This is a genomic window from Xanthobacter sediminis, assembly GCF_043195015.1.
In the GTDB taxonomy this organism is placed as follows: domain Bacteria; phylum Pseudomonadota; class Alphaproteobacteria; order Rhizobiales; family Xanthobacteraceae; genus Xanthobacter.
The window spans coordinates 167,700-223,210 of the sequence record NZ_JBAFWH010000005.1 but is presented as its reverse complement, the minus strand read 5'-3'; the positions used below and the strand labels follow the sequence as shown (position 1 = coordinate 223,210).

Here is a 55,511-nt window from a genome sequence, read left to right as displayed (position 1 = left end):
ATACGGTCTGGTGCGGGCATGGCTGCGCTGCCTGTCGCCGGTTGTTTCTGACGGCCCCCGCTCCAGACAGAGCAAGCCGCCACGAGCCCGCAAGAGTATTTTTCGTATCGTCGTACCAGGGGGTACAGGCTGCGGAAAATAGGACCGCTCTACAACCCGATCCCCCGTCCTCGACCCCGGCCGAGGCCATGATTGAAGGCGAGGTCCTCGCCGAGGCCGCGGCCCGATTCGATCCCGATGCCGAGGTCTTTCCTGCGGCCCGCGAGGATGGATTCCATCTGCGGATCGCGTTCGAGGCTCGTCGCCATGTCCCCCATGGCCGACCGTGTGGCCTTGTAGCCGGACATGTCGCCTGTCTCGTATTGGCGTTGGCTGGTCCGGCCGAGGTCCCGCCAGCGCGCCACGAATCGGTCGGCACGGCGCTGCGGATCGGTGCGGATTTCGGTTTCGAGCTGGAGGGCGCGGATGGCGCGGGCGGGGCCGCCGGAAGCGGCTTCCCGGGCGAGTTCCGGGTTCTTCTCGTAGGCGGCTTCCGCATCGCGCGAGCCATGGGGCCGCACCTCCTCGAAGGCCTTGCGGGCGTCCTGCAAAGCCTTCACCTGCTCCGAATTCGCCTTGCCGCCCCGCTCCTGCACCGCGAAGATCGCATCCACGGCGCGGGCATGGCGGATGAGCGCCCTGGTGCGGGCGCGGCGCAGCACCGCTTCCGGGTCTTCCGCCACCGTCCTGTCCGGCAGGACCTTGCGCACGATCTCGACCACACGCTCGCGGAAGGTGATCCCGCGCCGCTCGGCATAGTCCTGCACCGGATCAAGCTGCTCGTAGTCCGAGGCCATGTCCTTGGCCCGGTCGCGCGACAGGGTGCGGGCAAGCCGGTCCCGGTCGGCGAAGTCGTCGCGGCCGTAATGCAGGTCCAGACGCGAGCGGTGGCGCGACAGGGCGACATAGCTGCCATGGGCGTCGAGGCCCGGCGTCGCCAGGACCTGGGTGCGATCCACGGTCATGCCCTGCGCTTTGTGGATGGTGGCGGCATAGCCGTGGTCGATGCGATTGTAGTCCTTGAGGTCGAAGCCAACGGAACGGTCATCGTCGGTGCGCACGGACATGGATTGGTCGCTGACCCGCTCGATCGTCCCGAGGGTGCCGTTCTTCACGCCAAGCCCGCGCTCGTTTTGCAGGAACATGACGCGATCCCCGCTGGCGAAGTTGCGTTCGCCACGCTCGACTGTCACACGCACATCCTCGCCAAGGTCGCTGGCTTCCCGCATCCGTTCGCGGGCCGCCTCGTTGAGTTCCCGTACCTCCGCATTGGTGTGGGTGAGGATGATGCGGCTCTTGTTGGGCGACGCCTGCCGGTCGTGGTCCCAGCGGTCGATCAGATCGTCGCGCGCCTGTTCCCGTGTCGCCGCGGCGTGGACCATGCCGTGACTGTCATAGGCACGGATCGCATCTTCGATTCGGCCGGTTGCCAGATCGCGCGTGGCGTCACGCTGCCAGTCCTCCCGCTGGCGGCGGACCTCACCGATCTCCGCCCCGCCGTGGCGCTCATGGATAGAGCGGAACGCCGCGCCCGCCTCGATGGATTGCAATTGCTGCGGATCGCCGACCAGCACCACCTTGGCGCCGGCCTCGGCGGCATGGGTCAGCACCCGCTCCAACTGGCGGGTGCCGACCATGCCCGCCTCGTCGATCACCAGAACATCGCGGGACGTGAGCATGTCACGCCCCTGTCCCCAACCGTGTTCCAGGCTGGCAAGGGTGTGCGAGGCGATGCCCGATCCGCTTTCCAGATTCTCGGCGGCGATACCGGACAGCGCCACGCCCCGGACCTCATAACCCGCCGCTTCCCAGGCTTCGCGCGCCACGCCCAGCATGGCGCTCTTTCCCGTCCCGGCATAGCCGACCACGACGGCGAGATCGCGCCCATCCGTGACATGCGCCAGCGACTCGGCCTGCTCGCCGGACAGGACCAGGCCGCGCGCTTCCGCGCGCGCCAGCGCCGCTTCGCGGCCCGCATCACGCACGCCATGGTGTTCCTTCTCGGCCATGACTTGGGCAGCGCGGTGCAGGCGCTGTTCGGCCTCGATCATGTCGCGGGTGGTGAAGCGATCCTCGCCGCGTCCGTCCTTGCCGAGTTCGACCAGCTCGGGCGCGTTGCGCATCGCGCCCATGACCGCGTTGAACTGGTCGATCCCGTCGCTGTGCCGATGCGCGAACATCGCCATATCGCGGCGCGTGAAGGTGGATTGCTGGTGCGTGATGGCATCCAGCGCCACCGAAGGATCGGCGATGATGCGGGCGCCATTGTTGCGGGTGATCTCGCGGTGCATCTCGGCACGGTCGGCGGCGTCTAACCCTTCGCCCTCGATCCGCTGCGCGGGCGCACCGATCTGGCTTTGCGGCTCCAGCGCGATGCCCTGCGCTTCCAGTCTGCGATGGTCGATCCGTGCGTCGATGTCGAGTTCGGCCAGCCGCTCGTTGGCCAGCTCGGCCCAGCGTTCGCGCCACCGCTCGACCATCTGGGTAACGTTCCAGTCCCGCACCTTCGGGCCGAAGCCATCTTCGTCCACGGATCGCATGGTCAGCATGACATGGGCATGGGGCTTGGGCGTCCCGTCCTCGGCCAAGTCCCAATGCACATTGAGGTCGGCGATCATGCCTCGATCGACAAATTCGGATTGCGCGAAGTCGCGGGCCAGCTCAATGCCCTGGGCCTCACTCATCTCGCGCGGAAGGGCGAACTCCACCTCTCGGGCAAGCTGGGCGTCCTTCCTCACCTCGAACGCCTCCACATCGTTCCAGAGCCGTTCGCGGTCGGACCATGCCACGGGCGCGTTCTCTGGCAACATGACCTCGGAATGGACGACGCCGCGCTTGGCGGAAAAGTCCTGCACGCGGTCGATGCGCTCGTCGCGCAGCCGCGAGGCCGAGCGGTAGGCGGCGGAGGCCACCGCGCTGGAGCCGGCCTTGCGGCCGATGACCTTGACGTGAAGATGATAGATCGCCATCGCGATCCGAACATCACCACGGCGAAGCGCACGTCGGAACGACGTATAAGCGCGCCCTCGAAACGAATTTCTCGGGACGGGCCGCCGCGTCTCACGCTGTCCCGGCAACATAGAAGCATTCCGCAACGCGCTCAATTAACCTCATCGCATCGGCAGCAGGCGAAGACGATGGGAACGACACATGCGCAAACCACGCGACTACGATTCCGAACTGAAAGCGCTGGAAGACAAGGCGCGGGAACTGAAAACGCGGAAGGTGCAGCAACTCGGCGATCTGGTGATTGCTACCGGGGCCGATGCGCTCACCCCCGACGAGCTGGCGGGGGCGCTGGTCGCCATTGCCGAAACGAAAGAGGCCGGAAGGCGGGAGGCGTGGGCGAAGCGCGGGGCCGCGTGGTTTCGGAGCAAGTCGCGACGATCTGCGCGCGGCGATGACGGCGGCAACGGCGGCGCTCCAGCGCAATCGGGCGGCGCGCAACCGGCATCAGGCGCAACGGGCGCGGCATGACATGAAGGTGTGGCAGGTCGAACGCCGCAAGCGCGCGAAACATCTGATTGAACTTGGCGGTCTCGTCGTCAAATCCGGCGTCGTGGACCTGACCGGCGACGACCGTGCCACCATCTACGGCGCGCTACTCTGGATGGCCGAAAAGCTCCGAAGCGAGCGAGGGGAACAGGCGCACGGCGTCTGGGCAAAACTGGGGAAGATGGCGTTCGAGAATAGCCGAGCATCAGTACCGCCAAACTCCCCCCTTCGACGTGCGTTGTGGTCAGGGGAAGAAGACACGCTCTGAGAATGTGTTTGAGAAGGGGACGATCGCGTTGCCATCGGCGCAGGAGGGCGACGGCGCCATGTCGCTGCGCTCGCGGTCCCATGACGCGGGTGTGGTAGACGCGGTCCCAGACGCTTTCGCGCTGCCAGCGGCGCAAAGAGTAAAAGATAGACCATCTGCCACGGTGGCAGATCATGGGGTAGCAGCCGTCACGCCATGCGGCCTACGGGAATTAGAGGATGGCATGCACCAGTTCGCGCAACGTCGCCTTCCTCGGCCACTCGCCCGAGCATGCTTCCCGGATCATGGGGGCGATCAGACCCCATTGTCCGTCTGTCAGGTCAGTGTCGTAGCGGTGGCGTGCGGGCAGCTTCGTCCCGGGCATAGGACGTTGGCTCGTCCCATGATTCCGACGCCCTATAAATCGCCAAAAACCTCCCCTGAGAGTCCTTCTCAATCGCCCTCTTAATGGGTGCAATTGGAGCGCGCTTTCAGCTTGACTCTACAACCGATAGCTAACACCGTTATATAGCCCAATCACGGGTAGTGGGAGATTTTGGACATGGCGCTTGCATCAGTTGCTCCCGAAACCGAATATACTGTGATCGTCGCAGAAGACGACCAGCAGCAGTTGCTCTGCATCTCCAAAGGGTTCGAATATATTCCCGAAAGCAAGAAGCATATCTATGGCCAGAGTACCCGACCTCCGCTTGAGGACTTGTTCCTGACGGAGCTGGATTTCTTTCGCGAGAAATTCCCTCGGCATGATATCTTCACGCTCGGGTCGAGCTGCGTATTCGGCGAAAGGTTCGTCAATTACCTGACCATCTGCGAGTTTACCATCGCCGACGAAGCTGCGTTCGAACGTCTGAAGCATGCGCTTTGGGAGTCGGATCAGGCGATCCGGAAGAAATTTCACGCTCTGTGGAAATGGGATATCGGTGCCGCGGAGGGCCTCAATATCGCGTTCATGGTCGGCTTCCTGGATCTGGCCTATTTCATGCAGCATCGGGCCGCGTTTCGTGGGGCGGCGCACAAGAACTATATGGGGAGCTTTACCACTCCAGACACGATCATCTCGTCCAGCGACTACAAGGTGCTGCATAACGGCGAGATCGTTCCTTTCGACATTCAAAAGCTCGACGATGCCGACCGGCACGTCGCCATGAACTACGAGAACATTCGTTTCGAGACCCGACCTAAGGCCGGCTGAGGTATACGAGATCGGATGCCGCGATCGTCCAAATATTTCGATCGCGGCATCCTCTTAAATATCCGTTATAGATCGTACTTTTTTAACAATCGATGATACAAAATTTGATTTCTGATTCGTGTAAGCGGCCCATGTAGGCCTACTTACTGTAATGGATGACTTCAGAGCTTCATATTCCGCAGCCACATCGTGGTGAGTTGCCAGGTAGTCGCGAAATATTATTCTGTCAGTCCACTGTCGCCCTTGATATTCAAGGACATGTACAACAACTTTTCGATAGATATTATTGGGCCAGCAAAGCCATGCGTGTGTTGGTGTATCACCTTCTGAGATATATCCATTCTGGACGAGCAAGCGGCTTGCTGGCGTTATTGCAAGCGGTGATACTCCAATCATTATGTCGACCACATCCTTCGCATATATAAAGCCAAGTGAAGTGCTTCCAATATGCTCTATTTTTGCATCTGGAAGTATCGTTCTAAGCACAGTTGCATGATGTGCAAACCGCTCTTGCCATTCGTGATGTGTTGGCGCTATTAGCGTGACGCTATCCATGGAGGGCTATTGCTGATTTCGGACAATGAGTGGTACTAAGCATCATAGCCTGAATTTGAGGCGATGTCCTCACTATCATTTTTGAATCTGACATCATGGATGTTCATCCGCAAGCGGTTTGCGCTCTACTACCGAGAGATTGCAGCCCCTCCCTGGAGGGAGGGCGGCCGAAAGCCGCGTCATCGAGGCGTTGATTACGCCGGCGCACCGTCGCAACGGAGATGATGTAGACATGTTCCCCGACCAGCGCCCCGACGATGTGGATGGGGTCAAGGCATAGACCTTGGCCACCTGTCTGACCTGGTGCATCAGCTTGTGGTCGCGCGCGAGAAGCGCGACGATTTTCTCGCACTTTTCCTCGTAGGTCGTGGCGAAAGCCCGCGTTCGCAGCGCCGAGGCCTGGGGATAGCCGGTTGCGTTTCGGGCCGGTTGCCGGATGGAATGGCGTTCGATGACCTAATGGCAGGCAGCGCGGAGACCCCACAGACCGCAGCGCTGCCCGCCATCGCGCGGCATCGCCGTGCCTCGGCCTTGCTCAAATCGGGATGGTGATGGATTTATGCCGGAAGCGCTTTCTGGCAGGAACTCGGGGACGATCCCGCCCAGGTGATGATGCGGCAGGTCATCGCCCTGTTCGACGAATACCAGTCCCGCGAGAATGCCAAGCATGTCCTGCGCGCCATGAAGGAGAACGCACGGCAGGGCTTCTACAACGGGGCGCGCCTGCCGCTCGGTTTCACCCTCGAAGAGGTGGAGAAGCGTGGCCACCGCACCAAGAAGCGGATCATCGTCGATCCTGTCGAAGCCGAACTCGTCCGGCTCATGTTCGATCTTTATCTGCAGGGCGACGGTACGTCTGGCCCCATGGGCATCAAGGAGATGTCAACGGGCACCGAAGTTTCCCGGATTGTGGGCGCTTAAGATTCCCTAGATTGGCTGCGGATATGGCGCCGGGGTGGCGCCATATTGGTGTTCGGTCGGTTGCTTCGTCGGCGGCCGTCCGCGCCGTTTGGGTTGGGACGCGTTGGCCGGCGGGATAGCGCGGATATTTTCGGGAAGCAGGGCGGCATGCTCGCGCATCCGATAACTCGATCCCTCGATCTTGACGACGACGGCGTGATGGAGCAGGCGGTCGAGCAGCGCGGTGGCGACGACCGGGCTGCCGAAGATGTCGCCCCATTCGGCGATGAGGTGGTCCCCGAGAATTGGACAGGGAGCTAAGCTTGGTTTGGCCTGACGGAAGGACGAGCCCGATGGCCGGGAAGAGGAAGCGGTATTCCGCAGAGTGTAAGGCGAAGGTGGCCCTGGAGGCACAGCTCGGCGAGCAGACGGTGGCACAGCTGGCTGCGAAGCACGGCGTCCACCAGACCATGATCAACGCCTGGAAGAAGCAGGCCGTCGAGGGGATGGCCACGGTGTTCTCCGGCAAGGCGGAAGCCGCCGAGGCCGCCCGCGAGGGCGAGGTCGACCAGCTCCATGCCAAGATCGGCCAATTGGTGGTGGAACGGGATTTTTTGCGCCGGGCCTCCGGGCGCTGAGCGTGGGGGCGAGATGCGATATGATCGAACCGGATCACCCGCACCTGCCGATCACGCGCCAGTGCGCCCTGGTCGGCATCAGCCGGTCGGCGTTCTACGGCGGCCCGCGGACCGAAGGCCCCGAGACCCTCGCCGTCATGCGAGAGATCGACGGCCAGTTCCTCGAGACGCCCTGGTACGGCTCGCGGCAGATGGTCCGCCATCTGCGCCGGCGGGGACATGAGGTCGGGCGCAAGCGCGTGCGGCGCCTCATGGCCCGCATGGGCCTGGCCGCCATCTACCAGCGGCCGAAGACCACAGTGCGGCACCCGCAGCACCGCGTCTTCCCCTATCTCCTGCGGACCACGGCGATCGGCAGGCCTGACCAGGTCTGGTGCGCCGACATCATCGACATCCCGATGCGGCGCGGGTTCCTGTACCCGGTCGCCATCATGGACTGGCACAGCCGCGGGGTTCTGTCCAAAGGATTGCGCCCGCAATCCGTGCCGGATTGCTATGGCGGCTGTCGAACACCATGGAGGCCGACTTCTGCATTGAGGGACTGGAGAAGGCCTTGTCCCGGTTCGGGCGGCCCGGCATCTTCAATACCGACAGTCAATGGATTGAGGCCAGTTCCCGGGTGGCCTGACTCGAACACCGATCGACCCTCCGGTTAAGCTGGCGCCGTGAGGCGCCCGGTGCGGCCTGACCCGCACTCCGATCGACCGACGTGTCTTTCCCCGGACCTGTCGGCCGCCCGGGAACGCCTTGCGGTGAGGGTTCACCTCGCCGTTGCCTGTGACCCGAGAAGGGCCTGACCATTGGGTCAAGTGACTGTCCTGTCCATGCAGCTGGTCTGGTGAAGCCGTTCGGTCGAACCAGGAGGGCAAACATGGACGGGAAGGAAGAGGCAGACGCCCGCATTGTCATCGGAGGCGTCGACACCCACAAGGATTTGCACGTCGCAGCCGTCGTCGACGTTCATGATCGCGTGCTGGGGACGCGCTCGTTCGCGACCACCCGGCAGGGCTATCGGCAGATGTTGGCATGGATGCGCTCGTTTGGGAGTGTCCAGCGTGTGGGAGTCGAATCGACCGGCAGCTACGGCGCCGGCCTTCTGCGCTTCCTGCAACAGGCGGGGGTGACCGTCCTGGAGGTGACGACACCCGATCGGCAGGATCGCCGAAAGCGAGGCAAAAGCGACGACCTCGACGCACAGAGCGCCGCTCATGCCGCCTTCGCTGGCCAGCGCACCGTCACACCGCGAAGCCGCGATGGGATGATCGAGGCGTTGCGCGTGTTGGTGGCCTGCCGCAAGACGGCGGTGACGGCGCGGCGCATCGCCCTGCAGATGATCCACAACACAATCGTGGCCGCGCCCGACGGACTGCGGGACCAATTGCGAACCTTGACCCGAATGCAGCTGGTTCGCATGTTGGCAGCGTGGAGGCCCGACCTCACTGCCTATCGAGAAGTCGAGGCGGCCTACAGGATCAGCTTGAAATCCCTTGCCCGGCGTTACCTCGAATTGCACGACGAAATAGCCGATCTCGATGCGATGATCGCCGCGATCGTCGAGGAGCTGGCACCCAACCTGATCGAGCGCAACTCGATCGGCCATGTCGGGGCCGCACAACTGTTGTTGACTGCGGGCGGCAATCCTGAACGCATGCGTACCGAAGCCAGCTTCGCTGCCCTGTGTGGCGTCAGCCCCGTCCCCGCTTCGTCCGGCAAAACGATCCGGCATCGCCTGAACCGTGGCGGCGATCGCAGCGCCAACAGCGCTCTCCACATCATCGCCATCGGCAGGTTACGCACCGATCAGAGAACCAAGGACTTCGTTGCTCGCCGCATCGCCGGCGGCCATTCCAAGCTCGACGCGATCCGCTCCCTGAAGCGCTACCTGGCGCGAGAAGTCTTTACCCTGATCATGCAGCGCCAGAGGGAGATCAACGCCACCCGAATCGCCGCTTGACAAACAGAAGGGCGTCCAGGGCAGCCAGCTCACCAGCCCGCGCTTCACCCAGATCCTGCTGGAGGCCGGCGTGCGGATCTCCATGGATAGCCGCGGCCGATGGATTGACAACGTGTTCATCGAACGCCTCTGGCGGTCGCTGAAATACGAGTGCATCTACCTCGATGCCTTCGAAACCGGTTCCGAGGCTCGGGCCGGGATTGGCAGGTGGGTCACCGACGACAATCGCACGAGGCCCCACTCGGCTCTCGGCGGCAGAACGCCGGAGGAGGTCCATACGGCCCGCGACGGCATCAACATAGCAGCGTAACGCACACCAGAACTACGCCCGGCAAAGCCACCAAACTGTCCGCCAAATGGGGACCACCTCAGAGAGGGATCAGCGTGTGCCGGCAACACGACGAACCTTACGCACCGGCGTCCGGCTCGCATTATTCTTCAAGGTATTCTCCGTCTCGAGGGCCTCACGCGCAGCGCGCAGCCTTGCGCTCTTCTCGCGAACCGCCTCAAAGTCGTTTCTATAGCGATCCATGGCGCGGGCTATGGATTCCTCCAGCTGGCGCGTACGCTCAGCGCTGGAGAGCTGGTTTTGATGAGTTGTAATTGGTCCCATCAGCTATAATAACACAATTTCCGGAAATTTTTCTATTCATTTCACGCTAATCTCTCCCAAAAAACAAAAAACTCCGCCTCATCGAGACGGAGCCTTTCGCTATCATCTTCAAGCGCGTCTCATGCCAACGCCAGTACATCCGTGGTCGATGGCATCAGAACATCACGCAGCTTGGAGATTGCCAGCCGAGCTCTTTCCGGACTTGTTGTCCCGAACGATTTCAAACTGAACCTTCTGCCCTTCGGCGAGCGTCTGCATGCCAGCGCGCTCAACGGCGGAGATGTGAACGAACACATCGGTCCCACCGTCGTCCGGCTGAATGAAGCCGAAACCCTTGGTGGCATTGAACCACTTCACGACACCGATATTCATGACGATTTCCTTTCAATCGTGCACAGGAGAGCTCGCCCGAAACCTCGGACGAGACAAATGCTAGAATTTGAAGGAAGTCATCACCAAGTGCGCAGAGGCACCAGAAAATCAGCCGTCAAAATCAGACAAATTCAAGATAGAGAGCGATTATGTTTATGGCAAGGCCGGAAAATATTTAATCGGAACTCTCGGCCGGCACGCCAAGGCGACGCAGCTGGGATTCCCGCGCCACGCGCTCGAACGCCTCGTTCTCGCCCTTGACCCTATAGCTTGGCTCACCATTGTCCGGCGGCATCTCGCGGATGATCCGAAATTGCCCTGCCGGAGTCCGAAAGCCGGCAGCGAATTCGACCCAGCCGCCGATCTTGAATTTTGCGCTCATTGCCTCTTTTAGCACAGTTTATGGCGCGCCGCCGGGATCTCCGTGTAACGAGAGCTTTTATTTTTCTAGACATCTTCCATATGCATCAAAGCCTCTCAAGCTATGCTATCTTGAGGTTGGCCTCGGCGCGGAGGTCGAGGAGCCGTAATGAGAATTTTGAGCGTACTGAGCTTCCTTCTTTGCGGCGGAGCTTCCACGGCCGTTGCGTATTCGCCCGAAATGACGCTCGATTTTACCTGGATCGGTATCGAATTGTGCGCACCGAGTGCCACAAGCCCAGAATTCCAGCTCGCCAACGTGCCGGCGGGGACGGTCCGACTGCGGTTCGTTCTGACCAATTCCAACAACGAAGCACTCGGAGCGAACGATGTCCCGCTGCCCGCGAGCGGTACCATCCCGCGCGGCGCGGTGCCCTTTAAAGCGCCGTGCAGCAGCGGAATGTACACATGGAGCGTGGAGGCACTCGGTGGTGACGATCACCCCCTGGCCCGGGCGCAGCTCGCTCGCCCGTATTATTGATGCCCCGGAAATGGCCGGGCCGGGGCAGCCAGCGCATCACGTGCCGCACGCCGCTGGCTCCGCCTCACCCGGAAATCACCGGTCGGGCGATCCCGCCGGCTTTGCGACGCGACGCTTGGGAGCTGCGATCAAACCTTCTCGCTGTGCTTTCTTGCGGGCCGCCTTCCGGTGGCGTCGCACCGCTTCCTGGTGCTCGCGGGCGCGGCGCTCGGACGGCTTTTCATAGGCGCGGCGCTGCTTCATCTCGCGGAAAATGCCGTCACGCTGCATACGCTTCTTGAGGACTTTAAGGGCTTGGTCGATATTGTTGTCTCGGACAAGAACCTGCAAAAGATATCCAATCTGCCAATCGCCCCGAATCCCTGACCACGGTGTGGCCACTCGGTCGGACCGGCCGGAGGAGCGCCGGCCGCCGGCATGATAGAAGGGTGGGCGCCGCAAAGCCATGGGGTTCGCGCTGGCCCATCGGTTCAGGCGACTTCCGCAGTCACCACCTTGAAGCCAACCAGTGTCGACGGTCCGAATGACGTGACCATCGCAACATCGGTGGCATCTCGCCCCCGAGCCATGAGGATGCGGCCGATGCGCGGCATGTTGTGCCGCGCATCGAAAGTGTACCAGCGGCCGCCGAGATAGACCTCGAACCAGGCGCTGAAATCCATGGGCGCAGGATCCGGCGGCACTCCGATGTCGCCAAGATAGCCCGTGCAATAGCGCGCAGGAATATTCATGCAACGACACAGGGTGATGGCCAGATGCGCGAAGTCGCGACACACTCCCTGCCTTTGCGTGTAAGCGTCGAAGGCGGTCTTGAGCGGGCTCGCATGGGCATAATTGAAGGCGATGTGCTTGTGCACAAAATCACAAATGGCCTGGACCAATGGCCATCCCTTGGGCACGTGACCGAACATCGACCAGGCGATGTTGCTCAGGCGGTCGGTCTCGCAATAGCGACTGCCGAGGAGAAACAGCAGCACATCCACCGGCAGATCTGAGAGCGCGTGCTGCGGCGCATCGGGAGCTACGTCATCCAACTGGCCACTGTCGCGGATGATGAAATCCGTATGGATGGTGAGCTGGCCGGCCGGCGCGTTGATGACGTGACAGAAATTCCCAAAGCTGTCGTGATAGGTGTTGGCCGCGATCGCTGGATTGAACAGAGCGCGGTCGAGGGTCTCCAGATCGTAGATGCGGGAGGGATGCACGCTCAAGGTCAGGATCATGGGTGTCGGCTGGGGGCACGCATAGGAGATCTCGTAACCTGCGTGGATGAGCATCTGGACCTCTAGGATTTGCGGGCGTCGCCCGGGTGATCGGTTATGATGCGCGTGGCTCGAGACCGCGCATGGGGTGCAGTCTGTGCCTGAAGGGCTCTCACGTGAGCGGAACGACCTCTTTGTTGGCGGCGGATGAGATGCCGCCGGTCTCACTCTTCAATGCCGGTGGTCAATCCGCGTTCCTTCTGGTTTCGGATCACGCGGGAAACGCCCTACCTCGTGCAGTCGGGGACCTCGGTCTCGGAGCCGCGGACCGCGCGCGGCACATTGCCTGGGACCTCGGCATCGCCGAGGTGGGTCGGTCCTTGGCAGACCTACTCGATGCGCCACTCATACAACAGAACTATTCCCGCCTCGTCATCGACTGCAATCGGCCGCCCGGCACGCCACAGTCCATTCTCGAGACCAGCGACGGCACGCATGTGCCGGGCAACCAAGCCATTGACGTCATGGCGCGTCGGTCCCGCGAGAAGGCGCTCTTCGAGCCCTATCACGAGCGCATCGCCGCCGTACTCGACCAACGGCAGGCCGCCGGAAAGCCGACAATCCTTGTCGCGCTGCATAGCTTCACGCCTGTGTTCGGCGGCGTACAGCGTCCATGGCACATCGGCGTTCTTCATCAGCGTGACAGCCGCTTTGCCGGCACGCTGCTTGACCTGCTGCGGAGGGAACGCGACCTGACGGTTGGCGACAACGCCCCATATGATGTCTCGGACGCGACGGACTGGACCATTCCCGTGCACGGCGAACGGCGCGGCATCCTTCATGCCGGCCTTGAGATCCGCCAGGACCTGATCGCGCGCGCGCCGGATCAACTGGCCTGGGGCACGCGCCTCGCCGGCCTTCTGTCGGCGGCGCTGGTGGCGTCCGCCGACATGAGAACGCCATGTCTGCAACGCTCCTGAAGGGCACCCCGCCAGATTAGCACGCGGCGCCGCAAAGAGCATTGGCAGGCGGGTCGCATCTCGGCGCAGTTCTTGCTTAATTTGAAGGGTCTGACCTTTGGAGGGCGGGGTGTCGATCCCCGCCCGGTGTGCCAGATGTCTTCGGCCACAATGGCTGGAGGCCGGCGTTTCGGAACGGAAGGTCGGCCATGGACAACTTCGGGCGCAAGCGTGGCATATGCGAATGGAGCGACCTCGACGCCGACGACCTCGCCCTTGAGGCTGCCCTGGCGGACGATATCGGCCATCGCCTCTCACCCTTCCACCTGCTTTCGGTGCCGGGCATGAGCCCGCTTCAGCAGCGGGCCTGCTCGGAGCTCTGGACCCGGGATCGTCGCTCCGCGGCCCACGGTGCGCGCGCCGCGCGCGGGTTCGCCTACCCCGCCCGCGATGGGGAGAAGATCCGCCTCGGCTATCTCTCCAACGATCTCCAGGAGCACGCCACCGCCCACCTGCTGGTGGAGGTGTTGGAAGCCCATGACCGCGACGACTTCGAGGTTTTCGCTTACTCCTTCGGCGCCGACGACGGGCAGCCCATGCGCCGCCGGCTCATGGCGACGTGTGACCGCTTCGTGGACATCTGCGCCATGGACGACGCAGCCGCAGCCGAAGCCATTCACGCGGATGGCGTGGACATCCTCATTGATCTCAAGGGCTTTACCGCTCGGGCCCGCACGGGCATCGTCCTGCTGCGGCCAGCGCCGGTCATCGTCAGCTATCTCGGCTACCCTGGAACGATGGGCTCGGGCATCTGCGACTATCTCATCACAGACCGGTTTCTCACGCCCCCGCAGAGCGCTCCGGATTATGCGGAAGCCCTGGCCTACATGCCGCACACCTATCATCCCCACGGTCGCGGCACGCCGGTGGGGAAGAAACCGCAGAGGAGCGCGGCGGGGCTGCCGGATCACGGCTTCGTCTTCTGCTGCTTCAACCAGCCCTATAAGATTTCGCCGGAGATCTTCGACATCTGGTGTCGACTGCTGGCCCTGGTGCCGGACAGCGTCTTGTGGCTTTTGGACCACCCCCATGCGACCGGGAACCTGCGGAGCGAGGTCATCCGCCGCGGCGTGGATGCACGTCGTCTGATCTTCGGCGCCAACCTGCCGCAGGAGGCGCATCTGGCCCGGCTCCAGCTCGCTGACCTGATGCTCGACACCGCGCCGTTCAACGCCCACACGACGGCGAGCGACGCTCTGTGGGCGGGGGTGCCACTCATCACCTGTCCGGGCGCGACCTTCCCCTCGCGCGTGGCGGGCTCAATCCTCCACGCCATCGGGCTCGGCGACCTCGTCACCCACAGCCTCCAGAGCTATTTCGAGCTGGCCTTCAGCCTCGCTAGCGCACCCGATGAGATGGCCGCCATCAACGCGCGACTTGCCGACAACCGGCTTGCGACGCCCCTCTTCGATGTTGCAGCCTACACCCTCAGCCTTGAAGCCCTTTATCACGCTATGGTTGCGCGCCACCGCGCCAAGCTGCGGCCCTCCACAGTGAGCGCATGGGCGAAGTGACGGCATCCCTACCAGGTCCCCGGGACATCCGAAAGCCGCATTCCTCGCCGATGCTGGATCATCGCGAGGCTCGCCAGATCGGCGGCAAGGCTTGCGTATCCGCACCATCACAACATCTGGAGCCCTCCATGTCCCAGCCACCCGAGCATGCGCTACGCCTTGGCGTCGACGGAAGAATCGAGGCGCTCCACTCCCTTGAGGAGGCAGCCATCTTTATTCGGCGCCACCCCATGGGGGAATATGCTGGCTCGCTTCTGGACCAGATCGCCGGCGCCTCCAACCCTCTCCTGACGGGCCGTGCGTGGGTCGCTGTAACGACTTTCGCAGATGTCATGCAGCGCTCGGAGCGTGTCACTCTCACGCCCAGGATTTGAGCATGAGCCCCCTCACCAACGAGGATCGCGCGCGCGCCGTGTGCGCACGCGTCTTGCGCGCCCGTGGCATGATCGTCGAAGCCGACATTCAGGCCTTCGTCGACCGCTTCTGGCAGATCGTCGCCGCACAGCTCGATGCGCAGATCATTGATGTTTCTGGCCACCCGATTCCGCACACCCTCGAACAAGGCGTTGATGCCTACTGGAACTGGTGCCTGAAACACGCCGCGAAATAACTCAGCAGGAGAAGGGCAGTTCGGATTCAATCCGAGAAACGAGCCTATCGCCCGAGCGTGACCACAACATTCGACGTAATCAAGACGAATGGTGGGTTTGGCGCGTTAAGTCGAATATCCGCAACGTGGCGAGTGGCCAAAGGCCATTCCTCGTGGATCTCAGCCGGATCAAGAAGGAAACGACGAAGCGAAGGTCGCGTAGCACGCTGTGCGTCAGGCGCAGCCGCTCGATGCCCGATAGAGGGTCGCGTTCACAACCTCCCGTAGATCCGTTGTCCCGGGCGGCCGAGCGGCCTGGGGTTGGGCAAGGAGGGCGAAATCAGCGCTCATTCCCGATCCATCAGGTCACTCGAATAGCGCAGGCCACGACGTCTGTGATCGCTCTGGCCGGTTTCGCTCCAGGCCATCGTGGTCTCGATCAAGCTTCCCAACCTGAGAGAATCGCAACCTGCTGAAACCACCCAACTCTTTTCGGGTTGGGCTCTGAGAGAAGCCAATTGCGGGAAGCGGTAGGGCTTCCTTTTCGGCCCGCCGGTCTCGCCGGAGAGTGTTGCCGCCCTGCCTCCTCCCACGAGCCACTGTGGCAACCATCCGTGCGGTAGCGCCAACCGCCGCGCATTTTTGGATTCAAATATCGCTTTAAGCACATATGGTATGCAGAAAAGCGAAAACCGAACAATATGAATTTAGAACGGCATTGAACCGTGATATGATAGAATTATGGAAAACTCTTACCAAGATACTCTGCCTCCCCATGCCGAGGCATTAATTTCCATTGCACGCTGGGAGGGCGAAGGTGGCTCACCGATGCCTCGAAATGAGGCGTCGCGGCAGAATGGCACCTTGACGGATGCAGAGAGGCACGCGCTCGAATGCTTGGGCGCAGCCGTGGTCAAGGCGTGGAGCCAGCTGCCGACGGCTGTTCAACGTGCGCTCTTTTTGAAAATCGCCGCCAGCGCTGACGACGACCCAGCGCAGTTGAAAGCGCTCATCGCGCGCTTTCTTCACAGTCATAAGGACGCCTCCACCAGCAGGGCTGTGAAGACGGAGCTCGACCCGTGCAGAAATATTGGAGTGCCGGATGCCTCTGGCAGGTTCCGAGGGTGAACCGCAAAAGCACATCATGAATAAGATCATGAACGGCCTCGGGCGGCTTCCTCAGGAGCCAGCAGACCGGTTCACCAAGCCGTTCATGCGCTTCCTGCACATCGAGGCCATGGCCAGCGCAGCGCTCCTGATGGCCACGATCGTGGCTCTTGCCCTCTCCAACTCTCCTTGGTCGAAGCCGTTTCTGGCGATCTGGGAAACGCCCATCGGCCTGACGATCGGCGACATCAGCCTTTCCCGTTCCCTGCAGCATTGGATCAACGATGGCCTGATGACGCTCTTCTTCTTCGTCGTGGCCCTCGAACTGAAGCGTGAAATGGCCCTCGGAGAATTGCGCAATCCGCGGACCGTCGCGCTCTCACTCGCGGCGGCACTCGGCGGAATGGCGGTGCCTGCCGGCCTGTTTCTCGGGTTGCAGAGCGGCAGTGATGGCTGGCATGGCTGGGGCGTCGTCATGGCGACGGACACCGCCTTCGTCATCGGGGCTCTTGCGGTCCTGGGTCCCCGCATTCCATTGAGCTTGAGACTGTTCCTGCTATCGCTGGCGATCTTTGATGATGTCGGCGCGATCGTGGTGGTGACTGTCGGCTATGGCGGGTCTCTCTCCTGGCCGCCCCTCGTCCTGGCGGGCGTGGGTTTCGGCGTGGTGGCGGCCATCTCGCGGCTGGGAATTCGCAGCATCCCGATTTATTTCGCCATCGGTGGGGCCATCTGGCTGGCACTGGATGCGGGTGGCATTCACCCGACCTTAGCTGGCGTGATTCTCGGCCTGATGACCCCCGCCCGGAGTTGGGTCAGCGACATTCGCCTGCATGCCATCTTCGATCGGGTGGTGGCCTATCCGCCCGGCGAGCATTGGACCGGCGACACCGAGGGGCGACAGGACCTGCGGCGGGCCGGCATCGCCGCCCGCGAGGCGCTCTCGCCCGTCGAGCGACTGGAGATGCTGCTCCATCCTTGGGTTGCGTTTGCGGTCATGCCGCTTTTTGCCTTGGCGAACGCTGGCGTCAGTATTGTGCCCTCCGAACTCCACCGCGAGCTTGCATTTGCTGTCTTCGCAGGCTTCGTTGTCGGAAAGCCGGCGGGCATCGTGATGTTCAGCGCTATTGCTGTCGCGCTGGGCCTCGGCAAACGACCGGCCGGGCTCTCCTGGGGCTTGCTGGCGGCGGGAGCCATGCTCACGGGTATTGGCTTCACCATGGCCCTGTTCATTGCCGAGATGGCATTCGACGGGGGGCTGCTCACGTCCGCAAAGCTCGGGATTCTGGCGGCGTCGGTGGTCTCCGCTGCCGGCGGGCTGCTGGCGCTGATCCTTCTGACATCCCCTGGACCGCGGCACTCCATTGCCGTCATGAGGTGACGTGGACGTCCACTGTCATGTTCTGGAAGGCGTTGCTGTTTCCCACGAAGCTGCCCTCAACCGGAATGGCTTGGCGGATGTCACGCACCACCGCCACCGGGATGAGGTTGAAGCCGCCCATGCTGCGATTGGTCGGATCAAACGGGATCCAGCCTGCTCCGGGCACGAACACCTCTGCCCAGGCATGGGTCGAGCCCCACCCCTGAGAACCCGCGAAAGTTCCCGCCGGATTGTAGAGATACCCCGAGACGAGGCGCGCGCCGAAGCCAAGGCTACGCACGGCCTCCACGAACAGCACCGCGAAATCCCGGCATGAGCCCCAGCCACGGTCCAGAGTGTGCTCCGGGGATTGCGTCCCCTCCTCGTCGCGGCTCTGATATGAGATCTGCTGCGACACGCCAGCACTGAGGTCCTGGAGCAGGGACAGCGTATCGGTGGGGTTTCCCCGAACGAAGCCCTGCGCCCAGCTTCGCAGCCGTCCGGAGGCGTCGGGGAACTGCGGCACGCCCAATGCCCCAAGATCCGTCCACTCGTCGTCGGAATAGCGAAACGGGAAGGACACGGCGGTGCCGGCGATGGCGAACACCGGCCAGGGCGCGGCATCGAGCTGCAGTTCCGTCGTGCTGTCGATCACCAGATGATCCCCGGCGACCCCAAAGGTCGCCGTGGCGACGGCGTTGCCGAACACATCCTGGGCCCAGTTCACGGTCGCTGCCGGCGTCAACGTGAGGTGGTTGGACATCACCCGCAGGTCGCGGCTTTCCCGGGGGCGAAGCATCAGTCGGTGAGGACCGAAGGTCACCGGCTGATGGAAGCGATAGGTGGTGCGGTGGTAGATCTGAAGTGTGATCAATGGGCGCTCTCCATCGGGCGGTGTCGGGTCATGAGGGCGTGGCGGGGATGCAAAGGCAAGCTTGCGCACATGGCGCCGCCTGAGGCCACGCGGCGAGGCCATCTTGGGCTCGATCGTGTGTCCACAGGAGACGGCACCACGCATCTCCCCAGCCGTATACACTGTATACTCAGCACAAAACGTACCAATTTTCCGATTGAAACTCATATAAATAAAAAGTCGTTGCTATTTCGAGCGTTCTGGCCCATATTTGAATTGTCGATAGAAAGCCTGATCAATTGGCTTCGCGCAGAACAAAATGCTGCGCACAACCAAAAATTCTCGCCAAAAAATGCGATTTCGACGCCCAGCCAGCAGGCTGGGAGCTAAATATTAGATCGAAAGGGTTTCCCATGACTGAGGGAACCGTGAAGTGGTTCAACGCCCAGAAGGGCTTTGGATTTATCGTCCCCGATGCAGGTGGCGGCGACGCCTTCGTCCATATCAGCGCGGTGGAGCGCGCGGGTCTCAGCGATCTGCGCGAAGGCCAGAAGGTGGGCTTTGAGCTCGTTGCGGACCGCAAGAGCGGCAAGATGTCCGCCGAAATGCTTAAGGACCTGAGCTGATTTGAATGGCCGTCGGACCGGACCCTTCCGGGAATGGCGGCCCTGCACATCGCGCGCCTGTCGCTGACCGCGGATGTACCGGCAGCTTTGACCGCGATGTGCCCCCCTTCGCCCTGCAGGGCGTGCGACGCCTTGCTACCTCATTGAGGTTGCGAGGCGTTTTTCGTTTCACCCCCGGTATCAAACGATAGACTTCCAGGAGGCACCTATGGCCAAAGGCCAGCAACGCGGCAATCGCGAAGCCAAGAAGCCGAAAAAGATAAAGCAGCCTGAGACCCAACCCCTCTTCGTCAAAGGGACTCCCGCGTCCACAGGAACTCCAAAAAAGAAGAGCTAAACTGAGGTACGGTCATGAACATCCGAACACGTGAAACCACCGTCACATTCGATCACCCCTTTCGCCTGGGCGACGCCGATGCCCTCCTGCCGGCGGGGACGTATCGTGTGGTGACGGATGAAGAGCAGCTTCTTGGCGTCTCCTTCGTCGCGTACCGGCGTGTAGCGTCGATGCTGCATACCCCAGCGATTTCCACCCCTCAGGGGCGAAGTGCACGTCTCGATATCGACCCTGTCGAGTTGGAGGCGGCCCTGTTGAAGGATCGCCAACGATCGACCAGCAGCCGCGATTTTCCCTCGGCCGTCGCCGCCGATCAGATGAACGCCCCCTTCACAGGAGTGGCCAATGTCGCTCCAGTTCCGCCGCCTGTTCGCAGCCGACTTTTTTAGCGCGCGGATTTTCGGCCGGCGCCCAGGTGCGCCGCAGGCCATGCCCGACAGCGGAAAGGCAGCCAGATCGCCATGAATAAAGGCCTCAACATCGTTTTTCAGTCGCTCGACGCCGAGCACCTGCTCGCCCGGGTGATCTGGCGCGAGCAAGATGTCGGCGGAGGCACCCTCACGCTCGATATCCCTGTCCGTAACAGCGCTAACGCACCAAAAAGCAACGTCCAGCTCCAGGCGGACGCTCGGGCTCTGGCTATCCGCTTTGCCCGGGCGTTCGCCGATACTATCCAAGATTAGCTTACTGCATCGGCTGTCATGGACCGCGCTGCGGGGTAGAAAGTTTAGCTGCTGCCGGTTCCGTGGCCAGCGGGTTAAGTTAGCATAGCGGGCCTCGAACTCCATGGGGCTGAGATAGCCCAGTTTCGAATGACGTCTGCACAGGTTGTAGAAGCGCTCAATGTAATCGAAGACATCAGCCCGCGCTTCGTCTCGGGTGCGGTAGACCTTGCGGGCGGTCCGCTCGGTTTTCAGGGAAGAGAAGAAGCTCTCCATCACGGAATTATCCCAGACGTTGCCGGCCCGGCTCATCGAACAGGTGATGCCGTTATCGGCCAGAAGCCCTTGAAACTGCGCACTTGTGTATTGCGATCCCTGGTCCGAGTGATGCCGCAGGGAATCGGCCTTGCCGCGCCGCCAGACGGCCATCATCAGCGCATCCATGACCAGCGAGGTATCCCGCTCGGCCCTCATGCGCCGCCGACCCATCCGGCCAGCGTGGAGCGTGCCAGATCGACACCATGCCGGGCGAAGATCTGCGACTGCCGGTAGAGCGGCGTGTGATCGCAATATTTGCAGATCAGCACCTGCGCCAGCAGCGCCGGCGTCGCCAGACCGCCGGCAATCAACCGCTCCGGCGCGGGCGCCTGCGTGACGCTTTCGCAGACACGGCACGCGTATTTGGGCCGCGTGATACGGATCACCCGCAGCTGCGCCGGAACCCAGTCGAGCATCTCCGCCTGGCTCTCGTCGATGGCATGGAGAGGGCCACCGCAGCACGCGCAGACCTCGTGCTCGACGTCGATGAGCACGTCTTTGCGCGGCAGGTCATCGGGCCGTGCCTTGCGATGGGGCGGCCGCTCGGCCGGCGGCTCATCGACGCCTGGCCGGCACTCCCTGATGCGGGCGATGTCGCTGTCGAGATCTTCCAGCGCGAGCGCCACCTGATCGGGAGCGAGGCGTTTGGAACGGCGGCCGAACTGCCCCCGCTGCAGCTCCTTGATGATCGACTGAAGGCGCTCGATCTCGCCGTCGCGGCTCTCGACGACACCCACAATCTCGCGCACCAGCTGGTGCAGGAGGTCGACATCGGAGGGCAGGTTATCCATATCGAGCCGCATGCGCTATTCTACTGCAAAACCGCGTCGCGCCCAAGCTTAGAAGCCTTCATCTGTCGGCATTTGCGTGTCTTTTCATCCCGCCAGCGCCGGTTTCCAGACACGTTCCGGCGCACGCCAGTCGATGCCTTCGATCAGCATGGCCACACGTGCCGCCGGCGTTCCTTCGTCCAGCGCGACGGGCGCCAGCTTCGCGCGCTTCTTCTGCGCGACGCCGAACTGCACCCGCCAGCGGAACAGCAGTCCCGTGACGATGCCGTGCTTGCGCGCCACGCTCGACACGCTGACGCCCGCCTAGTCGCTCTCTAGTGCGATGGCGCGCTTTTCCTCGTCGCTGAAGACACGCTGGATCGGCTGCCGCGGCGCCTCCGGTTCGCCCTACGACGGAGCCGTCAAGAGGCTGTCCGCCGGCTTTTGCTGGCACTAGTGCCAACGACCGGACGGGCGGAGGGGTGAAGATGCGCGTGCCAGTCGATTTCCACCTCGCCCTCGCCCAGCCGGTCGCGCCATTTGCGCAGGCTCGTCGGCGACAGATTGAGCGCAGCGGCGTACTCGCGCATGCCCATCCCGCTCCAGTTCATCGCTTCGATGTGCATCGCCCAGAATGCTTGGACTGCACGGTTGCGTTCATCCGTGCTCACGCTGAAGCGCAGCCGGGCGCGTTTCTTCTGGCGCTTTTCCTCGGCTTCGCGGCGCCGCTCACGACGCAGTTCCGCCTGATATTCTGCATGCTTACGGGCCGTTTCCTTGCCGACCAGATACTTCAGCCAGCGATCGAACGGGCCCTTCCAAAGTCCATGCTGGCGGCAATAGTTCGTCCGGTTCAGCCCGCTCTGCCGCCACGCTCCGATGTGAACGACCCAATAGGACTGCCGCGCCGTGTTCTCGAAATGTCTTAAATTCATTGGAGATCCTCCATCCCGCGAAGGAACGCGACATGCCCCAATTTTGCACTACTCCAATACGGTTCCGGGACCAAACGTTTACAGGAAGGCAGGAAGGCAAGATAAAGCGGATTTTCAATCCGCGCTCGCGTTGCTCGCAAAGTATTGTCTGCACATTGTTTTCTGCTTCAGAAAACGCGGGATTCGGTCGTCGTGCAGGGCGCGCTGCTGCTGCTCTGTCTCAGAATATGGTCCAATCTGAGTAGGTTGACGATTTTATCCTGAAAGGTGCGCGCCGTATTTCATACGCTACGGCAAGTTTTTCTACGCTATACGACGACTAGTCGAGTCAAAGGCTTGAATGCCTCGAATTCACTGCCAATCCTGCCGGAATGGCAGACCGGGACGACAGTGATTTTCGTATCCGCGCGGGGCGGCCGCGCGCCAAGGGCACGCGCGCCCACCCGCGGGCACAGTCCTTCCTGAACCAAGTCCAGGCCGTCGCGCGCAAGGCCGGCGGAACGTCGTCTCATGGCGATGGCCCGGCCGGGAAGGGAAGCGGGCGGTTCAATGCGCGCGGGCGCGGCGCCAGGGTGGTGGCCGGCTTCCCGGCGGAGGGGCGGGGTCAGGACAAAGGCGGTCCACGTTTCCGGTCCCGCCGCGTGGTGGTGAAGGCCCGCATCGTCAGGCTCAACCCCCGGCGCGGGGCATCGGGCATGCGCGGCACCGCCCGCACCGCCATGGACGCCCACCTGCGCTATCTGGAGCGCGACGGGGTCACGCGGGAGGGCGAGAAGGGGCGGGCCTATTCCGCGTTGGAGGACGAGGCGGACGGCCGCGCCTTCGTTGAACGGGGACGCGACGACCGCCACCAGTTCCGGTTCATCATCGCACCCGAGGATGCCGTCGAGCTGGGCGACCTCAAGACCTTCACCCGTGACCTCATGCGCCAGATGGAGCAGGACCTCGACACCCGGCTCGACTGGATCGCCGTCGATCACCACAACACCGGCCATCCCCACACCCACATCATCGTGCGGGGCGTGCTCGATGATGGCCGCATCCTGAACATCGCCGGCGACTACATCGCCCAAGGCATCCGCCACCGGGCGCAGGAACTGGTGACGCTGGAACTCGGGCCGCAGACTGAGCTGGACGTGGCCCAGAAGCTTCGGCGGGAAGTCGAGGCCGAGCGGCTGACCCGGCTCGACCGGATGCTCCTCGCCGAGCAGGAGGAGCGGGGCATCGTCGACCTGCGGCCCGATGCTTCCGACAGCTATACGGTGCGGGCCAATCGTCACTTGCTGGTGGACCGGGCGAAGCGGCTGGAGCGCTACGACCTTGCCGAGGAAGTCGAGCCCGCCCGCTGGCGGCTGAAGGCGGATGCGGAGCGCACGCTGCGCGACCTCGGCACGCGCAACGAGATCGTCGCGACCCTGCAGCGCGCGCTGGCCGATCACGGCCTCGCCGAGGAGCGGGGGACGGATCGCTATGTCATCCATGGCCAGACCGTCACCGAGCCCATCGTCGGGCGGGTGTTGGCCAAGGGCCTTGCCGCCGGCGATGAGATGGGCGACCGAATGCACCTCGTCATCGACGCCGTGGATGGACGCACCCACTACGTGGAAACGGCCGATGCTGCCCGGCTGGATGCGATCGGACGGGGGCACATCGTTGCGCTCGATCCCATTCCGCTCAAAGCCGAGCCGCGGGCGGCGGACCTCAACATCCGCGACCTCGCGGAACGCTTGGGCGGCATCTACCGGCCGAGCGCGCATCTGGAGGCCGCCCGCCCGGAGATCGAGCGGATCAAGGGCGATCCGGAAGCCTATGTCCGCTCCCACGTGCGCCGGCTCGAAGCGCTCCGCCGGGCCGGCCATGTGGAGCGCCTCGATGCCGACCACTGGAAGATCCCCGCCGACATCGCCGCGCGGGGCATGGCCTATGATGCGCGGGACCAGGCAAAGGACTTTTCCGTCCGCACGCTCTCGACCCTCAACCTTGACCACCAGGTAAGCAGCGACGGGGCGACCTGGCTCGACCGGGAGCTGGCGTCACGCGAGCGGACGCCGCTGGCCGAGGCGGGTTTCGGCCGAGAGGTGAGCGAGGCGATGGAGAGGCGGCGGCAAAGCCTCGTCGATCAGGGCCACGCCACCCGTCTCGACGACGGCCGCATCCGTGCGCCGAAAGACCTGTTGGAGCGTCTGGAGCGCGCCGAGATCGCGCGCGTTGGCCGCGAGATGGCCGCGGAACGGGGATTGGCCTTCACGGAGGCAAAGCCCGGCGAATATGTCAGCGGCAAGCTCACCGGCTCCGCCAACCTCGCCTCCGGCCGCTTCGCCATGATCGACGACGGCATGGGCTTCCAGCTCGTGCCGTGGCAACCCACAATCGAGAAGCGTATCGGGCAGTACGTCACCGGTACCGTGCGCGACGACGGCGGCATCGAATGGGGCTTCGGACGCAAACGCGGGATCGGGCTGTGAGAAGCTCCTCGAACCGGTAGCACATGAGCAAGTCTTGTCCGCTTGGAAACAAGTGGGCCGGACCTGACCCAGCCCCTCAAGGCCAAGCCGCTTCGCGGTGGCGCGTGCCGCGCCAGCCTTGACCGGCAGGCTCATGCCCGGCAAAGGCTCGGCAAGCAGATAAGGCGAGTTAGGTGCGGAGCGCTCCGTGCGCGATGGAGGAGGGATCGAACGGCGTTCGGGGGAGTGCAGACTCTGATTGGGAGCGGGCGGTCCGCTTTCCGGAAGCACTGGCCGAAAGCGGGTCTTCCTGCTAGGTTACATGTAACCATGGCGAGGTCCCATCACGTGCCCACGGCATCGACGCCCAAGTCCTCCCGCGTGAAGGTGCGGGATTATCGCGCCCGTCTGCGGTCCCAGGGCTTGCGACCCATCCAGATCTGGGTGCCCGACGTGCGCGCGCCGTCCTTCCGGTCGGAGGCGCATCGCCAGTCGCTGGCCGTTGCGACGAGCCCCCAGGCCGGTGAGGATCAGGCCTTCATCGACGCGGTATCGGATTGGGGTGATGAATGAGGCGCGGCGACATCTGGACCGTCGCCGGCGGCAAGGACTATGCGGGCAAGCCACGTCCCGTTGTCATCGTGCAGGATGATACCTTCGACGCCACGGATTCGATCACCATCTGCGCCTTCACCACCGACGAGACCGAGGCACCTTTGTTCCGCCTCCCCGTGGCGCCCAACGCGCGCAACGGGCTCAGGACCACGTGCCGCCTGATGGTGGACAAGATCACCACCGTCCCGAAATCCAAGGTCGGGGCGCGCGTTGGGCGCCTGGACGATGAGGATGTCCTGCGCCTCAACCGGGCCATCGTGGTCTTCCTCGGATTGGCTGCATCTTCCGGAGCGAAGCGGCGGTCATAGAACCGACGTGAGCAGTCCTCGCCCGCTATAGCTTCTCCGCTACGCTTCTCTATTTCCGTATCGGATAAGTATTTTCGCGCTGGTCTACGAGATCGTAGCCGGGCGTAAAATTAGGCTATTCTTGAACTTGCCCGATGGCGTGATCCTGCGGACATGCTCCGGTCACGCCCTCTTCGTCGAAGGAAGACACAAACCATCGCGTCCTGCGAAGGGCTGATCCCGTCTTCTGGTTCTACCGATGTGTCACGCTCGAAAGGATCGAATTCCGGCATCGGAAGGTGCGGAAAATCTCTGAAACGCCTTGCGCCGCAAGACTCGCATGCGCATGATTCGGGCGTCTGGCACGTCACCGACGACTGGCCATCGACCGTCCCGATCACCACCGACGAGGTCGACGTGATCGAAGCATTCTTGCGGCAGGCGATCGACGCGCTTCTGAAGTGACGGCACCGAAGCGAGGGGAAGTCCGGCCATGAACGTGACCCTGCCTGTTGCGAGCCGCGCCGTGCTCTATCTCAGGGTTTCCACCACCCGGCAGGCGGAGGTCGACCTTTCCATTCCAGACCAGCGCCTTCAGACCGCAGCCTATTGCGAGCGGCAGGGGTGGCCGGTCCTCGCCGAATATGTCGAGCCGGGCGCCTCCGCCATGGACGACAATCGGCACGAGTTCCAGCGGATGATCGAGCGGGCGTGCGACGACGATCATCCATTCGATGTCGTCGTCGTCCACAGCTTCAGCCGCTTCTTCCGTGATGCCTTCGGGCTGGAGATGTACATCCGCCGCCTCGCCAAGCACGGCGTGCGGCTCGTTTCCATCACCCAGGAACTCGGGGACGATCCGGCCCAGGTGATGATGCGACAGGTCATCGCCCTGTTCGACGAATACCAGTCCCGCGAGAATGCCAAGCACGTCCTACGCGCGATGAAGGAGAACGCCCGGCAGGGCTTCTACAACGGGGCGCGCCTGCCGCTCGGCTTCACCCTCGAAGAGGTGGAGAAGCGTGGCCACCGCACCAAGAAGCGGATTGTCGTCGATCCCGTCGAAGCCGAACTCGTTCGACTCATGTTCGATCTTTATCTGCAAGGCGACGGCACGTCTGGCCCCATGGGCATCAAGGAGATCACCAAGCACCTCAACGCCAAGGGCTATCGCACCCGGCTCGGCGCGAGGTTCGGTGTCGGCACCGTACATGGGATCCTGACCAACACCGTCTATGTGGGGGCGTGGAGCTTCAACAAGCGCAACTCCAAGACCGGGCAGGTGAAGCCACAGACCGAGGTCATCCCCATCGCCGTTCCGGCCATGGTCGACCGCACCATCTTCGACAAGGTGCAGAAGACCCTGAAGGCCAAGAGCCCGCAGAACAGCCCGCCGCGGGCCATCACCGGACCGATCCTTCTGACCGGCCTTGCCTATTGTGCGTCCTGCGGCTGCGCCATGACCCTGCGCACCGGCACGTCGAAGACCGGCAGGGTCTACCGCTATTACAGTTGCTCGTCCTCTGCCCGCGTGGGCGAGGCAGCCTGCAAGGGCCGCTCGGTCCCCATGGACAAGCTCGACCAACTCGTGACCAAGCATGTGGCGGAGCGCATTCTTCTCCCCGAACGACTGGAGGCGTTGCTCCACTCCGTTGCCGACCGGCGCATGCAGGCCGATGCCGAGGTCCAGGGCCGGATCGAGGATTTGCGCCGCGAAGCCGGAGCTACGGAAGACAAGCTCCGGCGGCTCTACGAACTGGTGGAGGATGGTCTCACCGACCTCGACGACATGCTGAAGGAGCGCATTGCAGCGCTCAAGTCCGACCGCGACCGGGCGCGGTCAGCCCTGGAGCGGATCGCGAACCGGGGTGTAGCCGGGCGGCTGGACCCGGACCGGATTGCCCGGTTCGGCCAGCTCATGCGCACCAACATCACCGAAGGTGCGGTACCGTTCCGCAAGGCCTATCTGCGATCCCTGATCGACGCGGTGGAGGTCGATGACCACGTCATCCGCATCCACGGTTCAAAGACAGTGCTGGAACGGGCCGTACTCGCCGATCGGGCCACCCATCCGGGGGTTCGCGGCTTTGTACGCAAATGGCGCACCCATCAGGATTCGAACCTGAGACCTCTACCTTCGGAGGGTAGCGCTCTATCCAGCTGAGCTATGGGTGCCTGTTGCTTACGCAGTGCTTACGCGGAAAACCTGTAGGGTGGAAGCCTCAACGGTAACTCCCGCAAACCTTTGTAAACAAACTCCTTTTCTACGTCTCTCACAAACCAGCAGCCCTTGACTTCAGCCTTCGGAGGGCGGCGCTCTATCCAGCTGAGCTACGGGTGCAATGACGCATGGCATCGACGAATGCCTTCATAGTCCATGAACCGGCATCCGGCAACTGCATGCGTCGGGTTTCGCACAGGCGCGTTGGAACGCCTCAGCGCGCGTCCTCCAGGATCATGGCGGACGCCTTCTCCGCGATCATGATGGTCGGCGAATTGGTGTTGCCGGAGGTGATGGCGGGCATCACCGAGGCATCCGCCACCCGCAGGCCGGCGATGCCCCGCACACGCAGCCGGGTGTCCACCACCGCCGAGGGATCGGAGCCCAGGCCCATCTTCGCCGTGCCCACGGGGTGGAAGATGGTGGTGCCCACATCCCCCGCGGCGTGGCGCAGGGCGGCCTCGTCGCCATCGGCGGCGGAGGGGCCCGGCACCAGCTCCTGCGGAGCGAAGGCGGCGAGCACCGGCCGACGGGCGATGCGGCGCGCCACGCGGATGGACTGCGCGGCCACGCGCAGGTCCTCCTCGCTCGAAAGGTAGTTCGGGCGGATGGCGGGCGCGGCGGCGGGGTCCGGGCTCTTGAGCCGCAGCGTGCCGCGCGAGGTGGGGCGCAGATTGCATACGCTCATGGTGAAGGCGGGAAAGCGGTGCAGCGGCTCGCCGAACTTGTCGAGCGAGAGCGGCTGCACGTGGAATTCGAGGTCCGCCCGCTCCTTCTCGGGAAACGAGCGGGTGAACAGGCCGAGCTGCGAGGGCGCCATGGTGAGCGGCCCGCGCCGCCGCAAAGCAAAGTCGAGCCCCATGCCGATGCGACCGAGAAGAGAATGGTAGCGCTCGTTCAGCGTGCCCGCGCCCGAGACCTTGAACACCGTGCGCAGCTGCAGGTGATCCTGCAGGTTGGCGCCCACGCCGGGCAGGTGGTGGGCCACGGCGATGCCGAACTCGGCGAGATGGTCCGCCGGCCCGATGCCGGACAGCATCAGGAGCTGCGGCGAGCCGATCGCACCCGCCGCCAGCACCACCTCGCGCCGGGCGGCGAGGGTGCGGCGGGTTCCATCCTTCATGCGCGCCACCACGCCGGTGGCGCGGCCGCCTTCGAGGCACACCCGCTCCACATGGCCGGCGGTGACCAGATCGAGATTGGGACGCGAAAGCGCCGGCTTCAGGAAGCCGCGCGCCGCGCTCCAGCGCAGGCCGCGCTTCTGGTTCACGTGGAAATAGCAGGAGCCGGTATTGTCGCCGGTGTTGAAGTCATCGATAGGGGGAATGCCGTCCTCGGCGGCGGCGCGGCGCACCGCGTCGAGCAGCGGCCAGGTGACGCGCGGAAACTCCACGTGCCATTCCCCACCCGCGCCGTGGAAGCGGCCCGCACCGAGGAAATGGTCCTCATGCCGCTTGAACAGGGGCAGAACATCCTCCCACCCCCAGCCTTCGAGGCCGAACTGGCGCCAGTGGTCGTAGTCTCCCGCCTGGCCGCGCATGTAGATCATGGCGTTGATGGCGGAGGACCCGCCGATGACCTTGCCGCGCGGATAGGAAAGCGCGCGCCCGTTGAGCCCCGGCTCGGGCTCGGTCTTGAAGCACCAGTCTGCCCGCGGATTGCCGATAGCGAAGAGATAGCCGACGGGAATGTGGAACCAGATCCAGTCGTCCTTCCCGCCCGCCTCGATGACGCAGACCCGCACGGCGGGATCGGCGGAGAGGCGATTGGCAAGGACGCAGCCGGCGGAGCCGGCCCCCACGATCACATAGTCGTACGGCTGCGACACGTCCGCCGCGTGCGCCATGGTCTTCCTCCCGAACATCATTTTTATTGCCGGGGAGAGTGCGGTGATCGGGGCCGGAAGGCAAGCCGCCCTCCCCCGCCCGCGGCGGCGATGGGGAATAGGCGCCCTCCCCCCTTGCCTTCGGCGCGCGGCGCCTGTCCCATGCAGGCCATGCGTTCGGACCGGCACGGGGGATCAGAGGCCATGAGTTCCAACACCTCCTTCTTCGGCGACCTCCTCGGCAGCATCGCGGAGCGCGGCCGCGCCCTGCTGGAACGCTCCAGCCGGGTGAGCGGCGCCACCAAGGCGGCAACCCTGGTGGAGCGATGCGAGGACCTGCTCTCGGGCAAGGGCGAAGCCTCGGGCGTCGCGCTCGCCACCGATATTCTCGACCGCTACGGCCGCATGAAGACGGGCGAGCGCATCGCCTTCTTCGAGGCCCTTGCGCAAACCTTCGGGGTGGACCGCGCCCGGCTCGACACGGCGATCGAAGCCTATGGCCGCACCGGATCGGATGCCGCCGCCGCCGAGCTGCACGCTGCCAGCGAGCCGCGCCGGCTGGAGCTGTTCCGCCGCTTCAACATGGCGCCGGGGGCAACCTTGTCGCTGGTGCGCATGCGCGAGCACGTGATGGACGCGCTGGTGCACCGCAACGACCTCTCCGCCGTGGACCGAGACTTCGGCCACCTGTTCTCGACCTGGTTCAATCGGGGGTTCCTGGTGCTGCGCCGCATCGACTGGTCCACGCCCGCCAACGTGCTGGAAAAGATCATCCGCTACGAGGCGGTGCACGAGATCCGCGACTGGAATGACCTGCGCGCCCGCGTCGACAGCCCGGACCGGCACTGCTACGCCTTCTTCCATCCGGCGCTGGTGGACGAGCCCCTCATCTTCGTGGAAGTGGCGCTGGAGAAGGACATTCCCGGCGCCATCGCGCCCATCCTCGACCAGCAGCGCGAGCATCTCGACCCCGCCAAGGCCACCACGGCGGTGTTCTATTCCATCTCCAATTGCCAGCGGGGCCTTGCCGGCGTGTCGTTCGGCAACTTCCTCATCAAGCAGGTGGTGGAGGAAATCTCGCGCGAGCTGCCGAACCTGTCCACCTTCGTCACCCTCTCCCCTGTGCCCGCCTTCCGGCGCTGGCTGGACGCCGAGCGCGTGAGCGGCTCCTCGGCGGTGCTCACGGCGGCGGACATAGAAACGCTGAAACTGCTCGACGATGCCGAATGGCCGCAGAAGGAGGAGGCGAAGGACGCCCTCGCCCCCGTGCTGAAGGCGGCGGCGGCCTATTATTTCCTGGTGGCGCGCACCGCCAAGGGGCGGCCGGTGGACCCGGTGGCCCGCTTCCACCTGGGCAACGGCGCGCGGCTGGAGCGCATCAACCCCATGGGCGACCTCTCCGCGAAGGGCATCGGCCAGGCCGCAGGCCTGATGGTGAACTACCGCTATGTGCTCACCGACATCGAGAAGAACCACGAGGCCTTCTTCGGCAAGGGCGACGTGGTGGCGAGCGCGGCCGTCAAGAAGATGCTCCGTTCCGAGCACACCGCCCGCGCCCTGGTGCCGGCGAGCTGAAACGACAGGCATTGCAAGCGATAAAAGGGAAACGCCCATGGACCCGCGCCACGCCAGCGCCAACCACCTGTTCGCGGCCTTCCGCGACGCCATGCCCGCCCTGGACCAGGCCCTTGCCCTCCATGCCGACGGCCGCGCGGAGACCTATGGCGACGCGCTCGCCCTCTCCGGCCGGCTCGCCAACCTGCTGGTGGCGCGGGGCGTGAAGCCGGGGGACCGGGTGGCGGTGCAGGTGGAAAAGTCCTGGCCGGCCCTGGTGCTCTATCTCGCGACGGTGCGGGCGGGGGCGGCCTACCTGCCGCTCAACACCGCGTACACGCTGGCGGAGGTGGAGTATTTCTTCACCGACGCCGAGCCATCCGTGTTCGTCTGCCGGCCGGAAATTCTCGCCGAGGCGCAGGCCCTGGCGCAGAAGGTGAAGGTGCCGGTGGTGGAGACGCTGGGAAGCGACGGTGCCGGCTCTCTCACCGCTGCCGCTGCGGCGCTGCCGGAGGCGTTCACGGACGTGGCGCGCAGGCCGGACGACCTTGCCGCCATCCTCTACACCTCGGGCACCACGGGCCGGGCCAAGGGGGCCATGCTCAGCCATGACAACCTGCTCTCCAATGCGCTGGTGCTAAAGGACTATTGGCGCTTCACGCGGGACGACGTGCTGATCCACGCGCTGCCCATCTTCCACACCCACGGCCTGTTCGTGGCCTCGAACGTCATCCTGCTCGCCGGCGCATCCATGATCTTCCTGCCGAAGTTCGATGCCGCCGAGGTGATTGCGCTGATGCCGAAGGCCACCTGCCTCATGGGGGTGCCCACCTTCTATACGCGCCTGCTGGACCAGCCCGGCCTCGACCGCGAGGCGGCACGGACCATGCGCCTGTTCATCTCCGGTTCGGCGCCGCTGCTGGCGGAGACCCACCGCGCATTCCAGGCGCGCACCGGCCACGCCATTCTCGAACGCTACGGTATGACCGAGACCAACATGACCACCTCGAACCCCTATGACGGCGCGCGCATCGCCGGCACGGTGGGCCTGCCGCTACCCGGCGTCGCGGTGCGCATCACCGATCCCGAGAGCGGACGCGTGCTCGACGCCGGCGAGATCGGCATGATCGAGGTGCAGGGACCGAACGTGTTCAAGGGCTACTGGCGCATGCCCGAGAAGACCCGCGCGGAGTTCCGCGACGGCTTCTTCATCACCGGCGACCTCGGGCGGATCGACGCGGCAGGCTACGTCTCCATCGTCGGGCGCGGCAAGGATCTTGTCATCACCGGCGGGTTCAACGTCTACCCCAAGGAGGTGGAGAGCGAGATCGACGCCATCCCCGGCGTGCTGGAAAGCGCCGTCATCGGCGTGCCGCACCCCGATTTCGGAGAGGGCGTCACCGCCGTAGTGGTGCTGAAGACGGGCGCCCGCCTCACGGAAGAAGACCTGCATGTCGCCCTCGCCGACCGGCTGGCGAAGTTCAAGCAGCCGAAGAAGGTGTTCTTCGTGGCGGAGCTGCCGCGCAACACCATGGGCAAAGTGCAGAAGAACGTGCTGCGAGAGACCTATCGCGACGCCTATCGCGGCACGGCCTGAGGCGCGCGGACGAAAAGGCGGCGGCCGCGGAGCGCGCCCGTCCCCTAGAGCATTTTCCGCACGCACCGGCTCGCAGAAATAGCTCTATATCACTGATGCCACGCGTTTTCTTCACGCGAAGCGGAATCCACTTCGCTTGAAATGCTCTGGGAGCGAACATATGGCCGTCCGGCCCATCGTGACCTTCCCCGACCCGCGCCTGCGCGCTGTGGCGGAACAGGTTCAAGCCTTCGACGAGGCCCTGCGGCGCCTTGCCGAGGACCTTCTCGACACCATGCGCGCTGCGCCGGGCATCGGCATCACCGCCCCGCACATCGGCGTGGCACTGCGGGTGGTGGTGCTGGAGCTTTCGACGGAGGACGGGGTGCGCACCTACGTCAATCCGAGCATCGTCTGGACCTCGCCGGAGATGATCCGCCACCAGGAGGGCAGCGTCTCCATGCCCGGCGCCACCGAGGAGGTGGAGCGGCATGCGCGCGTGCGCGTGGCCTACCAGGACCTCGACGGGGCGGAGCGCGAGGAGGAAGCAGACGGGCTACTCGCCATCTGCCACCAGCACGAGATCGACCAGCTCGACGGCATCTTCTGGCTTCAGCGCCTGTCGCGGCTGAAGCGGGAGCGCCTCGTCCGCCGCTACGGCAAGCAGCAGCGCGGGGCCTAGAGCCGAGCCCAGCCGGCGACGATGCGCCAGCGGGCAGGCGGCAGCACCGCGCCGGCCGTAGGCGGGCGGCGGGCCGCCACCCTCAGGCGGCGGCGAACTCCTCGACGAAGGTGTCGACCGTCTTGCGCAGGTCCCCGGCCTGGCGCGAGAGGCCGGCGGACAGCGTCATGAGTTGGCTGGAGGCGGAGCCCGTCATGCCTGCCGCCTGCCCCACGCCGGCGATGTTCTGCATCACCTGATGGGTGCCGGCGGCGGCCTTCTGGCAGTTATGGGCGATTTCCGCCGTGGCCGCGCTCTGCTGCTCCACCGCGCCCGAGATGGCCGAGGAGATCTCCTTGATGGTGGTGATGACACGGGCGATGCCGGCCATGGACTGCACGGTGCTCTCGGTTGCGCTCTGGATCTCCGACACCTTGGCGCCGATCTCCTCAGTGGCCTTCGAGGTCTGGCCGGCGAGCTGCTTCACCTCTTCCGCCACCACGGCGAAGCCCCTCCCCGCCTCGCCCGCCCGCGCGGCCTCGATGGTCGCGTTGAGGGCCAGAAGGTTGGTCTGGTCGGCGATGGAGCGGATGAGGCCGATGACGTCGCCGATGGCGGCGGCCGCCGTCGCGAGGTCGGCGATGCGCGCATTGGAGCTCTGCGCCTCGGCGAAGGCCGTGTCGGCGATCTGCACCGAATGCGCGACCTGGCTGCTGATCTCGCGGATGGAGGCCGCCATTTCCTCCGAGGAGGCTGCCACCGTCTCCACGTTGGCGGAAGCCTCACCCGCGGCGCCCGAGACCGCCTGCGCCTGCTGGGAGGTCTGCTCGGCCGTGGCGGAGAGGCCGCCGGCCGCGTCCGCCACCTCGCCCGAGGAACCCACGAAGCCGGCGGCAAGCTGCTGCATGCGCTCGACGAAGGTGGCCGCGAGCGCCTCGCGGCGGGCGTGGGCGTCCCGGTCGAAATTCTCCAGCGTGGTGTGCTCCTGCTTCAGCCGCTCGCCCTCGCGCAGGCGGTCGCGCATGTAGACCACGCTCCGGCCGATGGCGCCGATCTCGTCGGAGCGCTCGGCGGTGGCGATGCCCATTTCCAGATGGCCGTCGCCAATGGCCCGCACCTCCGTGGAGAGCGCCTCCAGGGGCCGGATGATGGAGCGGGAGAAGAAATAGGCGACCACGCCCAGCGCCGCCACCACCAGCAGCACCACCAGGCCGAGCTGGCGCAGCTGCGCGTAGAATGTGGCATTCACGTCGTCCACGTACACGCCGGTGACGACCACCCAGTTCCAGGGCCGGAAGGGCGCCTCATAGGAGATCTTCTGCACGGGGGTGCGGTCCGGTCCGGGCTTCGGAAAGTAGAAGGAGGTGAAGCCTCCGCCCGCCTTGGCGTTGTTCACCTCGCTCTCGATCAGGCGGGTGCCGTAGGAATCCGTCTCGTTGATGCGATCCTTGCCTTCGAGATCGGCGCGCGTGCCGTGATAGAGGGTCACGCCCTCGAAATTGTGCACGAAGAGATAGTTGTATCCGTCGAAACGCGTGCGGTGGATCATCTCGGCGGCGCGCTTCTGCGCCTCTTCCTCGGTGATGACGCCGCTGCGCGCCGCCTGGTAGAAGCCGTCGATCTGCGAGATGGCGGCTTCCACGATGTTCTGCGCCGCGCGCTTGCGCTCGGCGATCATGTTGTCCCGCAGATCGAGCATGAACATGGCGCTGAGCGCCAGCAGGCCGAGCATGAACATGCCGATGAGAAGGAAGATTCTGGCCTTGATCGACGTCACGCCCATGGCTGCACTCTCAGGTTGTCGGCGCGGCACGCCTCAACGGCCATTCGCCTGCGCGCCCGGCAACTTACCGTGACGTGAGCCGACCTCCAGTATCGTCAGGACCACTCATTTTGTCGCAGGCCGGCGCGCCCCGTGGAGCGGGCGGGATGGACCGGCCGGCTCGCGGGATGCTAAGAGCCGCACAAGCCTCATCGGCTCCCTTGAATCCATCCAGTCCCGGCGGCGGGAGGAGACGGCGCGGTGAACCAGACGGTCGCATCGGTGCATTCCGTTCCGGCGCCGCGCGATGCCGACCACCTCGTGAAGCGGAACGCGCGCGTGCGCGAAGAGCTGCGCCGACAGGCACGGCAGGCCCGCATGCGCGGCTCGGCCGCCAAGCCCGCCAGCAGCGCCTTCTGGAGCGCCGAGGCCCGCGCCATCAGCGAGTTCCGGCTGCCGCTGATGGCGAGCTTCATCGTCATCGTCGGGCTGCCGACACTGCTCGCGGCCATCTATTTCGGCCTTTTCGCCTCCAGCCAATATGTCTCTGAAGCGCGCTTTGCAGTGCGCTCGGCGGAGCACGCGGGCGTCAACCTGTCCGGCGTCTCCGCGCTCAAGGGCATGGCGGAGGTGCAGGATTCGCTCATCATCGCCGATTATCTGAAAAGCCTCGCGGTGGTGGAAGCGCTAGAAGAGAAGATCCGGCTGCGCGAGTTGTTCTCCAGGAGCGGCATCGACTGGTTCTCGCGCTTCAATCCCGACCGCCCCATCGAGCGGCTGGAGCGCACATGGCGCAGCCAGATCGACACCGCCATCGAATCCCCCTCGGGCATCATCACGGTGAAGGTCTGGGCCTTCTCGCCGGAGGATTCGCTGAAGATCGCGCAGGCCATCGTGAGCCTGAGCGAGGACATGGTGAACAAGCTCAACGCGAGGACCCGCGAGGACGCCATCGCCCAGAGCCAGGCCGAGCTCGCCCGTTCCGAGGACCGCCTGCGCAAGGCCCGCGCAGCGGTGCGCGACCTGCGCAACGAGGTGGGCGTCATCGACCCCGTGCGCGCCAACGAGGGCATCGGCAAGCTCATTGGCGAACTCGAGAGCGACCTCGCGCTGATCGACCAGGAGATCGGCACCGCCCGGCGCACCCTGGGCCCAGGCGCGCCGCAATTCGCGGTGCTGGAGGCGCGCCGACAGGCCATCCGCGACAATATCGCCGCCCTCAAGGCCCGCCTCACCGCCCCCGCCGGGGCGGACAAGGACACCCTCTCCGCGGTGATGACGCGCTACGACACCCTCGACCTCGAGCGCCAGATCGCCGAAAAGCAATATACGGCCGATGCCGCGGCGCTGGAGGAGGCGCGCGTGGTGTCGGAGCGGCAGGGCATGTATCTCGCCACCTTCGTGAAGCCGGTGCCGGCCCAGGAGGCCGACTGGCCCCACCGCTTCTGGTTGCCCGCAGCGGCGGCGCTGGTCTTCTCCCTGGTCTGGCTCGTCATCGTTTCGGTGTTCGAGCTGCTGCGGCACCTGAAGGCGTAAGGATCGCGCGTGATCGTCACCGACCGCCTCACCAAGACCTACTGGACCCACCTGCGCCGCAAGGTGGTGCTGCGCGACGTCTCGGTCACGCTCAACCCGCGCCTGAGCTATGGCCTGCTGGGGCAGAACGGGGCGGGCAAGTCCACCTTCCTGAAGCTGATCGCCGGCACGGAGGCGCCGACTTCAGGGCGCGTCTACCGCTCGGTTCGCCTCTCCTGGCCGCTTGGCTTCGCGGGCGGCTTCCACCCGGCCATGACCGGGCGTGAGAACATCCGCTTCCTGGCCCGCGTCTATGATGCGGACATCCCGGCGGTGACCGAGTTCGTGGAAGATTTCTCCGAGCTCGGGCGCGACCTCGACATGCCCGTGAAGACCTATTCCTCGGGCATGACCTCCCGCCTCGCCTTCGCCGTGTCCATGGCCATCGAGTTCGACTTCTACCTCGTGGACGAGATCACCGCCGTCGGCGATGCCCGCTTCCAGATGAAGTGCGCGCGCGCCTTCGCGGAGCGGCGGGCGCGCGCGGGCATGATCATGGCGTCCCACGCCACCGGCACCATCAAGGACTATTGCAGCGCCGGCATGGTGCTGCAGAAGGGCCGCCTGATGGTGTTCGAGGACGTGAACGACGCCATCGAGGTGCACCGCCAGGCGATGGAGGCCTGAGGATGAGCGAGGCGCCCGCACGCCCCACGCGCTTCGCCGGCGAAAGCTGGCGCACTGCCTCGGCCATGCACGCGCGCGCGGTGGGCGCGGTCATCATGCGCGATCTGCAGACTCGGTTCGGCGCCGGCTACCTGGGCTTCCTTTTGGGCCTCATCATGCCGCTCGGACACCTCACCGTCGCCATGACGGTGATGTCTGTGCTCGGACGCTCGGCGCCGATCGGGCCGAGCATTCCGCTGTTCGCCATGACGGGCATCCTGCCTTTCATCATCTGGCTCTATACACATCGGCAGATCATGGTCACGCTGGCACAGAACCGACCGCTGCTCTACTTCCCGGGAGTGGACGTGTTCGATCTGTTCTCCGCGCGCATCATCCTGGAGGTTTCCAGCGCCACGCTGGTGGTGGTGATCGTGCTGACGACCCTCGCGCTGATCGGCCACGACATCAATCCAGATGACCCGGCCCGCTTCGTCTACGGCCTGGTAGAGGCATGGCTTCTCGGCATCTCCACCGGACTGTTCTTCGGCGTCGCCGGCGCGCTCGCCCCGGCGCTGATCCTCATCGGAAGCCTGCTTGGCCCGCTGTTCTGGGTCACCTCCGGCATCATCTACCTGCCTGACCTGCTACCCGAGAAGCTCATAGACGTTCTCAAATATTTCCCCCTCTGCCAGATCGTCGACGGCACGCGGATGGGGTTCTATTCGGAATACGAGAGCTCCTTCTATTCCGCGGCCTATCCCGCCATAGCCATCCTGGCTCTTCTTTTCATATCGTCCGTCATCCTGCAGGTGGTCCGCAAGGTTACCTGAGCCACACCTGAGGGAAGAACGCATGACCCGCGAAGGGCGGATGATCGCCGCATCCATGACCCGCACCGTGGAGCGGGCCTGCCTGAGCCCGCCCCGCCCGCTCGCCTACCCGGTTTTTCTCGCCGAAGAGGGCGTCATCGCCCCACCCGGGCTCGATGTCCTGAAAGGTCCCATCACGCGCGTGCGCCAGGCCGACCACTTCCGGCTGGTGCACGAGCGGAACCTCCATGTGCTCGGCTTCCGCACCCTGCTCACGGAGGACCGCCGCCTCCTGCTCGACGAGAGCGAGGTCGAGCCGTTCGACACCGGCAAGATCCTCGACAAGCTGACGGGCGCTCAGAATGAGGACTGCATCATCCGCGCCACCGACGATGGCGTGGAGGTGATGCTGAGCGACGATGTGGTCGAGATCGACGAGCCGGTCATCTTCGCCGGGTCCGACGAGCCCTCGAATTTCGGCTCCTGGCTCTACCGCATTCTCCCGAAGCTCATCGACAGCCCGTATCGCGATTATCCGGTCCTTCTCTACAACTACGCCCCATGGATGAACGCCCTCGCCGATCAGGTCTTCGACGGTCGGGTCCGCTTCATCGGCCACCCCATCCCCCGCACCTGCCGGCTCCGGGAGGCCCTGGTCCCCAGCCTGCGCAATGTCGACGTCTATTTCGACGCCGGCGCGAAGGCCTTCTACGAGGGCATCGCCGATATCCAGAAGGGCAGGTCCGGCCGGGAGAAGATCTATCTCTCACGGCGCGGCCAGACCATCCGCCCGCTGCTGAACGAGGCGGCGCTGGAGGAGCGCCTGGGTGCGCTCGGCTTCCACATCGTCCAGCCGGAGAAGCTCTCCTTTCCGGACCAGATCGCGCTCATGCGCGATGCGCGGGTGATCGTCTGCCCCGGCGGCTCGGGCCTGTTCTCCACCGTGTTTGCAGCCGCGGCGGAATTCGTGCTCGACCTGGAGGCGGGAACCGACTGGCTCTACGCCCACCACAACCTGCTGCGTTCGACCGCCAAGCGGCACACCATCCTGTTCGGAGCGCGGAAGGCGGGACACTACGGGCCACATGCTCCCTGGCGCATCGATGTCGACGCGGTGGTCCAGGCGCTGTCCCATGCCGCAGCCTGAGCTGGCTAAATTACACGCAAAGAGTGCTATTATTAAGTACAACTACTTTAAGTATACATTTCACCTCTCACTGTCTTTGTGGCCCTCCTGCAACGCCAACTTAAATATTGCCAAGCTAGGTCGCATGGCGGGACGGCGGCTTGTATAAGAGCCGGGACTCCGTGGCACTGGGCGGGAACTTCAAACTTCATGCGGACCAGCGTGCGTTTCCTGGCATTCGCCCTCGTTCTGGGAAGCCTTCCCGGATGCACGGCCCTGCCTGCGTCCGGACCCTCCCGCATCGACCTGGAGACTCCGCAGCCGGAGGACGACCAGCGCTTCGTGCTCGTGGGCGTGGACGACCGCACCCTGCACGTTCTGGCGCAGGAGCGTCCCGCCACCTTCGGCGCCCGCTTCGGCGACTATCGCCCGCCCGGCCGCTACGTGGTGGGGGTGGGCGACACCCTGTCCGTCACCATCTGGGAAGCGGCGGCCGGCGGCCTGTTCTCCGGCCCGGTGATCGACCGGCTCGGCACCGGCTCGCGCAGCGCCACCATTCCCGAGCAGCAGGTGGCGCAGGACGGCTCCATCACCGTGCCCTATGCCGGGCGCATCCCCGTCGCCGGCAAGACCACCGCGCAGATCGAAGCGGCGGTGGTCGAGCGCCTCACCGGCAAGGCCATCGAGCCACAGGCGGTGGTGGTGGTCTCGAAGAGCATCAGCAATGCCGCCACCGTGCTGGGCGAGGCGACCGCGGGCGCAGTCGTTCCCCTCTCCCCGCGGGGCGACCGGGTGCTGGACGTGATCGCCGCCGCGGGCGGCATCAAGGTTCCCGCGCACGAAGTGTTCGTGCGGCTCAGCCGCGGCGACACCACCGTGACGGTGCCGATGCAGACCCTGCTGAACAATCCCAAGGAGGACGTCTACGTCCGCCCGCGGGATAAGATCGCCGTCATCCGGGATCCGCAGACCTTCACCGTATTCGGCGCGGCCGGCACGCCCACGGTGGTGCCCTTCGACGCGGTGGGCATCACGCTTGAGGAGGCCATCGCCCGCGTGGGCGGCCTCGTCGATTCGCGCGCCGATCCCTCCGGCATCTACCTGATGCGCTTCGAGCCCGCGCGTTTCGCGGCCAAGCTCGATCCCCAGGCCAAGCCGCTTGAGATCAACGGCTATGTGCGCGTGATCTACCACTGGAACATGCGCGATCCCAACGCCCTGTTCCTGGCCCGCGGCTTCCAGGTCCGCAACAAGGACGCCATCTACGTCGCCAACGCCCCGCTGGCGGACCTCCAGAAGGTCACCTCCCTGTTCAGCACCGTGGCGCAGCCGGTGATCAGCACCGTCGCGGTGACGCAGTAGCCGGAGGGCGCGGCGATGATCTCCGCGCAGGCGCTGAGGAGGCTGGTGGGCGTGCCGGGGAGCGCGGCCGCAGATGCCGGGACGCCACCGGCCGTAGCGGCGCCCGCCGCCACGCGCGCTCTCGCCGGGATCGCGCGGCGCCTCACCGGCCTTGCGCCCCTGCACGAGCACCTCGCGCCGACGACCACCGACGGGGCGCCGCTGCCGCTGAGCCGCCGCCACGTGGGGGTGGTGAGCTTCCTGGTGCTGGTGCTGCTGCCTACAGTGGCGAGCTTCCTCTATCTCTCGCTGGTGGCGCTGCCGCAGTATCGCTCCGAGGCGCGCTTCGTGGTGCGCGGCAATCTTGAGACCGTCACCGCCGCCGGCACCCCCGTCTCGGGCCGCGGCGCGCCCCAGGTGCCCAACACGCAGGAAGCCCGCGTGGTGGTGGACTACCTGCGCAGCCGCGCAATGGTGGAAGCCGTGCAGCAGCAGTTCGACCTGCGCCGCGTGTTCGGCGCATCAGGACGCGACCCCGTCTTCGCCCTCTCGGCGAGCGCCGGCATGGAAGACGCCCTCGCCTACTGGAACCGGCAGGTGCGGGTGAGCCTCGATACCCTGTCCGGTGTCATCAAGGTGCAGATCCAGGCGTTCAGCCCCCAGAGCGCGGCCATGGTCGGCGCCTTCGTCATCAAGCAGGCGGAGGCGATCACCAACACGCTCACCACCCGCAACCGCGGCGAGCGCGTGCTGCGGGCCGAGGCCGAGGCCCGCGCGGCCTTCGGCGAACTCGCCCTCGTACGCGCCGAGCAGGAGCAGTTCCGCAACGCCCAGGGCATGATCGACCCCGCCGCCGCCGCGCGCGGGGCCTTCGCCGCCATCGCCAAGCTGCGCGACCAGCGCTCAATGCTGAACACCGACCTGCTCGCCGCGCGCGCCGACCTCGCCGAGGATTCTCCCGTGGTCCGCGCCCTGAAGGAGCGTCTGCGATCGCTGGACGAGAAGATCACCGCGCTCGACGGGGAGTTGCTCGGCGGCGCCTCACAGGCGCAGGAGGGCACGAGCGGGAACCTTGCCGCCAATGCTGCCCTTGAAGCCCGCCGCCGCCTCGCGGAGCAGCGGCTCGAAGGCGCTGAGAGGGAGCTGGCCGATGCGCGCGCCGAGCAGGCGCGCAAGCAGGTCTACATCCTCACCTTCATGGCGCCCAACCTGCCGGTGGAGCCGATCTTCCCGCATCCCCTCACCCAGGCGGGCGCAGTGTTCGCCGTGCTCGCGGTGATCTGGGGCGTTGCGGCCTTCTACGTGGGCAGCATCTACGCCCGCACCCGGTGAGCGCGTGGCTGCGGCGGCTCAGGAGGCTTCAGTGGAGGCTTCGTCCACCACCTCATCCACCCGGCCGAACGCCGCGTTGACGTCGGCGAAGATCTGGATGTCGGCGGCCAGCAGCTCCTGCGCCACCGGCCATTCGCGCACCTGCTCCTCCAGCCTGCGCGCGAGGCTCGATGCGGAAAGGGGCGGCGGCTCCGGCAACGGCAGCTCCAGCACGGCCGAGAGCGTGGCCCAATAGGCATCGAAATCCGAGGAAAGGCCCACCACGTCCATTTCGGAGAGCGTGTCGAGCGCGTTTTCCACCGCCGAGGCGGCGAGCTGGTCGTCGGAGCTGGCGCAGGTGAGCAGGCGCGCCATGGGGCTGGAGAGAAGGGCGCGCTCGTGGGCGCCGAGGGTGCCCACCCAGGTCTCCAGGTCCACCACCTCCTGCACGTCGGCGCGGCCGAGGCTCTCCACCAGCGGCCGGTAGGCCTCGCTCAGCACGGAATAGGCGAGCTTCGGCGTCTTCGCCGCCCAGCGCAGCACCAGGAGCTGTTCGGCCAGTTCCTCGAACGGATCGCGCAGCAGAACCGAGCAGCGGAAGCCGCGATCACGCAGCAGCGGCTCGTAGGCGCGGAAATGGAGCCGACCGCAGGCGAAGATGGAGGAGGCGAAGGAGATACCGAGGATGGAGCGCACCGCCTCCTCCGGCACCCGCTCCAGCCGGGTGAAGGCCATGTGGAACAGGTTCTGGAACGCCTCGTTCAACGCCGACTGGGTCACCAGGCGCGTTTCCAGCCGGAAGAACTTGCCCTCCGCCTTCGCGCTCTCGGGCCGGCGCCGGTAGATGCGGACGTTGGTGGCGTCGTCATAGATCTCGAGATCCCTGACATCGGCGAGGCGGGGCACCACCTGATCGTCCACCACGAAGCCGCAGATGCCGGTCTCGTGCAGGCCCTGCTCGCGCAGCAGCGGGCGCAGCATGGTGGCCGGAACCACCTTGCGCAGCTCGCCATTGGCGAACACCGCCACATGGGGCGTGCTGGCCGGATTGTCCGGCATGATCCAGCCGACCACATGGGTGCCGGCGTCCTCGTCGATGCTAAACAGCAAGGCGGGGCTCCGTGGCGGGCCGCATCGCGCGTCTCCTGCAAGAGCATTTTCGAGCGACACGGGAACCGTTTCGCGTGAAGAAAATGCGGAACATCAGACCAGAGGAGCGCATCATCGATCCCGTGAAACGATGATAAGCCCTACCGGCGGTGGTCGCGGATCACCGCGACGAGCACCATCGCGTTGATCCACAGGATGCCCGAAAGGGCGAGGACGAACAGCCCGCCGCGCCACCAGAGCGGGCCGGCGGCGGCCGTGGGCAGGCTCGGCGGCACGAACACGTTCACGAAGGCGCTCTGCGCACGCGCACGGCGTTCGGCCTCCTGCAGGCCCGCCACCGCCACGGCCTGGAGGGTCTGGGCGAAGCGCACCTCCAGCTCCGCCTCCTCATAGGAGGCGAGCGCCGCCACCACCGATGCGCGCGCCCCGGGCTCCGCGAGGCTCTCCCTGAAGGCGGCGATCTCCTTGTCGATGGCCGCCACCCGGTCGCGCAGCACGCCGAGCGCCGGACCGCCGGGGGCGGAAAGGCGCTCCAGGGCGCGCATCTGCCGGTCGGCGGCGATGCGTTCAGACTCCAGCCGCAGCAGGCTGGCGCTCACGGCCTCGGCGGCCTGGGCGGGGTCCACGGCGCGCTGGCGGGCGCGCCATTCCTGCTGGTTGCGCAGCGCCGCCTCATAGCGGCTGGAGGCGCGCTCCACCTCCTCGCGCGCGTGGGCGACACTGTCGGCGCGGGCGCGCATGACGATGTCGTTGAGCAGGCGCTCGCCATCGGCGACCACGCGGCTGGCGAGCGTATGCGCGTCCTCCGCCGAGAAGGCGCTCACGCGCAGGATGACGATGGACGAGCGCCGGTCCACCGCCGCCGTCAGGTGACGATTCCAGTAGCGCCACACGGCCTCCTGCGTCGCCCCCGACGAAAGCGCGGCGAGCGGATCGATGCCGGGGCGGGAGAAGAAACCGCGCAGCCAGCCGCCTTCATCGAGGCTCGCCACATAGGATCGGCTGGTGACATAGCTGACGAAAATGAAGGGGGCCTCCGACTGGGCGGCCTCGCCCGCGCCGCCGAGCAGGTTCGAGACCCGCTGCACGAGGCCGCCGCTCTGCGCGTCCGCCCCCTCCTGCGGCAGGGCCCCGCGCTCGGGAATGGCCTCACGGATGGCGAGCCGCGCCTCCGACACATAGATTGGCGACGCGAAGAGCAGGATGTAGAGCATGGTGAGCACGGTGGGCAGCAGCACCATGACCGCGCAGGTAAGGCGCAGCAGGGCGAACCACTGCGCGGAAGCCGAGCTCCCCGTATCCCTCAGGCGCGGCAGCCGTCGCCAGCGCAAGGCCGGGCGCGCCTGTCGCGCGACGAAGGTGCGCCCGCGCTCCAGCAGAATCCGGATCGGCGGCGCGGCGGGAGGCCCGGCCATCTCTCACCGCGCCCTGAGAACCACGATGTCCTGGAAGTCGTGCAGCGCCCCCTGGGCCACCTCCACCACCTCGAACCAGCGGCCCCACTCCCGGCGGATGTAGCTCTCGCAGACGAAGGCGATGCCATACTGGTAGGCGTCGCTGGTGAGGTGGCCGCTCTGGAGGATGAAGGCATGGCCGTTCTCCGCGGTCATCTCGCCGGCGGCCTGCTCCAGCGCCGGGCGCGGAACGGCCAGCATCTCGAAGATATGCTCCTCCTCCAGCGCCCGCGCCAGCGCGCGCTCGCCGTGGACGGAGAGCAGGAGCACCGCGCCGGGCCGCGCCACCCGATTGAGCTCCTTGAGATAGAACAGGTGATCCGGCTCGCTCAGGTGGCTGAAGACGGAGATGGAGACCACGGCATCGAAGCTGCCCCCCGCTGCTGGCAGGCGCGCACGGGGGGTGCTCTCCACCGCCTCCACATGGCTGAGATGGTCCCGCACCCAGGCGAGGTGGCGCGGGTCCACGTCCATGCCCACGTAACGACCGCGGAAGCCGTGGAACAGCCGCGCGAGCCGCCCCACCCCCACCCCGAAATCGAGGATGGCGCCGCACGCGGTCAGCGGCACCGGGCTGACGCGGTGCAGCGCGCGCATGAAATCGACCCCGTGGCTCGCGAAGTCGCACGGCGAGCGCAGGCCGGTGGTGTTGTACATCAGCTCCTCGGGCGGAAAGGGCGCGATCTCGCCCGCCGCCGGCGCCGCACCGGACAGGAGATTGGCTTCCAGCCAGGCGGCGAGGTCGCCATGCACACCCTCCGGCCGGCGCTCCATCACGTCCGCGCCCACGCTCTCACCCGCCATATTGCTTGCCCGCTGCTCGCACGCGCCCATGGAGCGCCACCACATCCTCGGCCATGGCACGGCACGTGCGATCATAGCGCGTCTGCGCGCCCAGTTCACGCGCCAGCGCCGGATCATCCACGAACCGCCTGAGCGCCGCCGCCAGGCCGTCCACCGAGCCGGTGGGGAAACGGAAGCCGTTCTCCCCCTCCTCCACGAACTCGCTCATGCCCTCCACGTCGGAGACCACCACCGGCGTGTGGGTGGCGAGCGCCTGGAGCAGGATGAGCGGGCTGTTCTCCACCCATGTCGAGGGGATCGCCAGCACGTCGATGCCGGCCATGACCTCGGCGATCCGCTCCACCGGAAAGGTGCCGCGGAAACGCACCGGCAGGCCCTCGGCCAGGGCGCGCAGGCGTGCCGCATAGGCGGGGTCCTGCCCCTCGTCGCCGAAGATTTCCAGCTCCAGCGCCGGGGCATCGAGCCGGCGCAGCGCCTCGACCAGCAGGTGGGTGCCCTTGTGCGGGGCGAGCTGGCCGATGAAGCCGAGGCGCGTGACGCCGTCCGCCCGCGCCGGCTTTTGCGCGCGGTCAATGTCGATGCCGAACCGGCTCAGTTCCATGGGCACCGGCGTGCCGGCGCGGGTATAGGCATCGAGCAGGAAGCGGGTGGGCGCGAGGGCGGCGGCATAGGCGCCATAGGCCGCGCGCAGGTGATCGGGACGGGCCTTGAGCGCCTCCACCATGGGCCGGGCCTCAGCGCTCAGCCCCGGCGCGCGGGCGAGGAGGCCGGGCGCCAGCGCGCGCTTCAGCCGCGCGGCCGCCCCCTCGCCCGCCCCCTGCGCGGCCGGCAAAGCACAGGCGATGCAATTGGCCCGCAGCCGGTCGGGCCCGGCGCAGAGCGCGCCGTCGGCGCCGCTCAGCTTGTTGTTGAAGCAGAAGCCGAAGAAGTCGGTGAAGGTGGCGACGGCGGGAAGGCGGAGCTGCCGCGTCACTTCCAGCAGGGCGGTGGTGTGGTTGATGAGGTGGCAGACGTGCACGATGTCCGGCCGCACGTCCCGCAGGATGCGCTCATGGACAAAGCGCAGGTCCGGCAGGTCGTAGGTGTCGCGCGGGGTGCGGTTGGGGATCACGTTGCGGTCGATGCGGATCACCGGAATGCCGTCGAACGACCCCCGCTCGACGAAAGCGTCCTGGCGTGGCTCTCCGGGGAAGGTGGCGGTCACCACCACCGGCTCGTGCCCCAGCGCCGAAAGCTCGCGCGCTAGCGTCCGTGCATAGCTCTCCGTGCCGTAGAAATGCGTGGGGTAGTAGCAGTGGACGTACAAGGCGACACGCATTCCAAACCCATTTCCGCGCGCAACTCCTCCAGGATCATCGCGATGCCGCGATCGAGATCGATGGTGGGGCGCCAGCCGATCCGCTCCCGCGCGCGGGAAACGTCGAGCACCGAGGCCTTCACGTCGAAGGCCCGCGGCGCGGCGCGCTGCACGACCATGGGGCGGCCCAGGGCCGCCTCCAGCTTGGCGATGACCTGTCCCAGCGAATGGCCGACACCGGAGCCGATGTTCACCGGGCCCTCGACATTGCGCCGCGCGCCGGCCGCGATCAGCGCCGACACCACATCCTCCACGTGCACGAAGTCGCGCACGATGTCCCCGTTGCCATAGAGCGTGATGGGATCCCCGCGCAGCGCCGCGCGGGCGAACAGGGTGACAGCGCCGAGGCCCTTCTTCTCGCGCTGGCCCGGCCCGTAGCAATTGCTGATGCGGAGCGCGATCGCGTCCACGCCGTGCACGGCGCGGCTGGTCTCCAGATAATGCTCCGCGGTGAGCTTGGAGATGCCGTAGGCGCCGATGGGACGTGTGGGATGCGCCTCGTCCACCGGCAAGCTCTGGGGCAAGCCGTAGACACTGCCGCCGGAGGAGGCGAACACGATGCGCACGCCCGGCGCGCGGCGCGCCGCCTCCAGCAGGCGCACGGTGCCCACCACGTTCTCCGACACGTCGCGGACGGGATCGTTGGCGGCGCTGGAGGGGACGGTGGACCAGGCGAGGTGGTAGACCGTGTCCACGTCCTCAAGCAGGTGGTCCCACTCGTCGAAGGTGGAGAAGTCGAGGGTCTTCCATTGCACGCCCGGCCAGGCGGGGCGCTCCTCGCGGCCGCGCGTGGTGGCGATGATGCCGACGCAACTGTGCCGCAGGCGCTCGCACAGCCGGCGCCCGATCAGCCCGCTCGCCCCCACCACCAAGCTCGTCATCGCCCCGCGCCCCGGCGTTCTCGCAGATGCGAGATGCCTCAGGGGTACGAGCATAGTGGTTGTAGAGGTACCATCGCCACTAAGCGGGGCGTGCAGCGGCCAATTCCGCCGCCCTGTGGCTGCGTCTCTACAGCTCGGGATAGAGCTCCGAGGGAGGAAAGCCGGGCATCAGGTCCGGGTCGCGGCCGAGCGCCGCAGCATAGGCCCGGCCATAGGCGCGGATCATGCCCTCGAGCGAAAAATGCTGCGCCCGCGTGGTGTTGGCACGCCCGATCTCCTCCACCCGCTCCGGCCGGTCCAGCAGGTCGACGAGGATGTCCGCCAGCGCCTCCGGCGTCTCGCCCAGGGTGTCGCAGGAGCCGAGGATCTCCGGCAGGGCGCCGGTGCGGAAGCCCGCCACCGCCTGCCCCATGGCCATGGCGAAGGGCGTCACCTGCCCGAAGCTCTCGCGCACCACAGGCGCGACGAAGATGCGGAACTGGCGGTAGATCTCCGGCAGGCGGGCGAAGGGCACGATCCCCGTGAACTCGAAATTGTCCCGGCAGCCCGCCTCCAGCACCTTGCGGCGGAAGACCGGCAGCAGCTCGCCCTCGCCGACGATGAGGAAGCGCGTGCGCGGACGGCGGCGGGCGACCAGGATGAGCGGGTCGATGGAGGCATCGTCCAGCTTGTCGCGCACCAGGCGATAGACCATGCCCACCGTATCGGCGGCGCCCGGCGCCCAGCTTTCGGGCGGAGAGAAGCGATCGAGGTCGATGCCCGGATGGATCACCTCCGCATTGCCGAGATCGGGGGCGAAGGTCTCGCGGATGTAGTCGGAGACAAGGAGGTGGCGGTGGATGCGCGCGTCGCGCAGAGGTTCCACCGGCGTATTCACATTCTGCAGCACCACCGCGCGGGAGGCGCGCGCAGCTTCGAGCGCCGCCTCGTACCAGGGCTGGTCGCTGCCGCCCCAATAATGCAGGTGCACGATGTCGGGATCGACCGCCCGCAGCACGTGCGCGAACGCCTCCGCCGGGCTGCCGAGCGGCAGATGGTGCAGCACCATGCCCTCGTGCCGGCCCTGGGGCGGCAGGGCGGCGGTCACCACCTGCATCTCGTAGCGGTGGCCGAGCCATTCGTGCAGGTCCACCACCAGCTGGGTGGAGCCGCCGACGAACACATTGGCGATGACATGGAGGACGCGCGGGCGCTCCCCCACCGGAGCGTGGCGCGGCACCACCCGATAGACCACCGACCGGCGGCCATAGACGAGCCCCGAGAAATCGCGCCCGAAGTTGCGTGCCGCCTGCAACGGCCGCGTACGGCGCCGCCATTCGCCCGATGGCGTCTGCGTGAGGCGCGTGCTGGTGGCGGCGGCGTTCAGCGCCATGTCCTTCAGGTAGGCCAGGGAGGGTCCCGGCTCCCGCACCAGATCACGCAGGCGCGCAAGCGGCAGGGGCAGCTCGCGCGGGGCGAAGCGCTGCCCGTGAACCTGCTGCACCAGATGTCCCACCAGATCGGCATGGGCCTGCATGGCCGCGAGCTGCTCGCGCAGCGCCCGCTGGCCGGCGAGGAGCTCCTCATTCTGCCGCGCGAGCGCCTCCACACGCGCCGCGAGGTCGGCGAGCGCGTCATCTCCAGGCGGGGCCTCGGAGGGGGAGAGCGCGCGCATCACCGGGGAAGATGGACTGGAAGTCACGCAGGGGGCCCGCTGCAAACCGAATAACGGCGCACACCATAGCCACCGGGAGCGCCGCAGCGCCAGCCGCTTGTTGCCACCGGCCGCCGCCCTTCCCCGTCGCCCGCGCCACGAAATTCCTATGAGATTTTTATTTCGCTGCCGCCGGCACCGTCTCGAATTTTTATGCGCGCCGGCGCCATATTCCTGTCGAAATCCTCCTGGGTGGCGATTTCCGGAACATTGATCATCGCTCCGCAAGCTGAAGCCCAGAACAGTACATAAAAATTGGAACAGCCATGATGGACTTCGCCATGGTCGCCATAGGCGCCGCCTTCTTCGCCGCCTGCGTCCTTTACGTGAGAGCCTGCGAAATTCTCTGAAGCACGAAAGTGAAGCAACGGCGTGCGACGCGCCCGAGAACCCGAAACCCAATACGTCGCGACATGAGGGCGCCCCGCGCGGGATGCGCCCCGGCAACGGATCGAGAGCGATGCTCGTCGAATACATTCTGGGCGGCGCGGCCACCGCGTTCCTGCTCGTCTACCTCACCTACGCCCTCGTGCGCCCGGAACGGTTCTGACCGCCGGCGCCCGGCCTTGAGGCAAACTCCATGACATTGAACGGCTGGATTCAGATCCTTCTCTTCTGCGGGATCATCATCGCGCTCGCGCGGCCGCTGGGCGGCTACATGACGCGCGTCTTCAACGGCGAGCGCACGCTCTTCGCACCCGTGCTCGGCCCGGCCGAGCGGGGGCTCTACCGCCTGGCCGGCACCGGCCCGAACGAGGAGCAGCACTGGACGACCTATGCGGTCGCGCTGCTGCTGTTTAACCTCGCGGGCTTCGCACTGCTCTACCTGCTGCAGCGGGTGCAGGGGGCGCTGCCCTTCAACCCCGCCGACATGGGCGCCGTGCCGCCCGAGCTCGCCTTCAACACCGCCGCCAGCTTCATGACCAACACCAACTGGCAGAACTACGGCGGCGAGAGCACCATGTCGTACCTGACCCAGATGGCGGGCCTGGCGGTGCAGAACTTCCTTTCGGCCGCCACCGGCATCGCCATCGCCTTGGCGGTGATCCGCGCCTTCTCCCGCAAGTCGACGAAGACGCTGGGCAGCTTCTGGGTCGATCTCACGCGCGCCACCCTCTACGTGCTGCTGCCCCTGTGCATCGTGCTGACGCTCGCCTATGTGGCGCTCGGCGTGCCGCAGACCCTCGGGCCCTATGTAGAGGCGGGCACTCTGGAAGGCGCCAAGCAGACCATCGCGGTCGGCCCCGTGGCCTCCCAGCTCGCCATCAAGATGCTCGGCACCAACGGCGGCGGGTTCTTCAACGCCAATTCCGCCCACCCGTTCGAGAATCCGGACGCGATCTCCAACCTCATCCAGATGGTCTCCATCTTCGCCATCGGCGCGGCGCTCACCAACGTCTTCGGCCGCATGGTGGGCGACGAGCGCCAGGGCTGGGCCATCTTCTCCGCCATGGGCCTTCTGTTCCTCGCCGGCGTCGCGGTCTGCTACTGGGCGGAAGCGGCGGGCAACCCCCTGGTGCACGCCCTCGGCATCGACGGCGGCAATATGGAAGGCAAGGAGACCCGCTTCGGCATCGCCCTGTCGGCCCTGTTTGCGGTGGTCACCACGGCGGCATCGTGCGGCGCGGTGAATGCCATGCACGACAGCTTCATGGCGCTCGGCGGCATGATCCCGCTGATCAACATGATGCTGGGCGAGATCATCATCGGCGGCGTGGGCGCGGGCTTCTACGGCATCATCCTGTTCGTGGTGGTGGCGGTGTTCGTGGCGGGCCTCATGGTGGGCCGCACGCCGGAATATCTCGGCAAGAAGATCGAGGCGAAGGAAGTCAAGATGGCCATGCTGGCAGTGCTCTGCCTGCCGCTCGCCATGCTCGGCTTCACGGCGGCGGCGAGCGTGCTGCCGGGCGCGGTGGCCTCCATCGCCAATCCCGGCCCGCACGGCTTCTCCGAGATCCTCTACGCCTACACCTCGGGCACGGCCAACAACGGCTCGGCCTTCGGCGGCCTCACCGGCAACACGCCCTGGTACAACGTGACCATCGGCCTTGCCATGCTGATGGGCCGGTTCCTGGTCATCATTCCCGCCCTGGCGCTCGCCGGATCGGTGGTCGCCAAGAAGGCGGTTCCGGAATCGGCCGGCACCTTCCCCACCCATGGCGGCCTGTTCGTGGGCCTGCTGGTGGGCGTCATCATCATCGTCGGCGGGCTCACCTTCTTCCCCGCCCTCGCGCTCGGGCCCATCGTGGAGCATCTCGCCATGCTCCAGGGCACGACCTGGTGAGCGTCATGGAGACACGTCCCCGCCCGCCCCGCCGGCCGGAACGCTTCGGCAGGGACCCCGGCGCGGCCCGCGCCTCCAGCCTGCTGCTGGGCATGCTGGCCGTGGCCGTCATCGGCCTCTCCTTCGCCATCGCGATCACGCTGGTGTCGGCCACGGACTGAAGCGTCCGCGGCCCCCCATCCCCATGCTTCGCTGGAGCCTCATGTGATGAGCCAGTCCAAGACCGCGAGCATCCTCGATGCGCGCATCCTTCTTCCCGCGGCGGGCGATGCCTTCCGCAAGCTCGACCCGCGCACCCTCGCCCGCAACCCCGTCATGTTCGTGGTGGCCGTGGTGTCGGCCCTCACCACCGTCCTGCTCGTGCGGGACGCGCTGACCGGCGGTGCCGGCCTCGGCTTTTCCTTCCAGATTGTGCTGTGGCTGTGGTTCACGGTGCTGTTCGCCAATTTCGCCGAGGCGGTGGCGGAAGGCCGTGGCAAGGCCCAGGCCGACGCCCTGCGCCGCACCCGCACCGAGGCCGTGGCCAAGCTGCTGCCCAACGGCGACCGCACGCAATTCACCCTGGTGCCCGGCACCAGCCTGAAGGTGGGCGACATCGTGCTGGTGGAGACGGGAGACATCATCCCCTCCGACGGCGAGGTGATCGAGGGCGTCGCCTCGGTGAACGAGGCGGCCATCACCGGCGAGAGCGCCCCCGTCATCCGCGAGTCCGGCGGCGACCGCTCGGCCGTCACCGGCGGCACGCAGGTGCTCTCCGACTGGATCCGCGTGCGCATCACGGCAGCCGCGGGCTCCACCTTCATCGACCGCATGATCGCTTTGGTGGAGGGCGCCGAGCGGCAGAAGACGCCCAACGAGATCGCCCTCAACATCCTGCTGGCGGGCATGACGCTGATCTTCGTGCTCGCCACCGCCACCATCCCGAGCTTCGCGTCTTATGCCGGCGGCTATATTCCGGTGATCGTGCTGGTGGCGCTGTTCGTGACGCTGATCCCCACCACCATCGGTGCCCTGCTCTCGGCCATCGGCATCGCCGGCATGGACCGCCTGGTGCGCTTCAACGTGCTCGCCATGTCCGGCCGCGCGGTGGAGGCGGCCGGCGACGTGGACACGCTGCTGCTCGACAAGACCGGCACCATCACCCTGGGCAACCGCCAGGCCACCGAGTTCCGCCCCGTGCGCGGGGTGTCGGACCGGGAGCTGGCGGACGCCGCCCAGCTCGCCTCCCTCGCCGACGAGACCCCGGAGGGCCGCTCCATCGTGGTGCTGGCGAAGGAGAAATACGCCATCCGCGCCCGCGACATGGGCATGCTGCACGCCACCTTCGTGCCGTTCACCGCCCAGACCCGCATGAGCGGGGTGGATTTCGACGGCCAGACCATCCGCAAGGGCGCGGTGGATGCGGTGCTGAAGCATGTGGAGCTGGCCCATGCGGCCACCGGCGCTACGCGCAACGGCGCGGAAACCCTCCGTGAGATCCAGGCCATCGCCGACGAGGTGGCCAAGGCTGGCGGCACGCCGCTCGCCGTGGTGCGCGACAACCGGCTTCTCGGCATCGTGCACCTCAAGGACATCGTGAAGGGCGGCATCAAGGAGCGCTTCGCCGAGCTGCGCCGCATGGGCATCCGCACGGTGATGATCACCGGCGACAACCCCATGACCGCCGCCGCCATCGCCGCCGAGGCGGGCGTGGACGACTTCCTCGCCCAGGCGACGCCGGAAAACAAGCTCGCCCTCATCCGCGAGGAGCAGGCCAAGGGCAAGCTCGTCGCCATGTGTGGCGACGGCACCAACGACGCCCCCGCGCTCGCCCAGGCCGATGTCGGCGTCGCCATGAACACCGGCACGGTGGCCGCCCGCGAGGCCGGCAACATGGTGGACCTCGACAGCGACCCGACCAAGCTCATCGAGATCGTGGAGATCGGCAAGCAGCTCCTCATGACCCGCGGCGCGCTCACCACCTTCTCCATCGCCAATGACGTGGCGAAGTATTTCGCCATCATCCCGGCGCTGTTCGTGGCCTTCTACCCGCAGCTCGGCGCCCTCAACATCATGGGGCTGGCGACACCGCAGAGCGCCATCCTCTCCGCCATCATTTTCAACGCCCTGATCATCGTGGCGCTGATCCCGCTGGCGCTGAAGGGCGTGCGGTACCGGGCCATCGGCGCCGGCGCCCTGCTCACCCGCAACCTCGTCATCTACGGCCTCGGGGGCATCGTGGTGCCGTTCGCCGGCATCAAGGTCATCGACATGGCCGTCACCGCCCTCGGCCTCGCCTGAAGGCCAAAGGGAGCAACACAGGTCATCCCTTTCCGGCGGGGAGAGAAAGGGATGCGGGGCCCGTTCCCGGTGCCGCGCGTGCCAGGAACGGGTCTCTGCCCTCCCCGGGCCAACGCGAATGTCGTGCGCGCGCCGTCTGCGAATTGAAGGATAAACCATGCTGAAACAACTTCGCCCCGCCCTGGTGATGATCGTGGCGCTCACGGTGATCACCGGCCTTGCCTATCCGCTGGCGATGACCGGCATCGCCCAGGCGGTGTTCCCGCGCCAGGCCAATGGCAGCCTGATCGAGAAGGACGGCAAGGTGGTTGGCTCCGCCCTCATCGGCCAGAATTTCACCTCGGAGCGCTATTTCCACGGACGGCCCTCGGCCACCACCGGCACCGATCCGAACGATCCCACGAAGAGCGTGGCGCAGCCCTACAATGCCGTGAACTCCATGGGCTCCAACCTCGGCCCCACCAACGCCGCCCTGATCGACCGCATCAAGGCCGATGCCGCCGCGCTGAAGGCCGAAGACCCCGGCGCAGCGGTGCCCGTGGACCTCGTGACCACCTCCGGCAGCGGGCTCGACCCCGACATCAGCCCGGATGCCGCCTATTTCCAGGCCGCACGGGTGGCCCGGGCGCGCGGCCTGAGCGAAGAAAAGGTGCGCGCCCTGGTGGCTGCCCATGTGGAGCAGCGGACCCTGGGCTTCATCGGTGAGCCGGCGGTGAACGTGCTCGCCCTCAACCTTGCCCTGGACGGCGCCGCCGGCCGGTGACATGCCTGCACCATTGCCCCTTGGCCCCCGCCCTGCTTCCGGCGGCGGCGGGGGGGCGGGCGGAGTGACGAGATGGCCGACGAGATCCGCGACGGCGAGCGCCGCCCCTCCCCCGACGCCCTCCTGGAGAGCGCCGACCGGGAGACGCGCGGGCGGCTGAAGATCTTCCTCGGCGCCGCGCCGGGTGTCGGCAAGACCTACGAGATGCTCATGTCCGGCCGCGCCCGCCTCAGCGATGGGGTGGACGTGGTGATCGGCGTGGTGGAGACCCACGGCCGCAAGGAAACGCAGGCCCTGGTGGAGGGGTTCGAGATCATCCCCCGCCGCGGGGTGGCCTACAAGGGCCGCCTGCTCGACGAGATGGACCTCGACGCCATCCTGGAGCGCCGGCCCGCTTTGGTGCTGGTGGACGAGCTCGCCCACACCAATGCCGAGGGGAGCCGCCACCCCAAGCGCTATCTCGACGTGGAGGAGCTGCTGGCGCGCGGCATCGACGTCTACACCACGCTCAACATCCAGCACGTGGAGAGCCTCAACGACGTGGTGGCGCAGATCACCCGCATCCGCGTGCGGGAGACGGTGCCGGATTCCATCCTCGACCGGGCCGACGACATCGAGGTGATCGACCTCACGCCCGACGACCTCATCAAGCGCCTCAACGAGGGCAAGGTCTACCTGCCCACCACGGCGCGACGGGCGATCGAGAACTATTTCTCGCCTGGCAACCTCACCGCCCTGCGCGAGCTCGCCTTGCGGCGCACCGCGCAGCGGGTGGACGAGCAGCTCGTCAGCCACATGCAGGCCCACGCCATCTCCGGCCCCTGGGCGGCGGGGGAGCGGGTGCTGGTGTGCGTGAACGGCGAGCCGCGCGGCAGCGCCCTGGTGCGCTACGCCCGCCGGCAGGCGGACCGCCTGCGCGCGCCCTGGGCCGCGCTGCACGTGGAAACCTC

52 protein-coding genes, 1 tRNA gene and 8 pseudogenes (2 of these 61 cut by a window edge) are annotated in these 55,511 nt (G+C 65.9%); 33 read left to right on the top strand and 28 right to left on the bottom strand.

Features of this window, described 5'->3' with window-relative positions; translation table 11 throughout:
- Both V5F61_RS09070 and traA read right to left on the bottom strand, forming a co-directional pair.
- Positions 1 to 20, bottom strand: partial view of a helix-turn-helix transcriptional regulator gene (locus tag V5F61_RS09070; protein ID WP_393987912.1) — the 5' end (the start) only. Its footprint begins 196 nt before the window's first position; the window shows 20 of its 216 coding nt (coding positions 1-20); the start codon lies at positions 18 to 20; the stop codon falls past the left edge of the window.
- 129 nt (positions 21 to 149) lie between these two features.
- Positions 150 to 3,008: a Ti-type conjugative transfer relaxase TraA gene (gene traA, locus V5F61_RS09065; protein WP_393987911.1), complete on the bottom strand. Its 2,859-nt coding sequence runs from the start codon at positions 3,006 to 3,008 to the stop codon at positions 150 to 152.
- Between the two features lie 181 nt (positions 3,009 to 3,189).
- On the opposite strand from traA, the gene V5F61_RS09060 reads away from it, so the two are divergent.
- The 3 genes from V5F61_RS09060 to V5F61_RS09050 all read left to right on the top strand — a co-directional run bounded on the left by V5F61_RS09060 (position 3,190) and on the right by V5F61_RS09050 (position 4,994).
- A complete protein-coding gene (locus tag V5F61_RS09060; protein WP_234051996.1) occupies positions 3,190 to 3,516 on the top strand; it encodes a conjugal transfer protein TraD in 327 nt (108 codons plus the stop codon).
- Position 3,517: 1 nt separating this feature from the next.
- A complete protein-coding gene (locus tag V5F61_RS09055) occupies positions 3,518 to 3,802 on the top strand; it encodes a conjugal transfer protein TraD (RefSeq protein WP_234051995.1) in 285 nt (94 codons plus the stop codon).
- 541 nt (positions 3,803 to 4,343) lie between these two features.
- On the top strand, positions 4,344 to 4,994 hold the full coding sequence (locus tag V5F61_RS09050) for a hypothetical protein (RefSeq protein ID WP_234051994.1): 651 nt from the start codon (positions 4,344 to 4,346) through the stop codon (positions 4,992 to 4,994).
- Positions 4,995 to 5,048: 54 nt separating this feature from the next.
- Here V5F61_RS09050 and V5F61_RS09045 read toward each other — a convergent pair whose 3' ends face one another.
- Positions 5,049 to 5,549 carry a GrpB family protein gene (locus tag V5F61_RS09045; RefSeq protein ID WP_393987910.1) on the bottom strand — a complete coding sequence of 167 codons (501 nt, stop codon included), beginning with the start codon at positions 5,547 to 5,549 and terminating at the stop codon, positions 5,049 to 5,051.
- Positions 5,550 to 5,642: 93 nt separating this feature from the next.
- On the bottom strand, positions 5,643 to 5,939 hold the full coding sequence (locus tag V5F61_RS09040) for a DUF1402 family protein (RefSeq protein WP_393987965.1): 297 nt from the start codon (positions 5,937 to 5,939) through the stop codon (positions 5,643 to 5,645).
- Positions 5,940 to 6,155: 216 nt separating this feature from the next.
- Between V5F61_RS09040 and V5F61_RS09035 the strand changes: the two genes are divergently transcribed.
- Positions 6,156 to 6,470 (top strand): serine integrase family protein, encoded by a 315-nt coding sequence (locus V5F61_RS09035; protein WP_393987909.1) that lies wholly within the window; start codon positions 6,156 to 6,158, stop codon positions 6,468 to 6,470.
- Between the two features lie 6 nt (positions 6,471 to 6,476).
- On the opposite strand, the pseudogene V5F61_RS09030 reads toward V5F61_RS09035, so the two are convergent.
- A pseudogene (locus V5F61_RS09030) lies at positions 6,477 to 6,734 on the bottom strand (ATP-binding protein); the annotation flags it as partial.
- 68 nt (positions 6,735 to 6,802) lie between these two features.
- Between V5F61_RS09030 and V5F61_RS09025 the strand changes: the two are divergent.
- The 3 genes and pseudogenes from V5F61_RS09025 to V5F61_RS09015 form a co-directional block, all read left to right on the top strand.
- A pseudogene (locus tag V5F61_RS09025) lies at positions 6,803 to 7,679 on the top strand (IS3 family transposase); the annotation flags it as partial.
- A 279-nt stretch (positions 7,680 to 7,958) separates the two neighbouring features.
- Positions 7,959 to 9,041: an IS110 family RNA-guided transposase gene (locus V5F61_RS09020; RefSeq protein ID WP_393987908.1), complete on the top strand. Its 1,083-nt coding sequence runs from the start codon at positions 7,959 to 7,961 to the stop codon at positions 9,039 to 9,041.
- A gap of 16 nt (positions 9,042 to 9,057) precedes the next feature.
- Positions 9,058 to 9,351 (top strand): annotated as a pseudogene (locus V5F61_RS09015) (transposase); the annotation flags it as partial.
- Between the two features lie 465 nt (positions 9,352 to 9,816).
- Here the strand turns inward: V5F61_RS09015 and V5F61_RS09010 are convergent.
- Entirely contained in the window at positions 9,817 to 10,026 is a 210-nt protein-coding gene (locus V5F61_RS09010) for a cold-shock protein (protein ID WP_234051991.1), read from the bottom strand.
- Positions 10,027 to 10,201: 175 nt separating this feature from the next.
- Positions 10,202 to 10,408 carry a hypothetical protein gene (locus V5F61_RS09005; protein ID WP_234055156.1) on the bottom strand — a complete coding sequence of 69 codons (207 nt, stop codon included), beginning with the start codon at positions 10,406 to 10,408 and terminating at the stop codon, positions 10,202 to 10,204.
- Positions 10,409 to 10,555: 147 nt separating this feature from the next.
- Here V5F61_RS09005 and V5F61_RS09000 point away from each other — a divergent pair, with 147 nt between their 5' ends.
- Entirely contained in the window at positions 10,556 to 10,927 is a 372-nt protein-coding gene (locus V5F61_RS09000) for a hypothetical protein (protein WP_234051989.1), read from the top strand.
- 75 nt (positions 10,928 to 11,002) lie between these two features.
- On the opposite strand, the gene rpsU is transcribed toward V5F61_RS09000, so the two are convergent.
- Together rpsU and V5F61_RS08990 are read right to left on the bottom strand one after the other, a co-directional pair.
- Complete coding sequence (gene rpsU, locus V5F61_RS08995) at positions 11,003 to 11,257, bottom strand: 30S ribosomal protein S21 (RefSeq protein ID WP_234051988.1); 255 nt, start codon at positions 11,255 to 11,257, stop codon at positions 11,003 to 11,005.
- 140 nt (positions 11,258 to 11,397) lie between these two features.
- Positions 11,398 to 12,204 carry a transglutaminase-like domain-containing protein gene (locus V5F61_RS08990; protein WP_393987907.1) on the bottom strand — a complete coding sequence of 269 codons (807 nt, stop codon included), beginning with the start codon at positions 12,202 to 12,204 and terminating at the stop codon, positions 11,398 to 11,400.
- Positions 12,205 to 12,305: 101 nt separating this feature from the next.
- Between V5F61_RS08990 and V5F61_RS08985 the strand changes: the two genes are divergently transcribed.
- From V5F61_RS08985 to V5F61_RS08975, 3 genes are all read left to right on the top strand, one after another.
- Positions 12,306 to 13,109 carry an N-formylglutamate amidohydrolase gene (locus tag V5F61_RS08985; protein WP_234051985.1) on the top strand — a complete coding sequence of 268 codons (804 nt, stop codon included), beginning with the start codon at positions 12,306 to 12,308 and terminating at the stop codon, positions 13,107 to 13,109.
- 188 nt (positions 13,110 to 13,297) lie between these two features.
- The gene (locus V5F61_RS08980; RefSeq protein WP_234051984.1) at positions 13,298 to 14,662 is read left to right on the top strand and encodes an O-linked N-acetylglucosamine transferase, SPINDLY family protein; all 1,365 of its coding nucleotides are present in this window, start codon (positions 13,298 to 13,300) and stop codon (positions 14,660 to 14,662) included.
- Positions 14,663 to 15,038: 376 nt separating this feature from the next.
- A complete protein-coding gene (locus tag V5F61_RS08975; protein WP_234051983.1) occupies positions 15,039 to 15,272 on the top strand; it encodes a hypothetical protein in 234 nt (77 codons plus the stop codon).
- A 219-nt stretch (positions 15,273 to 15,491) separates the two neighbouring features.
- Here V5F61_RS08975 and V5F61_RS08970 read toward each other — a convergent pair.
- Together V5F61_RS08970 and V5F61_RS08965 are read right to left on the bottom strand one after the other, a co-directional pair.
- Positions 15,492 to 15,679 (bottom strand): annotated as a pseudogene (locus V5F61_RS08970) (transposase); the annotation flags it as partial.
- 394 nt (positions 15,680 to 16,073) lie between these two features.
- On the bottom strand, positions 16,074 to 16,286 hold the full coding sequence (locus V5F61_RS08965; RefSeq protein WP_234051982.1) for a hypothetical protein: 213 nt from the start codon (positions 16,284 to 16,286) through the stop codon (positions 16,074 to 16,076).
- Positions 16,287 to 16,404: 118 nt separating this feature from the next.
- Here V5F61_RS08965 and nhaA point away from each other — a divergent pair, with 118 nt between their 5' ends.
- Positions 16,405 to 17,739 (top strand): Na+/H+ antiporter NhaA, encoded by a 1,335-nt coding sequence (gene nhaA / locus V5F61_RS08960; protein ID WP_370640730.1) that lies wholly within the window; start codon positions 16,405 to 16,407, stop codon positions 17,737 to 17,739.
- Here the strand turns inward: nhaA and V5F61_RS08955 are convergent.
- Positions 17,729 to 18,592, bottom strand: a complete 864-nt coding sequence (locus tag V5F61_RS08955) for a transglutaminase family protein (RefSeq protein ID WP_234051980.1) — start codon at positions 18,590 to 18,592, stop codon at positions 17,729 to 17,731. The genes nhaA and V5F61_RS08955 overlap by 11 nt on opposite strands.
- A 392-nt stretch (positions 18,593 to 18,984) precedes the next feature.
- Here V5F61_RS08955 and V5F61_RS08950 point away from each other — a divergent pair, with 392 nt between their 5' ends.
- A complete protein-coding gene (locus V5F61_RS08950) occupies positions 18,985 to 19,197 on the top strand; it encodes a cold-shock protein (protein WP_234051979.1) in 213 nt (70 codons plus the stop codon).
- Between the two features lie 1,107 nt (positions 19,198 to 20,304).
- Here V5F61_RS08950 and V5F61_RS08945 read toward each other — a convergent pair.
- The 4 genes and pseudogenes from V5F61_RS08945 to tnpA all read right to left on the bottom strand — a co-directional run.
- Positions 20,305 to 20,817 (bottom strand): annotated as a pseudogene (locus tag V5F61_RS08945) (IS3 family transposase); the annotation flags it as partial.
- Positions 20,736 to 21,305: pseudogene (locus tag V5F61_RS08940) on the bottom strand (transposase domain-containing protein); the annotation flags it as partial. The pseudogenes V5F61_RS08945 and V5F61_RS08940, both read right to left, overlap by 82 nt.
- An 84-nt stretch (positions 21,306 to 21,389) precedes the next feature.
- Positions 21,390 to 21,596, bottom strand: a complete 207-nt coding sequence (locus V5F61_RS08935; protein WP_234051977.1) for a hypothetical protein — start codon at positions 21,594 to 21,596, stop codon at positions 21,390 to 21,392.
- A 110-nt stretch (positions 21,597 to 21,706) separates the two neighbouring features.
- On the bottom strand, positions 21,707 to 22,219 hold the full coding sequence (gene tnpA, locus V5F61_RS08930) for an IS66 family insertion sequence element accessory protein TnpA (protein WP_393987905.1): 513 nt from the start codon (positions 22,217 to 22,219) through the stop codon (positions 21,707 to 21,709).
- 695 nt (positions 22,220 to 22,914) lie between these two features.
- Here tnpA and V5F61_RS08925 point away from each other — a divergent pair.
- The 4 genes and pseudogenes from V5F61_RS08925 to V5F61_RS08910 form a co-directional block, all read left to right on the top strand.
- Positions 22,915 to 24,684, top strand: a complete 1,770-nt coding sequence (locus tag V5F61_RS08925; RefSeq protein WP_394104028.1) for a DUF3363 domain-containing protein — start codon at positions 22,915 to 22,917, stop codon at positions 24,682 to 24,684.
- Between the two features lie 309 nt (positions 24,685 to 24,993).
- Positions 24,994 to 25,236 carry an antitoxin MazE family protein gene (locus V5F61_RS08920; RefSeq protein ID WP_149574306.1) on the top strand — a complete coding sequence of 81 codons (243 nt, stop codon included), beginning with the start codon at positions 24,994 to 24,996 and terminating at the stop codon, positions 25,234 to 25,236.
- Complete coding sequence (locus V5F61_RS08915; RefSeq protein WP_393987903.1) at positions 25,233 to 25,586, top strand: type II toxin-antitoxin system PemK/MazF family toxin; 354 nt, start codon at positions 25,233 to 25,235, stop codon at positions 25,584 to 25,586. The genes V5F61_RS08920 and V5F61_RS08915 overlap by 4 nt, the downstream gene beginning before the upstream one ends.
- A gap of 472 nt (positions 25,587 to 26,058) precedes the next feature.
- A pseudogene (locus V5F61_RS08910) lies at positions 26,059 to 26,472 on the top strand (recombinase family protein); the annotation flags it as partial.
- A 27-nt stretch (positions 26,473 to 26,499) separates the two neighbouring features.
- Here V5F61_RS08910 and V5F61_RS08905 read toward each other — a convergent pair.
- Positions 26,500 to 26,778 (bottom strand): hypothetical protein, encoded by a 279-nt coding sequence (locus V5F61_RS08905; protein ID WP_393987902.1) that lies wholly within the window; start codon positions 26,776 to 26,778, stop codon positions 26,500 to 26,502.
- On the opposite strand from V5F61_RS08905, the pseudogene V5F61_RS08900 reads away from it, so the two are divergent.
- Positions 26,665 to 27,156: pseudogene (locus tag V5F61_RS08900) on the top strand (recombinase family protein); the annotation flags it as partial. The gene V5F61_RS08905 and the pseudogene V5F61_RS08900 overlap by 114 nt on opposite strands.
- A gap of 249 nt (positions 27,157 to 27,405) precedes the next feature.
- Here V5F61_RS08900 and V5F61_RS08895 read toward each other — a convergent pair.
- The 3 genes from V5F61_RS08895 to V5F61_RS08885 form a co-directional block, all read right to left on the bottom strand.
- Complete coding sequence (locus V5F61_RS08895) at positions 27,406 to 27,570, bottom strand: hypothetical protein (protein ID WP_393987901.1); 165 nt, start codon at positions 27,568 to 27,570, stop codon at positions 27,406 to 27,408.
- A 93-nt stretch (positions 27,571 to 27,663) separates the two neighbouring features.
- Positions 27,664 to 27,740: transfer RNA gene (locus V5F61_RS08890), tRNA-Arg, on the bottom strand.
- 260 nt (positions 27,741 to 28,000) lie between these two features.
- Positions 28,001 to 29,632 (bottom strand): GMC family oxidoreductase, encoded by a 1,632-nt coding sequence (locus V5F61_RS08885; protein WP_393989190.1) that lies wholly within the window; start codon positions 29,630 to 29,632, stop codon positions 28,001 to 28,003.
- 183 nt (positions 29,633 to 29,815) lie between these two features.
- On the opposite strand from V5F61_RS08885, the gene V5F61_RS08880 reads away from it, so the two are divergent.
- From V5F61_RS08880 to V5F61_RS08870, 3 genes are all read left to right on the top strand, one after another.
- Positions 29,816 to 31,186 (top strand): malonyl-CoA decarboxylase, encoded by a 1,371-nt coding sequence (locus V5F61_RS08880; protein WP_393989189.1) that lies wholly within the window; start codon positions 29,816 to 29,818, stop codon positions 31,184 to 31,186.
- Between the two features lie 37 nt (positions 31,187 to 31,223).
- On the top strand, positions 31,224 to 32,762 hold the full coding sequence (locus tag V5F61_RS08875; RefSeq protein ID WP_393989188.1) for a malonate--CoA ligase: 1,539 nt from the start codon (positions 31,224 to 31,226) through the stop codon (positions 32,760 to 32,762).
- A 160-nt stretch (positions 32,763 to 32,922) separates the two neighbouring features.
- The gene (locus tag V5F61_RS08870) at positions 32,923 to 33,423 is read left to right on the top strand and encodes a peptide deformylase (RefSeq protein WP_393989187.1); all 501 of its coding nucleotides are present in this window, start codon (positions 32,923 to 32,925) and stop codon (positions 33,421 to 33,423) included.
- A gap of 82 nt (positions 33,424 to 33,505) precedes the next feature.
- On the opposite strand, the gene V5F61_RS08865 is transcribed toward V5F61_RS08870, so the two are convergent.
- Positions 33,506 to 35,185 carry a methyl-accepting chemotaxis protein gene (locus V5F61_RS08865; protein WP_393989186.1) on the bottom strand — a complete coding sequence of 560 codons (1,680 nt, stop codon included), beginning with the start codon at positions 35,183 to 35,185 and terminating at the stop codon, positions 33,506 to 33,508.
- Between the two features lie 240 nt (positions 35,186 to 35,425).
- Between V5F61_RS08865 and V5F61_RS08860 the strand changes: the two genes are divergently transcribed.
- The 6 genes from V5F61_RS08860 (at position 35,426) to V5F61_RS08835 (ending at position 41,956) form a co-directional block, all read left to right on the top strand.
- The gene (locus V5F61_RS08860) at positions 35,426 to 36,700 is read left to right on the top strand and encodes a hypothetical protein (protein WP_393989185.1); all 1,275 of its coding nucleotides are present in this window, start codon (positions 35,426 to 35,428) and stop codon (positions 36,698 to 36,700) included.
- Between the two features lie 9 nt (positions 36,701 to 36,709).
- Positions 36,710 to 37,366 carry an ABC transporter ATP-binding protein gene (locus V5F61_RS08855; RefSeq protein ID WP_393989184.1) on the top strand — a complete coding sequence of 219 codons (657 nt, stop codon included), beginning with the start codon at positions 36,710 to 36,712 and terminating at the stop codon, positions 37,364 to 37,366.
- 2 nt (positions 37,367 to 37,368) lie between these two features.
- The gene (locus V5F61_RS08850; RefSeq protein WP_393989183.1) at positions 37,369 to 38,178 is read left to right on the top strand and encodes an ABC transporter permease; all 810 of its coding nucleotides are present in this window, start codon (positions 37,369 to 37,371) and stop codon (positions 38,176 to 38,178) included.
- 22 nt (positions 38,179 to 38,200) lie between these two features.
- The gene (locus V5F61_RS08845; protein ID WP_393989182.1) at positions 38,201 to 39,304 is read left to right on the top strand and encodes a glycosyltransferase family 61 protein; all 1,104 of its coding nucleotides are present in this window, start codon (positions 38,201 to 38,203) and stop codon (positions 39,302 to 39,304) included.
- 189 nt (positions 39,305 to 39,493) lie between these two features.
- Positions 39,494 to 40,645: a polysaccharide biosynthesis/export family protein gene (locus tag V5F61_RS08840; protein WP_394104027.1), complete on the top strand. Its 1,152-nt coding sequence runs from the start codon at positions 39,494 to 39,496 to the stop codon at positions 40,643 to 40,645.
- Positions 40,646 to 40,660: 15 nt separating this feature from the next.
- A complete protein-coding gene (locus tag V5F61_RS08835; RefSeq protein WP_393989180.1) occupies positions 40,661 to 41,956 on the top strand; it encodes a hypothetical protein in 1,296 nt (431 codons plus the stop codon).
- An 18-nt stretch (positions 41,957 to 41,974) separates the two neighbouring features.
- On the opposite strand, the gene V5F61_RS08830 is transcribed toward V5F61_RS08835, so the two are convergent.
- The 7 genes from V5F61_RS08830 to V5F61_RS08800 form a co-directional block, all read right to left on the bottom strand.
- A complete protein-coding gene (locus V5F61_RS08830) occupies positions 41,975 to 43,045 on the bottom strand; it encodes a hypothetical protein (protein ID WP_393989179.1) in 1,071 nt (356 codons plus the stop codon).
- 140 nt (positions 43,046 to 43,185) lie between these two features.
- A complete protein-coding gene (locus V5F61_RS08825; RefSeq protein WP_393989178.1) occupies positions 43,186 to 44,460 on the bottom strand; it encodes a hypothetical protein in 1,275 nt (424 codons plus the stop codon).
- A 3-nt stretch (positions 44,461 to 44,463) separates the two neighbouring features.
- Positions 44,464 to 45,303: a class I SAM-dependent methyltransferase gene (locus V5F61_RS08820; protein ID WP_393989177.1), complete on the bottom strand. Its 840-nt coding sequence runs from the start codon at positions 45,301 to 45,303 to the stop codon at positions 44,464 to 44,466.
- The gene (locus tag V5F61_RS08815) at positions 45,293 to 46,621 is read right to left on the bottom strand and encodes a glycosyltransferase family 4 protein (protein ID WP_393989176.1); all 1,329 of its coding nucleotides are present in this window, start codon (positions 46,619 to 46,621) and stop codon (positions 45,293 to 45,295) included. The genes V5F61_RS08820 and V5F61_RS08815 overlap by 11 nt, the downstream gene beginning before the upstream one ends.
- Positions 46,546 to 47,541 (bottom strand): NAD-dependent epimerase/dehydratase family protein, encoded by a 996-nt coding sequence (locus tag V5F61_RS08810; protein ID WP_393989175.1) that lies wholly within the window; start codon positions 47,539 to 47,541, stop codon positions 46,546 to 46,548. The genes V5F61_RS08815 and V5F61_RS08810 overlap by 76 nt, the downstream gene beginning before the upstream one ends.
- 127 nt (positions 47,542 to 47,668) lie before the next feature.
- Complete coding sequence (locus V5F61_RS08805) at positions 47,669 to 49,222, bottom strand: glycosyltransferase family 4 protein (RefSeq protein WP_393989174.1); 1,554 nt, start codon at positions 49,220 to 49,222, stop codon at positions 47,669 to 47,671.
- A gap of 119 nt (positions 49,223 to 49,341) precedes the next feature.
- Positions 49,342 to 49,602 carry a hypothetical protein gene (locus V5F61_RS08800; RefSeq protein WP_393989173.1) on the bottom strand — a complete coding sequence of 87 codons (261 nt, stop codon included), beginning with the start codon at positions 49,600 to 49,602 and terminating at the stop codon, positions 49,342 to 49,344.
- A gap of 92 nt (positions 49,603 to 49,694) precedes the next feature.
- On the opposite strand from V5F61_RS08800, the gene kdpF reads away from it, so the two are divergent.
- The 6 genes from kdpF to V5F61_RS08770 form a co-directional block, all read left to right on the top strand.
- On the top strand, positions 49,695 to 49,784 hold the full coding sequence (gene kdpF, locus V5F61_RS08795; RefSeq protein WP_393989172.1) for a K(+)-transporting ATPase subunit F: 90 nt from the start codon (positions 49,695 to 49,697) through the stop codon (positions 49,782 to 49,784).
- A 30-nt stretch (positions 49,785 to 49,814) separates the two neighbouring features.
- The gene (gene kdpA / locus V5F61_RS08790) at positions 49,815 to 51,518 is read left to right on the top strand and encodes a potassium-transporting ATPase subunit KdpA (protein ID WP_393989171.1); all 1,704 of its coding nucleotides are present in this window, start codon (positions 49,815 to 49,817) and stop codon (positions 51,516 to 51,518) included.
- A gap of 5 nt (positions 51,519 to 51,523) precedes the next feature.
- A complete protein-coding gene (locus tag V5F61_RS08785) occupies positions 51,524 to 51,679 on the top strand; it encodes a hypothetical protein (protein ID WP_393989170.1) in 156 nt (51 codons plus the stop codon).
- Between the two features lie 46 nt (positions 51,680 to 51,725).
- Positions 51,726 to 53,798 (top strand): potassium-transporting ATPase subunit KdpB, encoded by a 2,073-nt coding sequence (gene kdpB / locus V5F61_RS08780; protein ID WP_393989169.1) that lies wholly within the window; start codon positions 51,726 to 51,728, stop codon positions 53,796 to 53,798.
- 157 nt (positions 53,799 to 53,955) lie between these two features.
- Positions 53,956 to 54,561: a K(+)-transporting ATPase subunit C gene (locus V5F61_RS08775; protein ID WP_393989168.1), complete on the top strand. Its 606-nt coding sequence runs from the start codon at positions 53,956 to 53,958 to the stop codon at positions 54,559 to 54,561.
- A 72-nt stretch (positions 54,562 to 54,633) separates the two neighbouring features.
- Positions 54,634 to 55,511, top strand: the beginning of a protein-coding gene (locus tag V5F61_RS08770) for a DUF4118 domain-containing protein (protein WP_393989167.1). Its footprint extends 1,831 nt past the window's final position; the window shows 878 of its 2,709 coding nt (coding positions 1-878); its start codon is at positions 54,634 to 54,636; the stop codon falls past the right edge of the window.

Excerpts from the sequence above, each read along its gene's own strand:
- kdpF (WP_393989172.1), top strand. The coding sequence starts at position 49,695 with ATGCTCGTCGAATACATTCTGGGCGGCGCGGCCACCGCGTTCCTGCTC.
- V5F61_RS08880 (WP_393989189.1), top strand. The coding sequence starts at position 29,816 with ATGAGTTCCAACACCTCCTTCTTCGGCGACCTCCTCGGCAGCATCGCG.
- V5F61_RS08885 (WP_393989190.1), bottom strand. The coding sequence starts at position 29,632 with ATGGCGCACGCGGCGGACGTGTCGCAGCCGTACGACTATGTGATCGTG.
- V5F61_RS08825 (WP_393989178.1), bottom strand. The coding sequence starts at position 44,460 with ATGGCCGGGCCTCCCGCCGCGCCGCCGATCCGGATTCTGCTGGAGCGC.
- V5F61_RS09005 (WP_234055156.1), bottom strand. The coding sequence starts at position 10,408 with ATGAGCGCAAAATTCAAGATCGGCGGCTGGGTCGAATTCGCTGCCGGC.
- kdpA (WP_393989171.1), top strand. The coding sequence starts at position 49,815 with ATGACATTGAACGGCTGGATTCAGATCCTTCTCTTCTGCGGGATCATC.
- V5F61_RS08815 (WP_393989176.1), bottom strand. The coding sequence starts at position 46,621 with ATGCGTGTCGCCTTGTACGTCCACTGCTACTACCCCACGCATTTCTAC.
- V5F61_RS09000 (WP_234051989.1), top strand. The coding sequence starts at position 10,556 with ATGAGAATTTTGAGCGTACTGAGCTTCCTTCTTTGCGGCGGAGCTTCC.
- V5F61_RS08875 (WP_393989188.1), top strand. The coding sequence starts at position 31,224 with ATGGACCCGCGCCACGCCAGCGCCAACCACCTGTTCGCGGCCTTCCGC.
- V5F61_RS08840 (WP_394104027.1), top strand. The coding sequence starts at position 39,494 with ATGCGGACCAGCGTGCGTTTCCTGGCATTCGCCCTCGTTCTGGGAAGC.
- V5F61_RS08965 (WP_234051982.1), bottom strand. The coding sequence starts at position 16,286 with ATGACTGTGAAGAAAGCGCGCGATGAGCGCTTTCAACTGCGCTGGGTC.
- V5F61_RS09060 (WP_234051996.1), top strand. The coding sequence starts at position 3,190 with ATGCGCAAACCACGCGACTACGATTCCGAACTGAAAGCGCTGGAAGAC.
- V5F61_RS08845 (WP_393989182.1), top strand. The coding sequence starts at position 38,201 with ATGACCCGCGAAGGGCGGATGATCGCCGCATCCATGACCCGCACCGTG.
- V5F61_RS09050 (WP_234051994.1), top strand. The coding sequence starts at position 4,344 with ATGGCGCTTGCATCAGTTGCTCCCGAAACCGAATATACTGTGATCGTC.
- V5F61_RS08820 (WP_393989177.1), bottom strand. The coding sequence starts at position 45,303 with ATGGCGGGTGAGAGCGTGGGCGCGGACGTGATGGAGCGCCGGCCGGAG.
- V5F61_RS08980 (WP_234051984.1), top strand. The coding sequence starts at position 13,298 with ATGGACAACTTCGGGCGCAAGCGTGGCATATGCGAATGGAGCGACCTC.
- tnpA (WP_393987905.1), bottom strand. The coding sequence starts at position 22,219 with ATGAATTTAAGACATTTCGAGAACACGGCGCGGCAGTCCTATTGGGTC.
- V5F61_RS09010 (WP_234051991.1), bottom strand. The coding sequence starts at position 10,026 with ATGAATATCGGTGTCGTGAAGTGGTTCAATGCCACCAAGGGTTTCGGC.
- V5F61_RS08775 (WP_393989168.1), top strand. The coding sequence starts at position 53,956 with ATGCTGAAACAACTTCGCCCCGCCCTGGTGATGATCGTGGCGCTCACG.
- traA (WP_393987911.1), bottom strand. The coding sequence starts at position 3,008 with ATGGCGATCTATCATCTTCACGTCAAGGTCATCGGCCGCAAGGCCGGC.
- kdpB (WP_393989169.1), top strand. The coding sequence starts at position 51,726 with ATGAGCCAGTCCAAGACCGCGAGCATCCTCGATGCGCGCATCCTTCTT.
- V5F61_RS09055 (WP_234051995.1), top strand. The coding sequence starts at position 3,518 with ATGAAGGTGTGGCAGGTCGAACGCCGCAAGCGCGCGAAACATCTGATT.
- V5F61_RS08915 (WP_393987903.1), top strand. The coding sequence starts at position 25,233 with ATGAGGCGCGGCGACATCTGGACCGTCGCCGGCGGCAAGGACTATGCG.
- V5F61_RS08865 (WP_393989186.1), bottom strand. The coding sequence starts at position 35,185 with ATGGGCGTGACGTCGATCAAGGCCAGAATCTTCCTTCTCATCGGCATG.
- V5F61_RS09045 (WP_393987910.1), bottom strand. The coding sequence starts at position 5,549 with ATGGATAGCGTCACGCTAATAGCGCCAACACATCACGAATGGCAAGAG.
- V5F61_RS08835 (WP_393989180.1), top strand. The coding sequence starts at position 40,661 with ATGATCTCCGCGCAGGCGCTGAGGAGGCTGGTGGGCGTGCCGGGGAGC.
- V5F61_RS08810 (WP_393989175.1), bottom strand. The coding sequence starts at position 47,541 with ATGACGAGCTTGGTGGTGGGGGCGAGCGGGCTGATCGGGCGCCGGCTG.
- V5F61_RS08785 (WP_393989170.1), top strand. The coding sequence starts at position 51,524 with ATGGAGACACGTCCCCGCCCGCCCCGCCGGCCGGAACGCTTCGGCAGG.
- V5F61_RS08850 (WP_393989183.1), top strand. The coding sequence starts at position 37,369 with ATGAGCGAGGCGCCCGCACGCCCCACGCGCTTCGCCGGCGAAAGCTGG.
- V5F61_RS08950 (WP_234051979.1), top strand. The coding sequence starts at position 18,985 with ATGACTGAGGGAACCGTGAAGTGGTTCAACGCCCAGAAGGGCTTTGGA.
- V5F61_RS08905 (WP_393987902.1), bottom strand. The coding sequence starts at position 26,778 with ATGTACGGTGCCGACACCGAACCTCGCGCCGAGCCGGGTGCGATAGCC.
- V5F61_RS08925 (WP_394104028.1), top strand. The coding sequence starts at position 22,915 with ATGCGCGGCACCGCCCGCACCGCCATGGACGCCCACCTGCGCTATCTG.
- V5F61_RS08870 (WP_393989187.1), top strand. The coding sequence starts at position 32,923 with ATGGCCGTCCGGCCCATCGTGACCTTCCCCGACCCGCGCCTGCGCGCT.
- V5F61_RS08990 (WP_393987907.1), bottom strand. The coding sequence starts at position 12,204 with ATGCTCATCCACGCAGGTTACGAGATCTCCTATGCGTGCCCCCAGCCG.
- V5F61_RS09020 (WP_393987908.1), top strand. The coding sequence starts at position 7,959 with ATGGACGGGAAGGAAGAGGCAGACGCCCGCATTGTCATCGGAGGCGTC.
- V5F61_RS08920 (WP_149574306.1), top strand. The coding sequence starts at position 24,994 with ATGGCGAGGTCCCATCACGTGCCCACGGCATCGACGCCCAAGTCCTCC.
- V5F61_RS08975 (WP_234051983.1), top strand. The coding sequence starts at position 15,039 with ATGAGCCCCCTCACCAACGAGGATCGCGCGCGCGCCGTGTGCGCACGC.